The following is a 57,671-nucleotide window of genomic DNA, read 5'->3' on the forward strand; positions in this document are numbered from 1 at the left end:
GGGAGAGCAGGCAAAGGCGCGATACGCATTCGCGGATTTGCGCGGTGTCCAGCTCAACCGCCAGGGGCAGCGCCTTGCGCTTCAGCTTCAGCCGCTGCCAGTAGCCATAGAGGACGCGCGCCTGCTGCGGCACCTTGTCGATGTCCAGGGGAGTGGAATGGCATCTCTCAGGTTCGGGCGCGGGCATGGGTTCGGGCGGCGGTGCGGCGGGAACCGTTGGCAAGGGTTTTGCGGCGAGAGGGGGCTTGGCGGCGGGAGGAGGGGCGGCGCCACCGCCGGCGATCAGCGCCGACAGGGCCGCCGAGGGGCCGGGCGAGCGCTCCGACCGGCCACCATGGGCGCGCAGCATGGGCAGCGGCGACCATGCCGCGCAGGTGTGATAAGCCTTGGTGACCTTTCGATAGTCCTGGCTGATCGCCGTGCGGCAATCACCCTCCACGCTGTAGCGGACGACGTGCACCAATGTGTTGTCGGGCGCCATGCCGCGTTCCCCCCCCCACGAGACGCAGGCGGCGCAGGCGCGGCTGTCTTTGGCGAAAGCGTAAACGGTCATAGGGGCGAAACGCTCCGGGAAAGGGACGAAAAAGGGCTGGCGCGACCGATTGATGACGCCGTTCGGGCGGTGGTTCAAGCGGCGTTTTATCGTTGGGCCGGATTGTTTCCATACCGAAAGCGCTTGATGGTTTGCATCAAGCGCTTTCGGTCCAAACCCGGCGGTATAGTACACGGTGCGAGAAGGATGTGGCTGGCCGTATCAGTGACCTCTTCCTTCCGGTCCGGCAAGTCCCTATAACGGATCCTCGCAATGATCGACATCCACCCGACTCTCCCCGCGCGCATCCGGCGGGAAGGGTTTTGTTGACTAAACGTCAAGAAGCGAGCCGCCATGCCCAAGCGCACAGATCTTACCTCCATCTGCATCATCGGCGCGGGGCCGATCGTCATCGGCCAGGCTTGCGAGTTCGATTATTCCGGTGTCCAGGCGTGCAAGGCGCTGAAGGAGGAGGGGTATCGGGTCATCCTGATCAACTCCAACCCCGCCACCATCATGACCGATCCGGGCTTGGCCGACCGCACCTATATCGAGCCGATCACCCCCGAATGCGTGGCCAAGGTCATCGAGCGGGAACGGCCCGACGCCCTGCTGCCGACCCTTGGCGGCCAGACCGGGCTCAACACCGCGATCAAGGTCGCCGAGATGGGGGTGCTGGAAAAATACAAGGTCGAGCTGCTGGCCGCCAACATCGAGGTGATCCGCAAGGCCGAAGGGCGGGAGGAATTCCGCGACGCCATGCGCAAAATCGGCCTCAAGGTGCCGGAATCGGCCATTGTCCACACCATCGACGAGGCCATGGAGGCGGGCGAGCGGATCGGCTTTCCGATCATCGTCCGGCCCAGTTTCACCCTCGGCGGCACCGGCGGCGGCGTGGCCTACAACCGGGCCGAGCTCAACAAGCTGGCCACCGCGGGCATCGATCTCTCCATGACCAACGAAGTCATGCTCGAGCGCTCCTTGCTCGGCTGGAAGGAGTTCGAGCTCGAGGTGATGCGCGACAAGAACGACAACGTGGTCATCATTTGCTCGATCGAGAACGTCGACGCCATGGGCGTGCACACCGGCGACTCCATCACCGTGGCCCCGGCCCAGACCTTGACCGACCGGGAATACCAGGAGATGCGCGACGCGGCTATTGCCATCATGCGGGAGATCGGGGTGGAAACCGGCGGCTCCAATGTCCAGTTTGCGGTCAATCCCGCCGACGGCGAGCTGATGGTGATCGAGATGAATCCCCGGGTGTCGCGTTCCTCGGCGCTGGCCTCCAAGGCCACGGGGTTCCCCATCGCCAAGATCGCCGCCAAGTTGGCGGTGGGCTATACCCTGGACGAGATCAAGAACGACATCACCCGCGAGACCTACGCCTCCTTCGAGCCCACCATCGATTACTGCGTGGTCAAGATTCCGCGCTGGACCTTCGAGAAATTTCCGGAGGCCGAGGACATCCTCACCACGGCGATGAAGTCGGTGGGAGAGACCATGGCCATCGGCCGGACCTTCAAGGAAGCCTTCCAGAAGGGGGTGCGTTCGCTCGAAATCGGGCGGATGGGCTTTGGTTTCGACGGCAAGGACGACATGTCCGCCATGCATCAGGACGATCTCGAACGGGGACTCAATCGGCCCAATTCCAAGCGGATCAGCTTTATCTTCGAGGCCCTGCACCGGGGGATGGCCATCGAGCGGATTTACGAGCTTAGCCAGATCGATCCCTGGTTTCTCTACAATTTCCAGCAATTGGTCGACAAGGGCGAGGAGATTCGCCGCCGGGGCTTTGTCGGCCTTGACCGGGACTATCTCTACGAGGTCAAACAATACGGCTTCTCCGATGTCCAACTGGCCAACCTGACCGGGACATCGGAGGACGACATCCGCAATCTGCGCCTCGAATCCGGCCTGGAACCGGTCTACAAGCTGGTGGACACCTGTGCCGCCGAGTTCGAATCCTACACGCCCTACTACTATTCCACCTACGAACAGGAGGACGAGTCCCGGCTGAGCGACCGCAAGAAGATCATGATCCTCGGCGGCGGCCCCAACCGGATCGGCCAGGGCATCGAATTCGACTACTGCTGCGTGCATGCCTCCTTTGCCCTGCGCGAGATCGGGATCGAGTCGATTATGGTCAACTCGAACCCCGAAACCGTTTCCACCGACTACGACACCTCGGACAAGCTCTACTTCGAGCCGCTGACCCGCGAGGACGTGCTCAACATCATCGAACGGGAAAAGCCGGACGGGGTCATTGTCCAGTTCGGCGGTCAGACCCCCTTGAACCTGGCGGTACCCCTGGCCAGGAAAGGCGTGCCGATCATCGGCACCCCGCCGGATGCCATCGACCGCGCCGAAGACCGCAAGCGCTTCCAGCAGTTTTTGCAGAAGCTGGGGCTTCGGCAGCCGGCCAACGGCACGGCCCACACCCTGGAAGAGGCACTGGCCGTGGCCGGACAGATCGGCTATCCGGTGGTGATGCGTCCCTCCTACGTGCTGGGCGGACGGGACATGCGCATCGTCTACAACGAGCAGGGCATCCGCAGCTTCATGGCCATCCCCGGCATGAGCGGCAGCGAGCATCCGGTGCTGCTCGATCAATTCCTCAAGGATGCGATTGAGGTCGATGTCGACGCGATTTGCGACGGCACCATGACGGTGATCGGCGGCATCATGGAGCATATCGAGGAGGCCGGCATCCATTCCGGCGATTCGGCCTGCGTTCTGCCGCCCCACACCCTGTCCGCTGCGATGATTGCCGAGATCACCGCCGCCACCAAGGCCATGGCCCGGGAATTGGGGGTGATCGGGCTGATGAATGTCCAGTTTGCGGTCCAGGGGCAGACCTTGTACGTGCTGGAAGTCAATCCCAGGGCCTCGCGTACCGTGCCGTTCGTGTCCAAGGCCTCGGGCGTGCCGCTGGCCAAGATCGCCACCAAGGTGATGCTGGGCATGAGCCTGGAGGAGATCGGCTTCACCGCCGAAAAAGTGCTGCATCACTGGGCGGTCAAGGAAGCGGTCTTTCCCTTTGACCGGTTCCAGAACGTCGATACCCTGCTGGGGCCGGAGATGAAATCCACCGGCGAGGTCATGGGCATCGACGACGACCTGGGGCTGGCGCTGGCCAAGTCGCAGATGGCGTCGAACTCCCAATTGCCGCAGCAAGGCACGGTGTTCGTCAGCGTCCGCCACGGCGATAAGGACGCGGTGGTGCCGGTGGCCAAAAAGCTCGAAGCATTGGGATATGCCATCCTGGCCACCCGGGGCACGGCCACCCGTCTGAAAGAGAGCGGCATCGCCTGTTCCGAGGTGAACAAAATCTCCCAGGGACGGCCTCATATCCTCGACAAGATCCAGAACGGCCAGGTGCAGTGGATTCTCAACACTTCGGCCGGAACGCGGACCACGGAGGATTCGTACATCATCCGAAGGGCGGCGCTCGACTACCACATTCCCTACACCACCACCATCACGGGCGGCTTGGCCATGACCATGGCCATGGAATCGATGCGGCACAAGGAAGTGGGGGTGAAGACCATCCAGGAATTCGCAAAGTTCATTGACTGAAAAAAGATTATTATTATAGAGTGAATTATAATTATTCGATGAACAACAAAGCGATAGGCCCCAAGGGCCCCTGGTTTTTCCTGTAGACAACCGAGTGGAGACGTTTTTTTGAATACCTTTTACAAGAACCTCAGCATGTGGCTGGTCATCGGCCTGACGATGATTCTGCTTTTCCAACTGTTCAACAAGCCGCAAACCCAGGGCAGCTCGATTACCTACAGCGAGTTCTGGTCCAGTGTCGAGAAGGGAGCTGTCAACAAGGTCAGTATCCAAGGCTCGGAAATCACCGGCATTGACAAGGATGGCCGTCCGTTCAAGACCATGGCTCCCGACGATACCGGCCTGATCCCCATGCTGCGCGAATCGGCGGTCGATATCCAGGTGAAGAAACCAGAAGAAACGCCGTTGTATTTGACTATTTTCATCTCCTGGTTCCCGATGCTGCTCCTGATCGGGGTATGGTTTTTCTTCATGCGCCAGATGCAGATGGGCGGCAAGGGCGGGGCCTTGTCCTTTGGCAAGACCAGGGCGAAATTGCAGGCCGAGGGGGAGGTGAAAATCACCTTCAAGGATGTGGCCGGCATCGACGAGGCCAAGGCAGAGTTGGAAGAAATCATCGATTTCCTCCGCGACCCGCAGAAATTCACCAAGCTGGGCGGTCGCATCCCCAAGGGCGTGCTTCTGGCCGGCTCGCCCGGAACCGGCAAGACGCTGCTGGCCCGAGCCATTGCCGGCGAGGCCGGAGTGCCGTTTTTCACTATTTCCGGCTCCGATTTCGTTGAAATGTTTGTCGGCGTGGGGGCCTCGCGGGTGCGCGATTTGTTCAGCCAGGGGAAGAAGAATGCGCCCTGCATCATCTTCATCGACGAGATTGACGCGGTCGGCCGGCACCGCGGCGCGGGCCTGGGCGGCGGTCACGACGAACGGGAGCAGACCCTCAACCAGTTGCTGGTGGAGATGGATGGTTTCGAGGGCAACGACGGGGTGATCATCATTGCCGCCACCAACCGGCCCGATGTCCTTGATCCGGCCCTGCTTCGGCCCGGCCGGTTCGACCGCCAGGTGGTGGTGCCGGTGCCGGATGTCAAGGGCCGGGAAATGATTCTCGACATCTACGGCAAGAAGACCAAGCTGGCCGCCGATGTCGACATGGCGGTAATTGCCCGCGGCACCCCCGGTTTTTCGGGGGCTGATCTGGAAAACCTGGTCAACGAGGCGGCCCTGATGGCGGCTCGGGAGAACAAGGACGAGGTTGATGCCGCCATGCTGGAGCGGGCCAAGGATAAGGTGATGATGGGGGCGGAACGCAAGTCCATGATCGTCAGCGCCAAGGAAAAGGAAATCACCGCCTACCACGAGGCCGGCCATGCCCTGGTGGCGCGGCTTTTGCCCGACACCGACCCGATTCACAAGGTGACGATCATTCCTCGCGGCCGGGCCCTCGGCCTGACCATGCAGCTGCCCATGGACGAGAAATACACCCATGCCCGCGGTTTTCTGCTCAACAGGATCGCCATCCTGTTTGGTGGCCGGGTGGCTGAAAAGCTGGTGTTCAACGAGATCACCACCGGTGCGGGCAACGACATCGAACGGGCCACCGAACTGGCGCGCAAGATGGTCTGTGAGTGGGGCATGAGCGAGGAACTCGGTCCGCTCACTTACGGCAAGAAGGAGGAACATATTTTCCTTGGCCGTGAAATTGCCCAGCAGCGCGGCGACTACAGCGAGCTCACCGCGCAGAAGATCGACGCGGCGGTCAAGCAGATCGTGGTCGAGGCCAACGACAAGGTGACCCGCCTGTTGCAGGAGAACATGGACATCCTGAAGGCTATTGCCGATGAGCTCCTGGAGCGGGAGACCATCATGCTGGAGGATATGGACCGGATTATTGCCGAACTTCGGGATAATAAGGCCGAAGGTCAGGCCGAGGAGCCAGCGGAGCCGGCCGAAGCCTGACGTAATAAAAGTACGATACTGCGTTTTCCCGGAGCGGGCGCGCCTTCGCAAGATGGTGGCGCCCGCCTTTTTATTTGTGGAGGTTGAATATGGCGCAACACGTCAAAATCATGGGCATCCTGAATGTCACCCCGGATTCTTTTTCCGACGGGGGGCAGTGGCTGGAAGAAGCCGCTCTCGAAGCCCGAATCGAACAATTGCTTGTCGAAGACGCCGACATCATCGATGTCGGTGGCGAATCCACCCGTCCATTTGCCGAGCAAGTAGATGCCGACGAGGAATTGGCCCGGGTGATCCCGGCCATACGGAAGATCCGGCGGCGCAGCGACATTGCCATTGCCGTCGACACCACCAAGGCCCGGGTCGCCCGGGAGGCCATCGCCGCCGGGGCCACCATGATCAACGACATCTCCGCCCTGCGCCACGATCCGCAAATGATCGAGGTGGCTCGCTCGTTCGACGGCCCGATCGTCATCATGCACATGCAGGGCACACCCGGCAGCATGCAGGTCGATCCGCGCTATGGGGATGTGGTCGGCGAAATCAACGCCTTTTTTGCCGAACGGATTGCGTGGCTGGAGCAGCATGGGGTCGCGCGTCCGCGCATCGTGGTCGATCCCGGCATCGGTTTTGGCAAGACACTGGCGCATAATCTTGCCATTCTCCGCAATGTCGCGGCGTTCAAATGCCACGGCTGCCCGGTGCTGATCGGCCATTCACGCAAGTCCTTTCTTGGCCAGTTGCTCGATGTGCCGCTTGCAGAGCGGGATTGGCCGACCGCGATGGTATCCGCCCTGTGCGCCGGACAGGGTGCGGACATCCTCCGGGTCCACGCGGTGTGGAATACCTCCCGGGCATTGCGATTGACGGCCGCCTTGACCACGTGAGGAGTCGTGGGCATCGCGGCGGACGATGATTTCGTTGAGCTGGCTCAGCACCGCTGTCCGACGATAGAGTCCCAGGGAATGAGGCAGGCAATGGCCGCGATTGATTCGGATGCGATGCTCCGGAAAAACGGACAGGGAATGGAAGGCAATTTTGGTCTGTATTTCTCACTACGCTTTCGCTGTTTGATATATAGCTGGTAATGCGTATTTATTGTAATACATTTTATGTATACAAATGGCATGCATATTGCTCAGGGTTCGATATGTGTTTTTATCAACATCATCAACGAACCAAGCAAAGGAGGAAGTATGAGAAAGGTATTGTCAGCAATTACCTGTGCGGCTGTAATCGGTTGGGCTGGAAGCGCAATGGCTCTCCCCGCAACCTGGCAAGACCAGATTGATTGGACCCCGGATATTTATTCGAAAGCCGGGGGACCAAACGATCCGTTCGATTTTTTCCTGGATATCGGTAACGATGGATTTGTCAGCATCTTCCAGGGGGGGGACGATTTTGTAGCCGGTTATACACTGACTATTGCCCTCAAAGACGATACTGATCGAATTTTCAAAAATGAAATAGCATGGATATGGCAACCAGCTGTCGATTTTACATCTTATAATTTTAAGATGGATTTCGAAGAAATAGGTGGAACGATCGGTGGCTTGATCGATATTAACCATGATGGCACCCTCAATGTGCGTATTGATGCTATAGTTGGCGACTTCTATATCGATTACGCGAAAATCGTTGCTTGTGGCGACGATGGCAGAGGCGCTAGCCCTGTTCCGGAGCCTGCCACTATGTTGCTTTTTGGCACCGGCCTCATGGGGTTGGCCGCTGCAGGGCGAAGACGCCAGCAGAGATAATCTATCTTTTTGATAAAACGAAAAAAAGCCTGTCCCTTTGGGGCAGGCTTTTTTTGTCGCCCCGCTTTGACAGGCAATGCGCCTGTCTCTCGAATCTTACAAGGTCGATTGGCGCAATGCGTTAAAATTCGGAAAACAGGAATAAATTCCGGAAAATTCCGGAATTTATTAATCATTAAAACTAACTATATGTGTAACGGGTTTTTTGAGTGCCGCCGTAGTGTCGGGTGCGGCTGGCAGAGCGCGCTCCCGGTTCGCATGGAACATTTCCCTGTCCCTTTCCGATCCCAAGCCGAGCATTTCCTCCCCCCTTTTTCTTGACATGTCTTTGGTGTTTTCTTTATGGTATCGCGTTTTGTCATCCGTCCAACCGCGGTCGAGGGTATTTGTTGACCGCACGACGCGGGCAACCGTTCTACGGGTTAGTTGGGAACGGCCTGCCGTGGCGTCGATAGCGTAAAATAGCGCTCGCTCTTTTGTCTTTTCCCTTTGTTCTTAATATCGATGAGGATGAAACCATGAAGCAATTCAAGATCAGAACCATCAATGCCATTGCCAAGGAAGGATTGGCCCTGTTCAACGACCGGTTTGCGGTCAGTTCCGAGGAGGAGAATCCCGAGGGCATTGTCGTCCGCAGTTCCAAGGTCGACCTCGGCCAGTACTCCTCGTTGCTGGCGGTGGCGCGCGCCGGGGCCGGAGTCAACAATATTCCGGTGGACGAGGCCACGGAAAAAGGCATTTGCGTGTTCAATACCCCCGGAGCCAATGCCAATGCGGTGGTGGAGCTGGTGTACACCTCGCTCGGCATCTGGCTGCGCAACGTCGAGAAGAGCATCGAGTTTTGCCAGGGACTGACCGGGATGACCGACGAGGAGATCAACCGCGAGGTGGAAGCCCGAAAAAAGAAGTTCAAGGGCGAGGAGATGGCCGGCAAGACCCTGGCGGTCATCGGGCTGGGCAAGATCGGCGTGGGCGTGGCCAATGCCGGCTTGCACCACGGCATGAAGGTGGTGGGATTCGATCCCTTTCCAGCCATGGATAACATCCACGACCTCGATCCCCAGGTCACCCTGACCCGATCCCGCAAGGAAGCCTTGGGCAACGCCGATTTCATTTCCATTCATATCCCGCTCAACAAAAACACCAGGGGGTATGTCACTCACAAGGATTTCCTCGAGTTCGTCAAGGACGGCTGCGTGCTGATCAACTATGCCCGCGGCCCGGTGGTGGACGAGGACGCCGTGCTGGCGGCCCTGGAAAGCGGCAAGCTTCGCGGTCACATTTCCGATTTTCCCTCGGTGAAATTCATGGGCCACGAGAAGATTCTGCTCACGCCCCATCTTGGCGCCTCCACCGCCGAGTCCGAGGAAAACTGCGCCACCATGGCGGTTCGTGAGCTCAAGCACTATCTCGAGTTCGGCAACATCGTCCACAGCGTCAACTTCCCCAACATTGAGACCATCCCCACCGTGGACGTCCATACCCGCCTGACGGTGATCAACCGCGACCAGCCCGGCATGATCGGCCTGATCAGCAATATTCTCGGTGCCGAACACATCAACATCATGAACTACACCAACAAAAGCAACGGCACCGTGGGCTACAACATCATCGATTGTGCGGGACCGGTTCCGGAAGAGGTGCAGAAGAAGATCGGTCAGCAGGAGGGCGTGTTGCGTGTCCGGGTGATTCCGTTGGAGATCCGCGGGCCGCAATGAAGCATTGGGTAAATACTATCCAGTCCGAGGGCAAATACGGTAAAAGACGTATAAAAAAATGGATCGCCTAATTCGTTGTTAAAACGATATGTTCTTGTGAAAGCCGAGCGTTGGCCGGCATGGGGTTAAAAATATTTAACTCTTTTCCTTGGAGATGCGGCTGGCGCTGGATTTGTTTGCTCGTCTAACTGCTTGGAATACCCTGATTGCTGCGATGTGAAGGTGCCTTGAATAAAGTGGCACGGGAAATGCTAGGTGTAGGGTACTTCTTCATCTCTTCTCTCCTTTTCCGGCTTGATTCCCAGTGGATCAAGCCGGTTTTTTTTGGACCATGCGATCGGCCGCTTCCTCTGTTTTTCTGACACGCCTTTCTTGCTATGAACCGGATCTGGTGGAGCCGGCGGTCGACGGGTTGCTGACGGCCTTGCTGTCGGACAGTCAGGCCTTGCGCACGGCCAAGGTGCTGCTCAAGCCCAATTTGATCACCGCCAGGAATGGGTTGCTGGCCTGCACCGACAGCCGGATCATCGTTGCGGTGGCGCGCTGGTTTTTGGCGCATGGAGCCCGGGTCGCGGTCGGCGATTCCCCATCCTTCGGTTCGGCGCAGGCGGTTCTTGCGGCCATTGGCGCCCTGCCGGCCCTGCAGCGGCTTGGGGTGCCGGTGCAGGAATTTCGCCACCGCAAGGAGATCGTCCTGGCAAGCGGCCAGAAGGCGGGCCTGGCCACCGCAGCTTTGGAATGCGATCTCCTGGTCAATCTGCCCAAGGTCAAGGCCCATTCCCAGATGCTGGTAACCTTGGCGGTGAAAAATTTGTTCGGTTGCCTGGCCGGGTTTCAAAAGCCCTGGTGGCACATGGCTCACGGCGGCAGCGGCGGCCGGTTTGCCGATTTGCTGATCGAGCTCTTGGCCGCGTTGCCGGCTGGTTGCACCGTGGTGGACGGGGTGACGGCCATGCACCGGACCGGGCCAATGCATGGTGCCCCACACGCCTTGGGCATTCTTGCTGGCGGGATCGATCCGGTGGCGGTCGACACGGCCCTGCTCGCCTTGCTTGGCATCGAGCCGCACCGCTGCCCCCTCTGGCATGCCGCCCGGCGGGCCGGCCTGCACGGAACCGCCATGGAGGAACTGGCGTTTCCCCTGATGCATCCGGCCGATCTGGCGGTCCGCGACTTTGCGGTCCCCGGAACATTGGGGCCGATCCGCTTCAATCTTTTTCGATTCATCAAGAATTCCATCAAACGAGTATTGCTGCGCGCCGACGAGACCCGGTGAGCCGCGGTCGACGCGTGCGATAAAAAAGGAGGTCCTATGATTGATTTGCATGGCAAGGTGGCCCTGGTCACCGGCGGTTCGAGGGGTATCGGCAAGGCGGTGGCGCAACGGCTGGCCGGGCAGGGGGCCGAGGTGATCATCACCTATGTCCGGCACCGGACCAATGCCGGCGAGGTGGTGGCCGCGATTGAGCAACAAGGGGGGAAATGCCGGGCGATGCGTGCCAATCTCGCCGACGAGGAGAGCCTGATGACCTTGTTCGATGAAGTGCGCGGCCACACCTCCCGGCTGGACATTGTGGTTTCCAATGCCGCGTCCGGGGTGCTGCAGCCCGTCACCGCCCTCAAAAGCCGGCATTGGGATTGGGCGGTCAATGTCAATGCCCGGGCCCTGCTGCTGATCGCCCAACAGGCGCTGCCCCTGATGGGGCCGGGCGGTCGGATTGTCGCCCTTTCGTCGATCGGGGCGGTTCGCGCCGTGCCCAATTACACGGTTGTGGGGGCTTCCAAGGGCGCGCTGGAATCGCTGGTCCGGCATCTGGCAGTGGAGTTGGGGGCACAGGGAATTACCGTCAACACGGTCAGCGCCGGGGTGGTGGAGACCGACGCCCTGACCAAGTTCCCCAATCGGGAGGAAATCGTGGCCGCGGCCACGGCCAGGACCCCGCTTGGGCGACTGACCAGGCCGGAGGATGTGGCCGATGTCGCCCTGTTTCTCTGTAGCGACCTGGCGGCGATGATCCATGGTCAGACCATCGTGGTCGACGGCGGCTATGCCATCTGTGGCTAGGCATTCCTGGTCAACGCCGACGGCGGAAATCCGAAGCAAGGCGGAACTCCCGGACAATTGCGGCGGATGGGAACGGGACGAGATAGCTGGCAAATCGTCTGGCTGTTTGCATTGAATTTTCCTTGTTTGTTGAGTATATAATTTGTTTTTCGTTGCCCTGCCGGACCGCCGCGTCAGCCGGACCGGGCCGGGCACTCTTCTTTTTTTCAACGTTTTCATTCCCAAGCGGGAGACACCTTCATGGCCCAGCATCTTTTTACTTCAGAATCGGTTTCCGAAGGGCATCCGGACAAGGTTGCCGACCAGATTTCCGACGCCATCCTCGACGCCATCCTTGCCAAGGACAAACACGCCCGGGTTGCCTGCGAGAGCCTGGTCACCACCGGCATGGCCCTGATCGCCGGCGAGATCACCACCACCGCCTGGGTCGACATGCCCCAGATCGTTCGCAACACCATCCGCGAAATCGGGTACAACTCCTCGGATATGGGGTTTGATTGGCAGTCGTGCGCGGTCCTGACCACCATCGACAAGCAATCGCCGGATATCGCCCAGGGCGTCGACGAAGGCAAGGGACTCGACCTCGATCAGGGGGCGGGCGACCAGGGCCTGATGTTCGGCTATGCCTGCGACGAAACCGAGGTGCTGATGCCCATGCCCATCACCTATGCCCACGCCCTGACCAAACGGCAGGCCGAGGTGCGCAAGAGCGGTGTCCTGCCCTGGCTGCGCCCGGATGCCAAGAGCCAGGTGACCATCCAATACGTGGACAATGTCCCCACCCGGATCGAGGCGGTGGTTCTTTCCACCCAGCACGGCCCGGACATCAGCTACAAAGATCTGCAGGAGGCGGTGATGGAAGAGATCATCAAGCCGGTGCTGCCGACCCGGATGATCGATGCCAACACCAAGTACTTCATCAATCCCACCGGCCGGTTCGTGATCGGCGGACCGGTGGGCGACTGTGGCGTTACCGGCCGCAAGATCATCGTCGATTCCTATGGCGGACGCGGCTCGCACGGCGGCGGCGCCTTTTCCGGCAAGGATCCTTCCAAGGTCGACCGGTCCTCCTCCTACATGGGCCGCTATGTCGCCAAGAACATCGTGGCCGCCGGGCTGGCCACCGAGGTCGAGGTGCAGGTGGCCTATGCCATCGGCATTTCCCGGCCGGTGTCGATCAACGTCAAGACCTTCGGCACCGGGAGAGTTCCGGAGGAGCGGCTGGTGGAACTGGTCGGCCAGATTTTCGACCTCCGGCCCAAGGCGATCATCCAGCAGTTGGATCTCCTCCGTCCGATCTACCACAAGACCGCGGCCTACGGCCATTTCGGGCGCGAATTGCCCGAATTCACCTGGGAGCGGACCGACAAGGCCGATGCCCTGCGCGCGGCCGCCGGACTGTGATTATTGCGTATTGCTTGAACCATCAATGCGCCCTCGCCTGGAGAGCGCATGGGAGACACCATGACAGATTATAAAGTAGCCGATATGGGACTGGCCGAGTGGGGCCGGAAAGAGATTGCCATTGCCGAGACCGAGATGCCCGGCCTGATGGCGCTGCGCGAGGAATTCGGCGCGAGCAGGCCCCTGGCGGGCGCCCGCATCGCCGGGTGCCTGCACATGACCATTCAGACGGCGGTGCTGATGGAAACCCTGGTCCAACTGGGGGCGGAATTGCGCTGGTCTTCGTGCAACATCTTCTCCACCCAGGACCATGCCGCCGCCGCCATGGCCGCGGCCGGCATCCCCACCTTCGCCTGGAAGGGCGAGACCGAGGAGGAATTCTGGTGGTGCATCGAACAGACCATCTTCGGGCCCGACAATTGGCGGCCCAACATGATCCTCGACGACGGCGGCGATCTGACCCAGGTCATGCATGAAAAATACCCGGAACTGATGGCCGAAATCCGGGGCATTTCCGAGGAGACCACCACCGGCGTGCACCGGCTTTACGAGATGACCAGGCAGGGGCGGCTGCTGGCGCCGGCGTTCAACGTCAACGATTCGGTCACCAAGTCCAAGTTCGACAACCTCTACGGCTGCCGCGAATCGCTGATCGACGGCATCAAGCGGGCCACCGACGTGATGATTGCCGGCAAGATCGCGGTGGTGGTCGGATATGGCGATGTCGGCAAGGGCTGCGCCCAGGCCCTGCGCGGCATGGGCGCCACCGTGCTGGTGACCGAGATCGATCCCATCTGCGCCCTGCAGGCCGCGATGGAGGGCTATCGGGTGGTGACCATGGACGAGGCCGCGGCCAAGGGCAACATCTTCGTCACCTGCACCGGCAACCTGCGGGTGATCACCCGGGCGCACATGGAGGCGATGCCGGATCAGGCCATTGTCTGCAATATCGGCCATTTCGACTCGGAGATCGATATTGCGGCCATTCGTCAGCTGCCTTGGGAGAATATCAAGCCCCAGGTCGACCACGTCATCTTTCCGGACGGCAAGCGGCTGATCGTCCTTGCCGAGGGCCGCTTGGTCAACCTGGGCTGCGCCACCGGCCATCCCAGCTTTGTCATGAGCAATTCCTTCACCAATCAGGTGCTGGCTCAGATCGAGCTGTGGAACAATTCGGCGGCCTATGTGCGCAAGGTCTATTTCCTGCCCAAGAAACTCGACGAGAAGGTGGCCCGGCTCCATCTCGCCAAGATCGGGGCGCAGTTGACCACCCTCACCGCCGAACAGGCGGCCTACATCGGGGTGGACGCCAACGGCCCGTTCAAGCCGGAGCACTACCGCTATTGATGCCGCAGGCGGCTCTTGTTGCGGTTCGGGCAGGGTGAGCATTCACCCTGCCTTTTTTTATGGAAAAGAAGGGTGAGAGCAAACCAATGGCCAACAACACGGGCAACATCACGGTGATCGGCGGCGGGCTGGCCGGCTGCGAGGCGGCCTGGCAGGCGGCGCAGCGGGGAGTGGGCGTGAGCCTGATGGAAATGAAGCCGCTCAAGTTCAGTCCGGCCCACGAGATGGCGCAGTTGGGCGAGTTGGTCTGCTCCAATTCGCTCCGATCCAATGCGGTCGATTCCGCCGCCGGGCTGCTGAAGGAGGAAATGCGGCTGCTGGATTCGCTGGTGATGCGAGCGGCCGATCAGACCGCGGTGCCAGCCGGCAAGGCCCTGGCCGTTGATCGGCAACGATTCGCCACCCAGCTGACCGCCGCGATCGAATCCCATCCTCTGATCACGGTGAGCCGGCAGGAGGCCGTCCGTATTCCCGAGACCACGGACGGGCCGGTGATCCTGGCCGCGGGGCCGCTGCTCTCCGGTCCCCTGGCCGAGCATTTGCGGACCCTGACCGGGGATGCGCACCTGGCCTTTTACGACGCCATCGCGCCGATCGTCGACGCCGACAGCCTCGACCTGGAGGTGATCTACCGAAAATCCCGTTGGGACGAGGAAGGACAGGGCGACTATCTCAACTGCCCCATGGACCGGGAACAGTACGAACGGTTCGTGCGCCTGCTCGGCGCAGCCCAGACCGTGCCTTTGCACACCTTTGAGGATCCCAAGTATTTCGAGGGATGCCTGCCCATCGAGGTCATGTGCGCCCGGGGCCTGGAGACCCTTCGCTACGGGCCGATGAAGCCGGTGGGCCTGGCGCATCCGGTCACCGGCGAGCTGCCGTACGCCGTGGTCCAGCTGCGGATGGAAAATCGCGAGGGCACGGCCTACAACCTGGTGGGCTTCCAGACCAAGCTGACCTATCCCGAGCAGCAGCGCGTCTTCCGGACCATTCCCGGCCTGGAGCGGGCGGTGTTCCTCCGCCTGGGCTCCATCCACCGCAATACCTTTGTCTGCGCGCCGCGGGTTCTCGACGCCAGCCTGCAGCTGCAGCGATGCCCGGGCCTGTTCGTCGCGGGCCAGCTGTCCGGGGTCGAGGGCTACATCGAATCGGCGGCCATGGGGCTGCTGGCCGGCATCAATGCCGCCCGCATGGCCTTAGGCCAAGAGGTGGCGATCCCGCCTGGCGACACGGCCCATGGCACCCTGATTTGCCATCTCACTGCCTCTGATCCCACCCACTTCCAACCATCCAATGTCAATTTCGGCTTGTTTCCGCCGCTTGCCGGCCGAAAAATCCCCAGAAAAATGCGCGGACAGGTCCGGGCCGAGCAGGCCCTGCAGCAGATCCGGCAGTGGCGCCGGCTGTTTTCGGAAGATCCGAAAAAGGACTAGTCTTCTTCTTTGAATCCCCAGTAGGGATAGTCGAGCTGGTAGGAGGCGACCCGCCCCGGACTCTGCTCGCGGCTGGCCACCAGCCAGAGTTCGTTGCGGCGATGCTCCGGCGAGGTGTCGGCAAACGGATCCCATTGGGTCAGAAAGACCATGGCGTTGTCGGCGGAATAGCCGATATCGCCCGATCCCTTGAACGAGCCGAGGTGGGGCTGGCGGTCGAATTGGCCATCCGGGCTTCGTTCGAGTTCGGAGATCACGAGAAAGGCGGCTCCCAGCTCATCGCGGATTGCCTCCAACTGGCGCAGCCAGCCGTCGATGCCGCTACGCTGCTGGCTGATATCCTTGAAAGGGAGCTTGTGCAGGCTGTCGATGATCACGATCGTGTAGTCGCTGTTGGTCTCGTGGCGGAGGAAATCGATGTGGCGCCGCATGGTTTCGGGCGAAAGTCGTCGATCGTTGACGACCCGCAGCCAGTTGAGCATGGCGCGTAGCGCGTGCTCGGCCTGGACCAGCCGCTTGTGTTCATCGGCGGCGAGGACGCCCGATTTGATCCGGTCGATGGCAAGGCGGCTGATCCGGCTGAGGATGCGAAGGTAGATTTTCTGGCGGCCGTTTTCAAAGTCGTAGTACAGCACCGGGATTTTCCGGAGAGCCATGTCCGAGGCGATCTGGATGAAAAAGGCCGATTTGCCCGCCTTGGGCGTGCCTCCCATGATATTGATGCCGTGGATGCCGGCCAGGGCCTGGTCCAGTTTGGAAAAACCGCTGGTCAGGTTGGCATAGGATTCGCCGGATTCCTGAAGCAGGCGCTCACGAAAACCCTGGAATTCTCCGGCCGGGGTGGCGAAAGGCGAAAAGGCGCGCGCCTGCTTGATCAGGGCGAAGACTTGCCGTTGAAATTGGGGGCCGCTGGCCACGGCCAATTGGTAGATGGAACTGTTGCGGGCAGCTTGCTCCGGCCAGCGGACGATCCGCACCTTGTATCCGGTCCGGGTGGCGAAATTTCTGGCCATGGCCTCGGATTCGGCGGTGTGGTCGACCCAGAGGAAAACGGTCCGGATCCAGTTCAACCGCTGGGGATCGAGGTGCTCGAGGTCCGCGGCCGTGGGAACGGCGATCCCCGGCAGCCCTAGTTGCTTCAGGGGCAGCAGGTTGTGCTCCCCCTCCACCAGGAAGAGGGCGCCGTTTTCGCAGTGCTCGATCTCCGGGACATTGAACAGGCGAAACGGTTCGGCGGCAAAGCGCTCGTCGCCGTGCCAGAAGAAATCCTCGGGCCGCTCCGGATGGACGCACCGGGCGGCATAGCAGTTGCCATTGGCTTGGAGGTAGGGATAAACCAGGTAGCGGCCGTTATAGCCGACTCGCAATTCGGCCAGGATCTCGGGCGTGATCGATGCCCGTTGAAAGAAATCGAGCGCGTCCCCGGTCAGTTTGTCGGCAAACCCGACCAGTTCCTGATTGAGATTCGCAGCCGGATAATCGGTCTCGCGGCCGAAATAGTCACGATCGGGGTCGAACCCCGGCACTTCCGCCAGAGCGATGGCACCGGTCCTGGCGAAATGTAAGGGAAATCCGCCGGGCACGCAGTGGCTGAGGCAGCGGAAGTAGCCGTGGAAAAAGCTGTCCGGGTTGAGGTGGACGGTCACAATGCCGGCCGGCTGCTTGCCCTGCTGACTGCAGAAGGGGCAGGGGGCCTGGAGGGTCCCGTTGCGCTGCTGCGCCTGCGGGAGGTGGCGGCGGTAAAATTCGGATACGGGATCGGTCATGGCGTTGTCGGCGGCGGGCTGGCCCCAGCAAGCGGGTCAGCCCAGGATGGATTGCAATTTCTGCCGGTCCAGGGGATGATCGAACTTGAAATGGACGGAGAAATCGTTTTCGAGGACCTGGAACGGCTGGATGCCGATAATGATGCCCTTGAAGGTCAGGGTCTGCTGTTTGCCGCCGACGGGTAGGACGATCTGCATCCGCCTGCCCAGCAGCAGCCGGGCGTTTTCCTGGCGGGAAATCCTCACCAGAAAGGCCAGGCCGCCATACGAGATGTCGGCGGTTTCCGCGCGGAATCCATGCCCGATGGGAGTGTCGCGGTTGCTGACCGGCTGGACCTGGATCTTGCGCGCCAGGGTGAAGCGCTCGTCCTGGCGTCGCTCCAATCCTTTCTTCTCAAGCATGCTGCCGATGGTGTTGCAGGCGAGATAATAGGCATGCAATTTGGCCCGCAATCCGGGAAAGTGTTCTTTCCAGGCATCGAGCGTCGATTGCTTGAGGACATGCAGGCGAGTGGGGGTGAGCGAGGTGAGGGTGACGGTCCAGAAAGAGGGGGCAAAGAAATTCTCGCCGGCAATCTGGCCGCGGTTCAAGGTGGTGATGAACAGTTCGCGGGGACCGGTCTGGTGGGAAACCTTGAGGCTGCCCTGAGTGATGAAGAAAAGCGCGTCGTTTTTGTCCCCCTGATTGACCACGGTCTCTTCCGGCCTGAAGCTGAGTTCGCTCAATTCGTGATAAATGGTTTGGAATTCCTGGGAAGTAAGCCGATCGGTCAGGTCGGACCAGATTTCAAGATCCTCCTCCTTGATTGCACCCATCTTTTCCTCTTCGATAATTTCGCCTGAACGGATAATTTCGCCCAGGGCCAGATTGTCGATTTCGTAGATGCGTTCCCTGAGCCGCTCGGCGTTTTTAAAATCGCCGGCGCGGGCCGTGGCGACGATCAGATCGAAGAGCTGCTGTTTGGCCTGCTCCTTGTCGCCCTGGCTGGCCAGGAGAAAAATGGCCTCTTCCCTGGCCTGGGCGGGGATGGCGTCTTCCTCGGCCGCCGCCGGCCGGGCTGGTGCGGCCGCCGAATTGAAAACCTCGTTGTTTGTTTCGTCGCGTTTCCGGGTCGCGGAGCTTGTCCGGATCTGCTCCAGGGCCATGGCCGCCGCCTGTCGGACCTCGTCGGCGTAGCCGCCCATTCCGAGGACATTTTTGCTTTGGGCCACGCGGGTCAGGGCCGCCGTGGCCCGCCTGGAGCCGATCTGCCCCAGGGCCTTGCACAGAGCCCGCTGCAGGTCGTTTTTGTTTTTAACCGGGATGGGCCGGGCGCTGGTAAGAAGATCGGTCAGGAGACGGACAAAGCGCTCGTCATGGTTGGTGGCGATCTGGTTGACCACCTTGATTTTCAGGGAATCGTCGACCACGTGCAGGGCTTGAAGCAGGAAATCCTTGAAATCCTCTCCGCCGATCTTGCCGGCGGCGGCGATGACCTCCTGCTGGACCCGCAGGTCCGGATGGCCAATGTAGGGCGTGATCGTGGCAAAAACCTCGGGGGTGCCTATTTCGCCGAGCAGGCGGATGACATTGCGGACAACGTACCAGGGTTGATCCTTGCGCAGTTGCGCCTGAAGAATGGAGAGCGCCGGATTGCCGGTTTGCTTGATCAGGGCCAGGATTCGTTTGCGCTCAAACCGGCTTTCGTTAGAGATCAGTTGCTGCAGCTGGAATTTTGCCGCCTCGGTTCCCATGGCGACCAAGAGGTTGCCGGCCGCCTCCTGCTGGGATTCGGAGCGGAGGTACTGTTGCATCAGCTTTTCCAGCACCGTCCTCGAACAGAGGTGTTTCAAGGCGGCGAGGGCCTGGCTCCGGACCGGGTGGTCTTCCGTCTCGGCATGGATCTCCTGGCCGGTGAGCCGGTGCAGGATCTGGATGATTTCCCCTGCCTGGGCATAGTTCCCTTCGGCGAGGCGATGGCCGGCCAGGCCGCCGATGACGGCCATGCCCCGCTGCACGGTCTGCTCGCCGATGCCCTCCAGCCGCATGCCTTGCTGGAGGTCCGGCAACAGCCTTTCGATTCGCCCCCACTGGCCGGCGATGGCCAACCGTTCCCCGGTGGCGGCCAGGGTGTGGCAGGCGGCGGCCGATATGGCTGGCCGTTCGTGGTGCAAGGCCGCCACCAATTGGGCCAGGAGCGCGTCGGCGGCTTCCTCTCGGTTATCGGCCAACAGTTCGCAGATCTCGGCCGGCAGGGCCTGCTGCAGATCCACTTGTTCCAGCGCCGTGAAATTACCCTGCAGCAGGTCGTCGAACCGGTTCTTGAGGGAGGTTTGTTTTTGCTCCTCGCGCTGGAGCTTTTGCTGCTGGTACATCTCGACGATGACGCGCCTTTTTTCCCGGCGGACGGTTTCCTGCAACAGCTCGAACGATGTCTCGTTTGTCTCGTCGTCGGAATCGCACAACGCCTGGAAATGGCTGATCAGCCGTTCCAGCTTGTCCTCGGGGAGCTGTCGGATGACCTGGCGGTAGAGTTGCTCGCCAAAGAGGCTTTTATAGGTACGCACCAGGATCAGGCCGAGTTCCTGTTCGTCGAAGGACGAGAAATCCGCTGCCGCCCGGGCGGCGATCTGCTCCTGCGTTTCCCGGTCGAACAGGTCGTCGTAGGCTGCCAGGGTGCGTTCGAAGGAGGCGAGTTCGGCGGTGCTGCCGTTTTTCCCGGTGGCATCCACGGCATGCCCTGCCGCTGCCGCCAGCACCGAGGCCGACCATTCCGGCTGGCGTAGCCGCTTGAGCAGCTGTTCGGGCATTTCGTCCAAGATGTCCGGGCCGTGCAGCAGCCGCCGGGCATCAATGTTGCGGGCGATGGTCTGTTGGATTTCCGAGGTGTGCTCCTGCTCCAACCGGGCCAGCCGGTTCAGCGGATTGCCGTCGGTTGCGTCGCCCCGATCGGGGGCATTGTCTCCGGTGGCGGCGAGTTGGGCGACCAGGTTGACGATCAGGGTATCCATCTGCCGCGACGTCAACCGGTGCAGGGCTGAACGAAGCACCGAATCCGCATCCGGCGTCGGCGGCAGGGCTGCGATCAGTCGGGCGAGGAGGCCGGGATCAAGTTCGGACAGCGCCTGGGCGGATTGCTCTATTGCCGCAGCCTGCCGGTGGCGATCGGTTTCCCGGGTCAGCTCATGGAGAAATTCGACCACGTCTTTGGTGACTTCTTCCGGGTGCTGATAGGGCGTGCCGGCCGACGGCAATCGGCTGATCAATTCCTGCACCAATTCGCTCGAAACCCCGGAGATGGTCTTCCGGTTGGTTTTGCCGAGCACCAAATCGGCCAGTTCCTCGTCGCTGACCTCGAGTTCCGAATTGGATGCTTCTTCCTGGACAACCTGCTCGCCTTCGCGGATAGCGACGTATCGCTGAATATCGGCGGAAACAGTGGTGATTCCGGCCTTTTCCAGCAGGGCGGCGACCGGTTCCGCCAGGTCTTTGTCGCCGAGGAGCACGGAGACGGTCTGGATGAAGGCGGCGCACTGGGTGGCGGAAAAGAAGGGATGAAAGGTGAAGGAGTAGAGATTGAAGCGGTTGGACAAGGAGATCAGGCCTTGGACCTGGAGGCGTGCCTGGTCTTTCTCCGGCAGTTGTTCGCCGCAGACGAAAACCTTACCATCGGAAAAGGCGAGGGTCACCGAACCGTTGCCCGGGCTGATCGCCCGGAGCGCCTGAAAAGCACGCAGTACCAGGTCGTTGCATCGTTGGACCTGCGGGGTGGCGGCCGGGTATAATCGGACTGCCCGCAAGGCCGTGTACAGTTTAATCGGAAAATCGAGAAGAAGAGCGCTTTTCTCCGGGGTCGGCGGCTTGGGGGATGGGGTCATGGGCGCTCCGTTGCTACCGTGCGTCTGCTTCGCCGGCCGCCGCAAGGGCGGGGCAAGAAATCGGGCAGCCAGTCGAGGAAAACAGATGGTTAAAAGGGTGGCTAGGGCCGATGCTCATCATGGTGGAAACTCGTGAATCGTGCGAATGGCATGTCTTGCCGGGCAATTGAAAGGCGCTGTCCGGACAAACGCAGATTAAAAACGGTAGCACACTATTTTTACAGAAGTCAAGGATGGGCACCGGGCACGCCATGGGCGTGGCCATGTCCACCAATAAAAAGCACGAAAAGCGGGCAAAGGTGTCATCCTTCGGCCCGGAGAAGGGCTCGGTCGAGAAGCGCGCGGACAAGGGCGTGAACCGGCAAGCCCACCACGTTGCTGCACGAACCTGAGAGGGAATCCACCAGGAAGCCGCCGATTCCCTGGATGCCATAGGCGCCGGCCTTGTCCATGGGTTCGCCGGAAGCGACATAGGCTTGGAGAATCGGTTCGGCAAAGGTGCCGAAGGTGACCTCGGTGGTGACCGCGTCCACTTCGTCGATGTTTCTCGCCCTGGCCACGATGGCAAACCCCGTGATGACCTGGTGGGTGCGGCCCTGCAGCGTGGTCAGCATCGCCAGCGCCTCCTCCTGGCTTTGGGGTTTGCCGAAAATTCGGCCATCGAGGGCGACCACGGTGTCGGCGCCGAGGACGCAGGCGTCCGGGTTGGTCTCGGCGACGGCCCTGGCCTTGGTTGCCGCCATCCGGCGGGCAAAATTCCAAGGCGATTCGGCCGGATTGCAGGATTCGTCGATGGCGGCCGGCACAATGCTGAATTCCAGGCCCAGCCGGGTAAGAAAGTCGCGCCGCCGGGGCGAGGCAGAGGCGAGAATCAGGGGGCAACAGGTTGTGAACATGGGGCTAGCGGACAAAAAATTTGTGGGGAGTAATGGATTTTTTCGAGAAACAGGCCACAGGCCGGGGCGGTATGGCCGGCGGCGGTGCGATCTCTGGTCGCAAGGATGGCGGCTGCTTCTTCCGCCCGCCGCTTGCCTTGGCCGATTTCGATCAGCGTGCCCGACAGGATGCGGACCATCTGTCGAAGAAAGCCGTCACCGGTGAAGCGGATCGACCAATGGCCGGGCCGGGCTAGCACCGGCACGCAGCTGATCCGACTGAGACTGCGGACCGCCCCGCGCCCGCCCGTGGCCTCCTTGTCCCGGGAACCGGATCGTTCGAAACTGGAAAAATCGTGGGTGCCGACAAGAACGGCAAGCGCGGGCTCGAGTCGCTCCGGCACAAACGGACCGGGGCAATGCGCCTGGTAGAAGCGGCTGCCGGGCAGCTGCACCGGTCCGGTGAAAAAATCGTAACGGTAGGTCTTGCCGAGGGCGCTGAAGCGGCTGTGGAAGTTCGCAGGGGCCTCCTCGGCCCCGAGAATGCGGATATCCGCTGACAGCAGGGCGTTGAGTCCCTTGGAAAAAGCCGCCAACGGCATGGTGCCGGAAGTGTGGAAATGGGCCACCATGCCCAAGGCGTGGACCCCGGCGTCGGTGCGCCCGGCCCCATGCAAGGTGATCGGCTGCTGGCAGAGGGCCGCCAACCGGGTCTCCAGTTCCTGCTGGATGGTCGGCTCCCCCTGCCGCTGCCGCTGCCAGCCGTGGTAACCGCTGCCGTCGTAGGCGATCAGCAGCCGGATCGTGCGGGGCATCAGGGAAAGAAGGGGGCGCCCATCAATCCTGCGGTCTCGGAAAACCCGCTCATCAGGTTCATGTTCTGCACCGCCTGGCCGGAGGCGCCTTTGACGATGTTGTCGATGGCCGACATCACGATCAAACGGCCGGTACGCACATCTTTGCTCAGCGCAAGATCGCAGCAGTTGGAGCCGCGCACGTGCTGGGTGGCGGGCAGCGCCCCGACGGGCAGTACCCGCACGAAGGGTTCGTCGCGATAGGTTTGTTCGTACAGGGCGTGCAGGTCGGCTGTTGTGCCCGCCTCGGTCAGGGAAGCGTAGATTGTGCTCAGGATGCCCCTTGAGATGGGAAGCAGGTGAGGGGTGAAGGAAACGGTCACCGGTCGGCCGGCGGCAAGCGACAGCTCCTGCTCGATCTCGGGGATATGCCGGTGAGAGCCGCCCACTTTGTAGGGCCGGAAACCATCGGTCACCTCGCAAAACAGCGAACCCACGCTGGCGGCTCGGCCAGCCCCGGAGGTTCCGGACTTCGAATCGATGATCAGGGTGGCGGGATCGATCATTCCGGCACGAAGCAGCGGAGCCAGCGCAAGGATCACCGAGGTCGGATAGCAGCCCGGATTGGCGGTCAATCGGGCTGTCTTGACCTGGGCCCGATAGAGTTCGGGCAGACCGTAGACCGCATCACCGAGCAGGTGAGGGCAGCTGTGCTCCTGATACCAGGCCTCGTAGACCGAAGCGTCCCGAATGCGGAAATCGGCGCTCAAGTCGACCACTTTTTTCCCGGCATCCAGCAGTTTGGGAACGATATCCATGGCCGTTTTGTGCGGCACGGCCGTGAAAAAGAAATCGGCCCGGTCGGCAAGTTCCTCTGCCGACCGGTTTTCGCAGACGACGTCCACCCGCTTGCGCAGGTTGGGAAAAACCTCGGCCAGGGGCATGCCCGCGTACTGCCGCGAGGTGGCGACGGTAAGATGAACGTCCGGGTGGCCGGCCAGAATCCGGGCCAATTCAACTCCGGTATAACCGGAGGCTCCAACAATGCCGACTCGCATCATGATCGGGATTCCTCATTCCGGGGTAAAGGGGATAAAGGGCGAACCGTAAAAAAAAAGGGAATAACGAAGCCTCGTTATTCCCTGGAAATACTGTGGTGCAGGAAGAAAATCGTCGCGACAGCTCCGTAGATCGCGATTAACGCTTGGAGAACTGGAAGCGGGCACGGGCACCGCGCTGGCCGTATTTCTTCCGCTCCTTGGCGCGCTGGTCGCGGGTCAGCAGACCGGCTCGCTTCAGGGGCAACCGCATTTCCGGATTCAGTTCCTGCAGGGCCCGGGCGATGCCGTGTACCAGGGCGTCGACCTGAGCCGATTTGCCCCCGCCTTTGACCGTGGCCAGAATGTCGTACTGATCGACGGTTTCGGTCACTGCAAACGGCTTGGCTACTTTGGGCTCGAAATAGATGTTGCCGAAATATTCGCCCGCTTCCATCTTGTTGACCGCAACCTTGCCGTTGCCGGGAGTGATCCAGACTCTGGCGATTGCTGTTTTCCGACGACCGGTCGCATATGTCTGTTCAGAGGCCATGTTGATGCTCCGTTAATCAAATCTCAAGTAATTCAGGCTGTTGTGCCTGATGGGGATGATCCTTGCCGGCATATACCTTCAATTTCCGCAGTTGAGCGCGACCGAGCTTGTTTTTCGGTAGCATGCCCCGAACGGCCATCCGGATCAACTCTTCGGGCTTCTTGGTCAACACCTCGCGGGCTGTTTCGCTCTTGATGCCACCGGGATAACCGGAATGATGATGGTAGACCTTGTCATCCCATTTGTTGCCGGTGAGGTGCACCTTCTCCGCATTGACCACAATGACAAAGTCGCCGTTGTCCTGGAAATTACAGAATGTCGGTTTGTGCTTGCCGCGCAGGCGTCGGGCGATTTCGGAAGCTATGCGTCCGAGTACCTTGCCGTCGACATCGGCCACGTACCATTTGCGCTCAATTTCGTCCACCGGCGTGTAGTAGGTTTTCATGCTCTGCGCCTCAACACTTGAAAAAAAAAGGCTCGAACAGAGGTCCGAACCTGGGAGTCTCTTGTGGAGCGGGAAACGAGATTCGAACTCGCGACTTCAACCTTGGCAAGGTTGCACTCTACCACTGAGTTATTCCCGCTCGCAATTCTTCGTAACAGCCGCTGAACTTAACAAGTTTGCCGAAGCTGTGTCAATAAAAAATTGTGTCTTGAAACAAAAACTGGTGCGACCCCGGAGAAAAACAGCTTTCTAAGGGTGGAGAACTGTTGCCAATCCCGAAAAAGCGGAATACTATGCCGGTTTACTTGCTTATTATTCTGGATTTCTTCGCGGGCCGGGCAAGTGGCCCCGCCGGCGGACACGCGGAGCGGGAAAACGGTCCGGAGGCGATGAGGAACGAAACCATGACGGAAAACATCCGCAAGGCCAGCCTGCAGCGGACCACCAAAGAAACCGATATCCGGCTGACGCTGGCACTGGACGGCAGCGGCACCGCCTCCATCCGGACCGGGGTCGGTTTTTTGGACCACATGTTGACCCTGTTTGCGGTCCACGGTTTTTTCGATTTGGAGATCGCGGCGCAAGGCGATGTCGAGGTCGACGACCATCACACGGTCGAGGATGTGGGCATCTGTCTCGGACAGGCGTTTGCCAGGGCTTTGGGCGACAAGGCGGGTATCTGCCGGTACGGGCATGCCTATGTGCCGATGGACGAGGCCCTGGCCCGGGTTTGCGTCGATTGCTCCAACCGACCCTTTCTCCATTATCAGGCGGATCTCAAGGAGAACAAGGTCGGGCATTTCGACGTCTCCCTGGCCAAGGAATTTTTCCGCGCCCTGTCGTTGCATGCCGGCCTGACCCTGCATGTCGAGCTGCTCCATGGCGAAAACGGCCACCATATGCTCGAGGCGATGTTCAAGGCGCTGGGCCGGGCATTGGCCGCGGCAATCATGCCCGATTCGCGGGTCAGCGGCCAGCTTTCATCCAAGGGCATGCTGTAGCACTGATTGAAGAACAACGTGGCGAATTGTGCGGTCGTAGAGGCGGCAACCGGATTGGCCGATACCCTGGCCAGCTACTTTAAAGGAGGAACAGCGTGAAGGCATTGGCACAGTTGAAGATGGGAATGGCGATTTGTTGCTTGCTCGCCGCGGCGGGTTGCGCCCAGAAGAAAGATCTGGAGTCGGTCGAGAAGGTGCCGGATTTCGCGGTTTCCGGGATTGCCGTGCTGCCTGTCAGGCCGGTCGCCGACATGGATGAAAATTTGTCGCCCGCCGATGAAAAGATCCTTCAGGACGGCAGCGGGGTGATGACCGGCCTGTTGAAAGAGGTGCTCACCGGCAAGGCCGGCGTTCGCTTCGTCTCTCTCGGTCAGGCCAAAGTCATGGAAGGGACCGGCCATACTCTGGAAACGGCCCGCCGCATCGCCGCCCAGCAGAACAGCAATGCCGTGTTGGAAACCACCTTGAGCCGCTATGTCGAACGGGTGGGCAGCGAGTACGGCGTCAAGCAGCCGGCGGCGGTCACCTTTGCCTATAAACTGTACGAGGTGAAGGAGGGCCGGGTGCTGTGCCACGGCCGATTCGACGAGCAGCAGCAGTCGCTGATGGAAAATCTGTTGAATTTGCCCAAGACCCAAAGCCGGGGCTTGGTCTGGCTGACCGCCGAGGAATTGGCCCGCGACGGGCTGAAGGAAAAATTCGCGCAGTGCCCCTATCTTGAAGGAAAATAATCAGTTTCTCCGGCCGTAGCTTCGCGGTGCGGTTGCCAAGGGATGTGAACCGGCGGGTCGGCCGGGCCATGCATGACTACGCCATGCTGGCCGATGGCGACCGGGTGCTGGTGGCGGTTTCAGGGGGGATCGATTCGCTGGTGCTGGCCTGGCTGCTGGCCGACTGGCGAAAAAAGGCGCCCATAAGGTACGAACTGGCCGCCGTCCATGTCGACATGGAACCCGGCGAAGGCGAAGGCGGCCCGGGTGAGGCGGCTATCCAGGTCGGCGAAATCGTCGAACGGATCGGGCTGCCCCTGCACATTCTGCCCGCCCGGTGGCGGCCGGACCCGGAGACGACCGCCGGCCCCGGCGGCCACGACCTCTGCTTCCAGTGCGCCCGCAGCCGGCGCACTCAGCTTTTTTCCCATGCCCGTGACCACGGCTGCACCACCGTCGCCTTTGGCCATCACCGCGACGATATCATCGAAACCTTCCTGCTCAATCTGACCTGCGCCGGCAACATCAGCACCATGGTTCCCCGCCAGGCGCTGTTTGCCGGCCGCCTGGGCCTTATCCGGCCGCTTGCCTATCTGGACAAAAGCGAGATCGAAACCATCGGCCGCCAGCTGGGATTTTCGCCGGTCCGTTCCCGCTGCCCCCTGCGGGAGGCGACCAAGCGCCGGGATATCCATCTGTTGGCCGAACACATCTACCGACAGGTTCCTGGGGCCAAGGAGCACATCTTCGCCGCCCTGGGCAATGTCCGCAGCCCCTATCTGCTCCGGCAGACCGGCGGCAGGAGACCTTGATGCCCGCTGTCGACCGGTCCGACGAAAAGCCGATGCGGCTGGGAATTCTCGCCGATATTCACGGCAATTACCGGGCTCTGGCGGCGGTGTTGGCCGATATGGCCCAGGCCGAGGTGGAGCGAATCGTTTCCCTCGGTGACAACATCGGCTACGGACCGGAACCCGAGGAGGTGGTCCGAACCCTGGTCGAGCATCGGGTGGTGTCGGTGATGGGCAACCACGAACTGGGGCTGTTCAGCCGGAGCTATTGCAAGCGGCTGCACGCCGTGGCCCGCGATTCCCTCGCCCTGACCCGGGCTCTGCTCAGTCCCGAATCCCTGGCATGGCTGGAAGCGCTGCCGGCGGTGCTCCGCGACGGCGGCGTGCGATATGTGCACGGCTGTCCGCCGCGGTCGGCCACCATGTATCTCTACGAACCCACCGAAAACCGGCTGCAGCGGGTGTTTGCCTCCTATCCGGAACGGTTCTGTTTTGTCGGACATACCCACGATTTCGGCTGGTATCGGCAGGCCGGCGCCGAAGTGTCCAGCCGGGAGGTGGCGATAGGGCGGGCGCCGCTCGAGTCCGATGCGCGCTACCTGCTCATGCCCGGCAGTGTCGGCCAGCCGCGCGACCTGATCGACTGGCACGCCAAGTACATGATCTGGGACCAGGACGCGGCGACCATCGATATCCGCTCGGTCCCCTACGATGTGCAAACGACCATCCGCCTGCTCGGGGAGCGCGGATTCCCGGCGAGCAACGCCAAACGTCTTTATTGGTGAGGACATGCAGCAGATCGGCAGATATCAGGTAATCCGCCGCCTGGGCAAGGGCGGGATGGGAGCGGTGTACAAGGCGATCGTGCCGGTGATCGACAAGGTGGTGGCCATCAAGCTGCTCGATCCCAACGAACTGCTGGAGGATATCCTCGGCCTGGACCGCTTGCACGAGATTTTTACCTTCGAGGCCCGGACCATGGCCGCCTTCAACCAGCCCTTCCTGGTCACGGTCCACGACTTCGACCACGACCAGGAAGGCCGGCCCTTTTTCGTCATGGACTATATCTGCAACAACCTGGGCGAAATGATGGGCGAAACCTTCCGCATCGAGGAGGATTCACGCGTCATCCGGGCCGCCAAGGTGCTGCATTACGGCCGCCAGATCCTGGCGGCGCTGGATTTCCTGCACCACCACCGCATCGTCCATCGGGACATCAAGCCGCAAAATATTCTGGTCACCGACGAGGACACCGTCAAGATCTGCGATTTCGGCATGGCCCTGGTCGAGGGCGTGTCCTTTTCCGGGCCGGACAGCATGCAGATCGGCTCTCCCTGCTATACCCCACCGGAACAACGCAAGAACCCCGGAGCCGTCGATGGCCGCGCCGACCTCTATTCGGCCGGCGTGCTGCTCTATCGCATGCTCACCGGCACCTTGCCCGGCATGCAGAGCTTCTCCCTGTCTCTGGTCGATCCCCAGTACGATCGCTCCTGGGACGATTTTTTCGCCCAAGCCCTGCGCTGGCGGCCGGAGGAGCGGTTTCAATCCGCCGCCGAAATGCTGGACGCCTTCGAACGCCTCTCCCTGGGGCCGGCGGCGCCACCGGCCGAATGTCCGCTTCCGGCTCCCGGCGAGATCCCGGTTCGATTGCGGAGCGAACCGGTCAATGTCTGCCGCTCCCGCGCTCGGTCGCATTTCGCGGTCAATACGCTTTTTCGTCCCCTGGAGCCGGTCTGCAATCGGTTGGAGGAAGGCGGGGAGGCGATTGTCGACCGAACCACCGGCCTGATGTGGCAGCGCCAAAGCAGCGAATACCCCTTGAGCCTGGCCGGCGCGCTCAGGTATGTCGACCGGTTGAATGCCGAGGGCCATGGCGAGTGCCGGGACTGGCGCCTGCCCACGGTCAACGAACTGCTCAGCCTGCTGCCGGCGGCCGAACGACCGGAGTTGGCCGGCGGTTCGGCCGCCCGGCAAGGCCACTGGCTGTGGAGTTGCGACCGCCATGGACAGCATGAAAGCTGGTATGTTAATATGAGTATGGGATATGCCGGTGTTCAGGACAAGTACTGTCTGAATTATGTGCGGGCCGTTGCCGCCGCCTGACGGCATTCCAGCAGATTCTTTCTCTCGCTTCGCCAAAAGCCGACATTTGCGCATGGAATATCCTATCTCGCACTATTTTCTCGTCCGTTCCCAATCGGCGGCGCTTGCCGGCCGGCATGTCGAGCGTTATCTGGCCAACAATCAGTTGATCGACTATGCGGAGTTCTTCATTCGGGTCGAAGAGATCCTCAACGGACAGGATGCCCTGTTCCGGCAGACACTCGAATACGGCATGGCGGCCAACGACAAATTCGCCCGGCGCATGCTCGACCATCTCAAGGAAGAAGGCGTGCGCACCCTGGACCAGCTGCTCGAGGTGCAGCAGGGCTACGTGACCAAGGTGCTGCACACCCTGACCCATCTCCTCGACGGCTTCATCGGCATCGATTCGGTCTTCTACAATCTGGTCGAGGATTCCCACTGGCTGAGCGAGGCCTTGTCCGAAAACATCCGGACCCATCCCGCCCTCTTTTGGCTGGTCCCGGTCCGCACGGGCAAGCTCGAAGCCTCGGTTCTCCATCCGGTCGATTGATCCGGTCCCATCGGGCGCCTCTCCGCCGCCCTTCGTTTGCGGGAAGAAGAAGCGCTTAACTGTGTGGTTTGCGAAAAAACATGGTATAATAGAAAAATCCGCGCATAATTTTTGCGATTGTTGATTATTCGACGGGAAAACCGATGCCATCTTTTCTTTTTGGTTCCATCCGGAAAACGCTGATCGTTCTGGTGCTGTTGGCGGTACTGCCGGCCTTGGCCATCCTGCTCTATACCGGACGGGAGTTGCGCCGCCAGGTGGTCCAGGAAGAGGAGGGGTATGCCCTGCGCCAGGTGCAAGCCATGGCGGCCCACCACGAACGGGTGGTCGACAATGCCCGCTTGCTGCTGATGTCCCTGGCCAAGTCTTCTGAAATTCGCAACCTCGATATCGCCGCCTGCCGAACCCTGTTGCCCGAAATTCTCGCCAGCAATACCGCCTACGTCTCCTTTTCCCTGGCCAATGCCGACGGCCGGGTGCTGGTTGCCGCGCCGGAGGGCGCCGACACCAGCATCAGCGCCTCTCCCTTTTTCCGCGCCGCCATGGACAGCGGCTCCTTCATCGTGGGCAACTACACCTTCGTGCAAGCCAAGCGCCGGGTCGTGGTTCATTTCGTCCAACCCGTGGTCGGGCCGGACGACCGGATAGTCGGGGTATTGGTGGCCGATTTCGATCTGAGCTATTTCGGCCGCATTTTCTACGATACCCACCTGCCGGAAGGGTCGGTCTTCACCCTGACCGATGCCAAGGGCATGCGGCTGACCCGGTTTCCGGAAACCGAAAAATACACCTGGGTCCGCGACTTGCCGCAGATGGTGGCGCGCATGTCCGGCCACGAGGAAGAGGGTACCTTCCTCGAGACCGGGGTGGACGGGGTCAGGCGCCTCTACAGCTTCAAACGTCTGCACTTCCAGGGGGCGTCCTTTCCTTATCTGATGATTCGCCTGGGTATTCCGGTGGAATTGGCCCTGAGCGAGGCCCGCGCCGTGATCAACCGCAATGTCGGCCTGCTGGCACTGGCCACGGTTTTGGCCCTGGTGACCGCATGGTTTGTCGGCGAGGTGACCATGATGCGGCGGCTGAACCGCCTGATCGAAGCCACCGGCAAGGTCAAGGCGGGCGACCTGAGCAGCCGCATCGGCGACGAGGCCGGTTCCGGGGAACTGGGGCAGTTGGGTTCCGCCTTCGACAGCATGGCCGAGGAACTGGAACGCAAGGAGCGCGACCGTTCCCTGGCCGAAGAGCAATTGCGCAGCCTGAACGAGGAGTTGGAAGAGCGGGTGGCCAAGCGGACCGAGGAGTTGGCCGGCGCCAACCGGAATCTCCAGCAGACGCTCGATGACTTGCAGCGGATGCAGAAACAGCTGGTCTTGTCCGAAAAGCTGGCCGCCCTGGGCGAACTGGTGGCGGGTGTTGCCCATGAAATCAATACCCCGGTCGGGGTGGCCCTGTCGGCCGGATCGACCATGGCCGAGAAAAACCGGAACCTGGCCGGACTTTTTGCCCAGGGCGAGATGAAGCGCTCGGATTTGACGCAATTCCTCGAAGATTCCCGCGAGGGAACCGAGATGATTCTGATGAATCTGGATCGCGCTTCCAACCTGATCCGCAGCTTCAAGATGGTGGCTGCCGACCAGGTCTCGGAGCAGCGGCGGGTCTTCGGAGTGAAAAAATACATCGAAGAGCTGTTGCTCAGCCTGCGGCCGAAGCTGAAAAGTCTCAATCCCCGCGTCGATGTCGTCTGCGACGAGAATTTGATGGTTGAGAGCTATCCGGGTGCCTTTTCGCAAATTTTGACCAACCTGATCGTCAACACCCTGACCCACGGTTTCGATCCGGCGCAGGCGGGGACCATCCAGATCGAGGTGCGCCGCACCGACGGCAATCTGGAGTTGCGCTACGCCGACAATGGCAAGGGCATGCCCGCCGAGATCCGCGACCGCATCTTCGAACCCTTTTTTACCACTGCCCGCGGCCAGGGATCGACCGGCCTCGGGATGCATATTGTCTTCAACATCGTCACCCGGACCCTGGGCGGCACCATTACCTGCGAGAGTACGCCGGGGCAGGGAACCGTGTTCGTCATGACCATGCCGGTGTGATGCGAAAGAACCATGTCTGATTTCGATGAGATCCTGTTCAAGGACGAAGCCCCCGAACCGACCCGCAGTCCGGACCATCCGACGGCGATTCCCGACGATCCGTGGAAGATCCTGATCGTCGACGACGAGGCCGACGTGCACAGCGTCACCACCTACATGATCAAGGGAATCGATTTCCTGGGCCGCGGTTTCACCTTTTTCCACGCCTACAGTGGCCGGGAGGCGCAGGAGATCATGCGCGAGCACCAGGACATGGCGGTGATCCTGCTCGACGTGGTCATGGAAACCGAGGACAGCGGCCTGCGGCTGGTGCACTACATTCGGGAGGAATTGAACAACCACACGGTACGGATCGTGCTTCGCACCGGCCAGCCGGGCAAGGCGCCCGCGGCCAAGGTGATCGTGGAGTACGACATCAACGACTACAAGGAAAAAACCGAACTCACCTTGGACAAGATGCTGGTCACGGTGATTTCGGCCCTCCGCAGCTACCACTTCATCTCCACGCTCGAAAACAACCGCAAGGGCCTGAAGAAAATCATCAGCGCCTCCTCCGATATTTTCGAACGCCAATCCCTGCAGCAGCTCGGCAGCGGCGTGCTCCAGCAATTGACCTCGATCCTGCAGCTGCGCGACGACAACATCTGCCAGTTCACTTCGGGGCTGACCGTGTCGAAAATCGAGGGACAGCAATTGGTGTTGGCAGGCACCGGCGCCTTTGGTCAATATGTCGACCGGCCCTTTGCCGAGGTGGAGGCCAAGCTGATCCAAGCCGCCCTGGACCAGGCGCAATCCCGCCAGCACGGTTTTTTCTGCGAAGGGGGAAAATGCGCCTGGTACTTCAAGAGCCAGACCGGTTCGGAGAATTTTCTCTATTTCGAGATCGCCAAGGAACTGGACGAAAACGACCGGGATTTGCTGGAGCTGTTTTTCACCAATGTTTCCCTGGCCTACGACAACCTCTTTCTGCACCAGGGGATCGAGGACACCCAGAAGGAGATCATCTTCCACATCGCCGAAACCATGGAATGCCGGTCCGCCGAAACCGGCAGCCATGTCCGGCGGGTGGCCGAGTATGCCCGCCTGCTGGCGCTTAAGTACGGTTTGAGCGAGGAGGAGGCCGAGATGCTCAAGCTGGCCTCCACGCCGCACGACCTGGGCAAGATCGGCATTCCGGATTCCATTCTCAACAAACCCGGCCCCCTGACGCCGGAGGAATACCAGATCATCAAAACGCATGTCTACCGCGGCCACGACCTGCTGATCAATTCGCCCAGCCCGATCATCAAGGCCGCGGCCAACATCATTCTCCAGCATCATGAACGGTGGGACGGCCAAGGCTATCCCCAGGGACTGCAGGGAGAAAATATCCACATTTACGGCCGCATCATCGGCGTTGCCGATGTGTTCGACGCCCTGTCCAACCGGCGCGTCTACCACGAAGCCTGGACCTGGGACGAGGTGTTCGCCCATTTTCGGGAAGAACGGGGGCGTCACTTCGACCCTAAACTCGTGGATATCCTGCTGGAGAATCAAGAGGAATTCAAGGCCATCTGGTCGCGCTACAACGCCGTCGGCGTGCAGTTCAGCTGAAAGGCGGCCCGATGGGGAAACAGGGGGCGGTCGTTGCGATCGTTCGCTTTTTCTTGAATTTTTTCAGCCGCTCAGGGTAAGAGATGGGCGGTGAAGGCAACAGCGGTTCGCCACCGCATCAATCAATTGGAGAGGAACGGTAGGAATGGGAAAAATAGGGAGAAATCAACCCTGCCCCTGCGGCTCGGGCAGAAAATACAAGCATTGCTGTCTGCCTGCCCAGCGGACGGCGGCAAACGGCAAACCGACGGATCCGGTGGAGCAGATGAAGGTTTCGCTGATGGCGGCCATCGAGAAAATCCAGGCCAAGGCCAGCGAAAAAAAGGAGGTCTTCAACGAACTCGGAGTGTTCCTGTTCTACAGCGACCATGAAGGGGACGCCTGGCTGCTCGAGGCCACCGAATCCGACGCGGTCCAGCTTTCCCGGGGCGGCGAACGGCTGGAGGTGCCCATCGACGAGAATCCCGAGACGATCGAGATCAACTTCAGCCACACCTTTGCCATCCGCGACCGGCAGCTGTTCCTCACCTCCTATGCCGACAAGACCGAAACCCGGTTCGACCGGGCGCCTGTCCAGCAGATCCGGGCGGCCATCCGCCGTCTCTACAAGCGCTATCCGAAGGAGATGCTCGCCCAGATGCATGTGGAATCGGACGGCCCCGAGGCCGAGGCTGAATAACCCGATATGAAGCTGCTGGACAACGGCTATCGCCTGCTTCCCGTGTTCCTGGCCATGGGGGCGCTTTTCTATCAGTCGCACCAGCCGGGAGACAGCTTTACCCTCCCGGATATCGACTCCATCGACAAACTGCTTCACTGTCTGGTCTATGCGGTTTTGGGGACCACTTTTCTTTTTGCCCTGACGCCGCGGTGGAAGCGGCGGCGGCCGGTGCTGGCCGGGTGGGCGGCGGTGCTGTTCTGCCTGCTGTACGGGATTTTCGACGAGTTCCATCAAGCGTTGATCCCCGGCCGCTTTGCCGGCCTTGACGATGTGGCGGCCGATGTTGTCGGTGGCGTGCTGGCGGTTGCCGGCGACTGGATCTGGCGGCGATGGCGGATGATCGTGAAGCTCCGGGGAGGTCCCCACCATGAGCCGTCTCGTTCTGGGTGAGCGGCACCAACTGTATTACGAATTGCTGACCGGCGACGCTGGGCGTCCCTGGTTGGTGTTCCTGCACGAAGGCCTGGGCAGCGTGGCCCAATGGGGCGGCTTTCCCCAGGAATTGTGCCGCCGGACCCGTTGCCCGGGGCTGGTCTACGACCGGCTCGGCCACGGCCGGTCCTCCGCACTCGTTGCCCCCCGCACCGGCCGCTATCTCCACGAATATGCCCTGGATGAGTTGCCCCAGGTGCTTGCCGCCCTGCTTCCCGGCCAGCGCTTCGTGCTCGTCGGCCATTCCGACGGCGGCAGCATCAGTTTGATTTTCGGGGCGGAAAAGCCTACCGGTCTTTTGGGAATCGTCACGGCGGCGGCCCATGTCATGGTCGAGGAGGTGACGGTCGAAGGCGTGCGACACGCTTTGGAGGCCTGGGAGCAGGGCAAGCTCAGGAAAGGGCTCGCCCGCTACCACGGCGAAAAAAGTCAGGCCCTGTTTCATGCCTGGGCCGAAACCTGGACCAGCTCCGAATTCCGTTCCTGGTCCATCGAAGAACTATTGCCGTCCATCACGGCTCCGCTGCTGGTCCTCCAGGGCCGGGACGATCAATACGGCACCCCGGCCCAGGTGGAAGCCATCGTCACCCGGTCCGGCGGCTCAGCCACCCCGCTGCTCCTGGAGGAATGCGGCCATTCCCCCCATCTCGACTTTCCGGAATTGACCCTTGACCTGATGACCTGCTTCGTCAACCGGCTTGCCCGCTAACGCGGCCGGCCGGGCTGCATCGGCGACACAAGGCCGCCGCCATTCCCGCCTCGCTTTTCCGCTCTCTATTTCCGCTCCGCCAGCAGCCGGGCCATGTCCTTGGCAAAATAGGTGAGGATGAGGTCCGCGCCGGCGCGGCGGATGGCGAGCAGCGATTCGGCCATGACCCGTTCGCCGTCGATCCAGCCCTTTTCGGCTGCGGCCTTGATCATGGCATATTCGCCGCTGACCTGGTAGGCGGCGATTGGCAGGTCAAACTCGTCGTGCAGCCGGCCGATGATGTCGAGGTAGGCCAGGGCCGGCTTGACCATGAGGATGTCCGCCCCCTCTTCGACATCGAGCGTGGCCTCGCGCAGGGCCTCCCGGCTGTTGGCCGGATCCATCTGGTAGCCGCTGCGGTCGCCGAATTGGGGGGCGCACTCGGCGGCGTCGCGGAACGGCCCGTAAAAGGCCGAGGCGTACTTGACCGCATAGGACATGATCGGCACCATGTGGAACGATTCTTCGTCGAGCGTGGTGCGGATCTCGCTCACCCGTCCGTCCATCATGTCCGAGGGGGCCACCATGTCGGCCCCGGCCTGGGCGTGGGACAGGGCGGTTTTGGCCAGCAGTTCGAGGGTGGCGTCGTTGTCGACCTCGTTGCCGGCCAGACAGCCGCAGTGGCCGTGATCGGTGTATTCGCACAGGCAGACATCGGTCACCACGGTCAGCTCCGGCGTCTTGTTCTTCAGTTCGCGGATCGCCTGCTGGATAATGCCGTTCTTGGCATAGGCGCCGGAACCGAGCGCGTCCTTCTTCTCCGGCAGCCCGAACAGGATGACCGACCGGACCCCCAGGCTCAGGCATTCCTTGGCTTCCTTGGCCAATCGATCGATCGACAGCCGGAAAACGCCCGGCATGGAGGCAATCTCCTGGCGTTGGTCTTTGCCGGGCAGGACAAAGAGGGGATAGATCATCTGCTCCGGCGCCAGCCGGGTTTCGCGGATCATGGCACGGAGGGATTCGGTGCGGCGCATGCGGCGCGGCCGGTATTCGGGAAAAACCATGGGACACCTCGATCAAAAAAAGGGTTGTTGCGGTTAATGGCCTGTTGGAGCGTGGCAGGAGGGCTTGCGGGCGAGATTATTTGACCGCGATGCCCAAGGCCTTCACCTTCTTGTGCAGGTGGCTGCGCTCCATGCCGATCTGTTCGGCGGTTTTGGAAATGTTGCCGTCGTTTTCCTCCAGCTTGGCCAGCAGATACTCGGTCTCGAAGCGGCGCCGGGCCTCTTTGTAGTCGAACTGCCGGTAGGAGGCGGCGACAGGTGGGGAAGGGGGCTGCAGCAGGGGGGCGTTGCCGAGGAACAGGGTCACGTCCTCGGGCCCGATTTCGTCGGTCGGGGTCATGATCACCAGCCGTTCCACCAGGTTGCGCAGCTCGCGCACATTGCCCGGCCAGGCATGCCGCTGGAGCAACTGCAGGGCCGTGGCCGCAAACTGCTTGCCGCCGATGCCCTTGCGGCTGAACTGATCGACGAAATCGGCGATCAGCAGGGGAATGTCTTCGCGGCGGTCCACCAGGTCGGGCACCACGATGGGCACCACGTTGAGCCGGTAGAAAAGATCGGCCCGGAAGGTGCCCTTCTCGATTTCCTCTTCCAGATTCTTGTTGGTGGCCGCCAGCACCCGCACGTCGACCTCGATGGTCCGCGAGCCGCCGACGCGCTCGAATTTCTGCTCCTGGAGAATCCGCAGCACCTTGGCCTGACTTTTCAGGCTCATGTCGCCGATTTCGTCGAGGAACAGGGTTGAGCCGTCGGCCTGGTCGAATTTGCCCTTCTTGTTTTCCGAGGCCCCGGTAAAAGCCCCCTTGACGTGGCCGAACAGCTCGGATTCGATCAATTCCTCGGGGATGGCGGCGCAGTTGACCGCCACCATCGGCTGTCTCGCCCGGCGGGAAAGACGGTGGATGGTCTGGGCTACCAACTCCTTGCCCGTGCCATGGCCGCCGCGGATCAGCACCCAGGCGTCGGTGGGAGCCACCCGTTCGATCTGCTGCCGCAGCTGCATCACCAGCGGGCTGGCGCCGGTGATGTTGACCGGGGCTGGGCCGCTTTCCCGCAACAGCTGGTTTTCCCGTTCCAATTGCGCCAGTTGCAGCCCTTTCTTGATCGACAGGATGGTCTTGTCGTAGGAAAGCGGCTTTTCGATGAAGTCGAAGGCACCGTCGCGAGTGGCCTGCACCGCCGTCTCGATGGTGCCGTGGCCGGAGATCATGACCACCGGCAGGGAAGAAAAGCGCTGCTTGATCAGCTTCAGGGCCTCCAGGCCGTCCATGCCCGGCATCCAGATGTCGAGCAAAACCAGGCGCACATCCTTTTCTTCCAGCAATTGCAGACCCTCTTCGGCACTGGCCGCGGCCAGGGGCGCAAAGCCCTCGTCGGCCAGGATGCCGGCGAGGCTGTCGCGGATGGCCGCCTCGTCGTCGATGATCAAAATGGTGTCGGGCATGCGATCGGCGCCGGGAAAAAAAGGTGGAGAGGGGAGAACCGGGAGACGTGGCGGATTATACCCGGCCGGACAACGTCGACATCATATCAGGTATCCAGCGGCAGCTCAACCGCAAAGACCGAGCCGGCGGGGCTGTTGTCGCCGACCCGGATCGTGCCGCCGTGCTCGCTGACAATGGTGTGGGCAATGGCCAGGCCCAGGCCGGTGCCGGATTTGCGGGTGGAGAAATAGGGCTCGAAAATCCGCACCTTGACCTCGTCGGCAATGCCCGGGCCGTCGTCGGCCACCACCATCCGCACCTGGTCGGGCGCGCTGCCGAATTCGAGGGTGACGGTGATGGTGCCGCCGTCTCCCAGAACGGAAACCGCATTGTCGAGCAAATTGATCAGCACCCGCTTGATCTGCACGCCGTCGAAAAGAAATTCCGGCACCGCCGGATCGATCCGACAGGCGATGGTCAGATGCCTGTGGGCCTCCTGATAGAGGATGGCCATCTCCTGGATGAGTTGCCCCAGGTTTTTCCGCTCCTTATGCAGTTTCGGCATGCGGGCGAAGTCGGAAAACTCACTCACCAGCTTCTTGATTTCGTCGACCTGGTTGACGATGGTGGCGGTGCACTGGTCGAAGATGTCCCGGTTGTCGCCAATGCTGTCCAGGTAGCGCTTGCGCAGCCGTTGGGCCGAAAGCTGGATGGGGGTCAGGGGATTCTTGATCTCGTGGGCGATCCGGCGGGCTACTTCCTGCCAGGCGGCGAGCCGTTGCGCCTTTTCCAGGTTGGTCAGGTTGTCGAAGACAATGACAATGCCGATGGGCTGCTGGCGGTCGTCCACCATCCGGGTCACATTGACCTGGAGCGACAGGGTCTCGCCCCGGCGGATGGTCACCCGCAGGTGGCGCTCGATGGTCGATTTGCCGCTGGCCAGCAACTCCCTGATGAAACTCTCGACGATCACCGCATGCTGCTTGGGCAGGGCGGCATGGAAATCGCGGCCCAGAAAGGCGGCAGGTTCGATGGCCAGTAGCTCCTCGGCAAAGCGGTTGATCGTGGTGATCCGGTTGTTTTCGTCCAGGGCGATGACCCCGGCGGCCACGTTCTCGAGGATGGTTTCCAGGTAGCGGCGGCGCTGCTCCGACACCTCGTTGCTGTCCCGAAGCGCCTCGTGGGTTCGTGCCAGCTGCCGGTTCGAGGCCAGGATTTCCGCGGTCATGGAGTTGAAGGAATCGACCAGCATGCCCATCTCGTCGTCGGCCTCCTTTTCGACGATGAAGTCCATGTCGCCGTCGGCGACCCGCCGGGTGGCTTCGGCCAGTTTCTTGATGGGGCCGGTGAGGCCGCGGGCGATGTAAAAGCCGAACCAGATTGCCCCGAAGAGCACCAGCAGGGTGATGATCAGCAGCATGATGATCAAACTGAATTTGATCGGTGCCTTGAGCATGACCAATTGCTGGTAGCCGGTGATGCCCTCGGAAATGGACTGCATGGACTCGAGCCGGGCCGCGGGGATCAGGACGGAGGTGACCAAAAACCAGGTCTGCGGCGTCTCCAGCCTGACCGCCACCGGCACGATCGCCTCGATCAACTCGCCCAGGGCGGTTTTCTGGGTGACCACTTCCGTGCGGTCGAAGGTGGCGGTCAGGCGCAGGGCTTCCGAGGGCGGAGCGGGAGGGACAATGGCCTGGAGGCGCGGACCGGACACCGAGACGAGCGGGTTCCGTCCGCTGTCGAGCAGAAGGATGGAGTCCGGGGCTCCCGGCAGTTCGATCGCAAGCGTCTTGGAGAAAAACCGCTCCAGGGCCTTGGTGTCGGACAGATCGAGCGTGCCGCTTTCCAGGATCGAGGCGAGTTGCCGGCCGGTGTACTCGGCCTGTTCGCTGCTGTCGTGGAGGGTCGCCTGCGCCAGTTTGAGCGAGGATTGCAGCGAATCTTCCACCTGGGCGTTGAACCAGTAGTCCATGGAGGTGGAGACGAAACGCAGGGCCACCAAAAAGAGGATGGCGGTGGGAATCAACGACAGTGAAACGAAGCAGATCACCAGCCGGCTACGCAGCCGGGAGCCGAGGATCTTCTGGTTGCGCTCGAAGATCAGCTCCACCAGGTTGCGCAGGACCAGATAAAGCATCAGCAGCAACAGCAGGCCGTTGACGTTGATCAGGGCAAAGATCAGGATGGTGCTGGAAAGGGGCAGGTTGAAATCGCCGCTGAGCAGGCCGCGCTGGACATAGCCCAGAACCGGGATCAGCAGGAGGCAGAAGGCGATGACCAGCCGTACCAGCCGCTGCTTCTTTTTTTTCTGTTCCGCGGTGAGCATCGGCGTCGGAGCGGAAGATCAGTATCGGAATTCGATGGTCCGCCAATCGGTTTCGAAATCCCAAAGAGCGGCAATGGGAAGCAGCCGCTGCATGCCGAACGGCAGCGAGCCTTTTTTCAAGGTCACCTTGAAATGGATGGCATAGGGCGCATCGGGGACCAACTGAGTGAGCGCGATCACCTTGACGCCGTTGAGTTCGGCCATGAGCTGCTTGGCCTGGTCCAGGTCGGCGGTGGCCACGGTTTTGTCGCCCTGGTCGGAAAGAACGACCTTATAGGTACTGCTGGCCGTATCGTAGGAAAGGGTATGGGTGACCGCCGATTCGACCAGGGTGGTGTTGAACCATTTGCCATCGGTCCTGATCAATTCCATGTGGAAGGTGAATACAACCGGGATGCCGCTACGGGCATCGTTGAGCATTGCCTGGGTGAAACCGTTTTTCACCGTGGCAAAAAGCAGAAGGTCGGAGTCGGAGGTCGTGATGATGATATCTTTTATTTCAGGTGTTTCTTCCGCGATGGCCAGCGGCAGTCCGGGATGGAACGCCAGCAGGAAGCCGCAGAGGAAGAGCAGCCGGATATCGAAAAATTTCATTCTCGGGGACAAATGTCTCGGTGCCTGTGCTCGGGGGGAAATCAACTGAAAATATACCCAGAGCATATACCTGATCGGCAGGTATTTGTCCACGACAAGCGCCGTTTGGGCCGGTGGGAAGTGGTGGCGGCGCCCCTTGTCGGCCGGCCGGACCGCCGCCATCGGCCACGCTGCCGTCGGCGGATTGGCCGAAAAAGCGGGCGCAGGGAACATGGCTACCATTCGATCCGCAGGACATTGTCCAAGGGGCGCACCCGAGCGAGCTTGATGCGGACGATATCGCCGGGATCGACCGGAAAAGCCGGATTGGGCGGCAGGTCGACATCGAACAGGCAGTCGCAGAGTAGCAGGTTGACCCGCTTTGGGCCGGCACCGACCACCAGGCCGTTGACCCGCTGCCCCTCTTTGGGCGCGAGGTAGCGCAGAATCCAGTAGCGATGCCGCTGCTGGCGGATGGCATTGGCCCGGGCGAGCTTCTGCTGGATGATGCCGGTGAAGGCCTTGCATTCCTCGCTGGAAAAAAGGATGCCGCGGCCGTGGAGCATGTGGCTGAGCTGGTGCTGCATGGCCAGGTCGAGGAAACGGCGGATCGGCGAGGTGATGGTGGTGTAGCTGTTCAGGCCGAGGCCGCTGTGCGGCTTGGGATGCGCGGTCAGTTCGCCCCGGGCCAGATAGCGCCGCTGGTGGGCGATGTCGGCAAGGCTGTTCTGGACGCCGGCGATGATGCGCTTGCGCGGCGGCGGCTGGGAACGGAACAGGCCGGGCGCCTCGCGCGCCGCCAGGTAGGAGGCGGCAAGGCCGTTGGCCAGGATCATGAATTCGGAGATCAGGTTGCGGGCCGGCGTGTCCACCGGCGAGAGATAGACATGGATGTGGTCGCGGTCGCGGATGTCGATGTTGACGTCCGGCAGGGAAAGCAGCAGGGCGCCGCGATCGACCCGCTGCTGCCGCAGCTGCTGGCGGATGACGTTGAGGGCCGCCAGTTCGGGATCCCGGTCCATCAGGGTGTCCGCCTCGCGGTAGCTCAACTGGCGCTTGACCTCGATCACCGCCGGCACGATGGTGGAATGGACAAGGCTGCCGTCTGGATTCAGGGTGACGAGAAAGCTGAGGGTCGGGCGGACCCTGCCCAGGATCAGGCTGCACAAATCGAGCGACAGCTGCTTGGGCAGCATGGGCACGTGTCCCTCGGGAAAATAGATCGAGGTCGATCGCTCCTTGGCCTCGGCAAAGAGCGGGCTCTTGACCGGCACGTAGTGGCTGACGTCGGTAATGTGGATGCCGATTTCCACCTGGCCGTTTTCCTGGCGGGCGATGTGGATGGCATCGTCGAAATCGCGGGTGGCGGTGCCGTCGATGGTCAGGACGGGCAGGGCGCGCAGGTCCTTGCGCTTGGGATCGGCGAGCAGCTCCTCGGCCGTGGCCTCCCGCAAGGTTTCGGTGATCTGGAGGCAGGGCTCGGGGAACTCGACCGGCTGGTCGGAACGGAGCAGGGCCAGGTTTTCGTCCTGGTCCCAGATTTTCGCCTTGACCAGCAGCTCGTGGCCGGCCTGGGGCGCGGTCAGGCCGGCCTTTTTCAGGACCTGGCGAATGAATTCATCCTCGGGGGCCTCGCTGCCGAACAGGACCGATTGCACAAGCCATTGCAGGCACCGCGTTCGGTCCGGCCAGTCGGATTCGTCGCTTGCGCTGCCGCGCATGATTGCCAGGAAGCCCCGGGCGGCCTGGTCCAGGAGCAGCGCCTTTTCTTGTTCCCGTTGCCGCTGCAGCCGCAGGTGGGCGACCTGTTCCGGGCTGTGGGCGACGATCTTGCCGTTTTTGTATTTGAAAAACAGCGGATCGGAAAAAACGGCCCGCAAAAAGGCGGCCCGATGGTCGTCGTCCACTACGCTGCCGAAATGCAACTCGGCAAGGAACTCGGCGGCAAATTCGTTGTCGGCATTGTCGCAGACGATTTCCCACAGCGGTTCCAGGTCGATGCCTCCGGCCAGGGCGAGACGGCCTTCGCTGCGTTTTCGCAGCAGGGCGGCGGTCGCCTCCCGGCTGGTCTCGCTGGGATAGAGTTGGTGCGACACGCTGAGGACCCTGGCCTCCGGCAGATTGATTTCGCGGCCGTTCTGGCTGATCAGATGAATTTTCTTCTCGGCCACGCCGGAAACCAGGCCGCAGAAAAACCTGCCGCCGTCGATGAATTCTATGAGGCTGCCGGGAACGATCATTGGAACACGTTGCGAAGTTGGGAGGTCATGGTAAGCTTACAGTGGATAGCAGGATTCCCTCTCTTTGTCATGCTTTTCTTTACCGATGCGGCCCCGGCCGTCTCAAGGAGCGCCATTGAACAGTGCACCGCACCGCTCGGGAGTGGTGGCCATCATCGGCCCCCCCAATGCCGGCAAGTCGACCTTGCTCAATCAACTGCTGCGGCAGAAGATCGCCATTGTCACGCCGAAACCGCAAACTACCCGCAACCGCATCATGGGGATCGTCACCGGCAGCGGCTATCAGATCATCCTTCTGGACACGCCCGGCCTGCACGCGGCCCGGGAGGAAATGAACCGGCAGATGGTCCGGGTGGCCCTGGAAAGTTTGGCCGAGGCGGACGCGGTCTTGTTCCTGGCCGACGGCACCGAAGCCCTCACCCCCAAAAAGGAGCAGCGGGCCGATGAGTTCCGGGGCTATTTGGAACGGATCGCCTGTCCGGCGGTGCTGGCACTGAACAAAACGGACCTGCTGCCCCCGGAGCGGCTGCTGCCGGTGATCGATTGGTACCGCGGGCTGCACGACTTTGCCGCCATCGTTCCCATCTCGGCACTCCACGGCACGCAGGTCAACGCCCTGCTGGCGGAATTGGTGGCCCTCCTGCCCGAAGGGCCGCAATATTACCCGGACGATATCCCCACCGATGCCAGCGAGCGGTTCATCGCGGCCGAGATCATCAGGGAGAAGATCTTTTTGCGGACCCGCGACGAGATTCCCTATTCGACCGCCGTGGTCATCGATACCTTCGAGGAAGGCGATCCGGTGGTCATCCGGGCCACGATTCTGGTGGAGCGGGATTCTCAGAAGGGGATTCTGGTAGGGCAGAAGGGGGCAATGCTGGCGACGATCCGCAAAAGCGCCACCGTCGATATCGAACGCCTGCTCGACTGCAGGGTGCGGCTGCACCTGTGGATCAAGGTGAGCAAAAACTGGACGGGCAACGTCAACATGCTCCGCGATCTGGGGCTGGCCTGAACCAAGCCCGCCGCCCCGGCGCGTCGGGGCGGGCTATTTTTGCCGCTGTCCCGGAGAATGGGCCAGCCCTTTCAGGGTGTTGAAGGCGGCCTGCAACTGGTTGTCCTGCTCCATTCTCTTGGCAATCTGGTGGATGTCTTCCATCTGCTGGAATTCCTCCTCGTCGTTGCCGTCGGCCGCCTCGGCCGCGCTTTCGGATTGCTTCTTGCCGCCCTTGTCGTTTTCCAGGTGACGGGGCAGGTCCTTTTCCCTGATGGTCTTGGCGGGAGAGGATGGGGCGGCGGCCGAATCGCCCTGGGTGGTCAGGGGCACCACGATGTCGGGCTTGATGCCGGTGGCCTGGATCGACTCGCCGCTGGGCGTGTAGTACTTGGCGGTGGTCAGCCGGAGCCCGGCGCCGTCGGGCAGGGGCAGGATGGTCTGGACCGAACCCTTGCCAAAGGTGGTGGTGCCCATGATGACCGCCCGCTTGTGGTCCCGGAGCGCGCCGGCCACGATCTCCGAGCCGCTGGCCGAGCCGCCGTTGACCAGCGTGACCATGGGGAAATCGCCGTAGCCGTCGCCCGGATGCGCCTCGAACTGCATCTGCTCTTCTTTGTTGCGCCCCTTGGTGGAGACGATGATGCCCTTGTCGAGAAAAAGGTCGGCCACCTTGACCGCCTGGTCGAGCAGGCCGCCGGGGTTGTTGCGCAGATCGAGGATCACTCCGAGGATACGGTGCTTTTTCTTGATACTTTTCAGGGTGTTACGCAGATCCTTGGTGGTGGTGGCCTGGAAGTTGGAGACCCGGATATAGGAAAAACCGGGTTCCAGTTCGGTGTATTTGACCGAGACCAGGGGAATCGCCTCGCGGATCAGGGTGAACTCGCGGGGTTCCTTCCACTCCTGGCGGTGAACGGTGATGGTGATCGGGGTGCCCTTGGCGCCACGTAACTTTTTCACGGCCTCCATCAGGGTCATGTTCTTGGTGAGTTCGTTGTTGATGCGGACGATCTGGTCGCCGGATTTGATGCCCTGGCGGTCGGCCGGGGTGCCCTCGATGGGGGCCACGGCGGTGAGCACGCCGTCGCGGATGGAGATTTCGATGCCGATGCCGGTGAAACTGCCGGAGGTTTCCTCTTCCAGATCCTTGAAATCGTCGGGCGTCATGTAGGCCGAATGCGGATCGAGCGAGCCGAGCATGCCGTTGATCGCGCCGGCGATCACCTTGTTGGAGTCGATCTCGTCCACATAGTACTGCTGGATGAGGGTCAGGACGTTGGCAAAGGTCTCCAGGTCGCGGTAGATGTCGCGTTCCTGCTTGCTCTCGTCGGCGAGGGCGGGAGTCGAGATGCAGCAGAAACCGACGAGGAGAAGGGAAAGAAGGCGTTTCATGGGAGCAGGAACGAAACCGGGTGGCAGAGATGAAGTCAAAGATGGGAAAGCGGGACGCCCATGGCGTCTGCAAATCCATTGGGGGCGGAAATTTGCCGGGAAATCCTATAATTTTTCAACTTAACGGGAAACACCGGGGGTGGCAACGGTTATTGTGCCCCTGTTGGAAAAACGATGGCCGAGGCCGTTTGCTCAACGGGTGGGCAGGGCGCCGGGCCGGATCCAGTCGAGGGGGTTCTCCGGTTGGGTGCCGTGGCGGATCTCGAAGTAGGCGCCCTGGCCGAAAGGCGTGATCGTCTCGCCGGTGGTGCCGACGATCTGCCCCTGCCTGACCTCGTCGTCTTCCTGGACCAGGATGTCGTCGAGCCGGGCGGTGATGGTGTAGTAATCCTGGTCGTGCTCGATGATGACGACCTTGCCGTAGCCGCTCATGTACCCGGCGTAGATGACCAGGCCGCCATAGACGGCGAACACCTCCGCCGGGGTCGACGGCAGGATGGTGATGCCCTGGGAGAAGGTCGTGTCCTCGTCCTCCTGCGGCAGCTCGCGGAAACGGCGGACCACCTTGCCCCAGAGCGGCGGCGGCAGCTTGCCCCGTTGCGCCCCAAAGCCGAAGGCACCGAATTCGGGGCTCTGGCTCTGCTTGCTCAAGGTGGCAACGAGGGAATTTTCCGCCTTTTTCAACTCGCGCAACGCCTGTTCGTACAATCCCTTCTCGGTTTGGATACGCTTGAGGATGGCGTTCTTTTCGGCGGCGGTCTGCTGCAGCGCTTCCTTTTCGGCGGCGGCTTCGGCCAGAAAATGCTCCTGGATCGACTGCTCCAGCTCCTGGGCCCGCTTGGCCCGGCTCAACTCGGCGATGCGGGAGCGGTATTCGGCAAACAGGGCCTGGTCGTAGGTGGCCAGCGAGTGGTAGGCGTCGTTGGCCACCATGACTTCCGGAAGGGTGGCGTTGGTGAAGACGACGTTGAGAAAGCCGGGGGTGCCGTTGAGATAGAACGACCGCAGCCGTTTGATCAGGTGCTCGCGCAGCGCGTCGGTTTTTTGGGTCACCGCCGCCAGTTCCTGCTCCTTGGCGGCAATGACCTGCTCCTGCTCCCGCACCCGGTCCTGCAGGGCGGCCACCTGCGTCTTGCGCTGGCTGATCTTGTTGTCCAGGGTTGCCAGTTCCTCAAGCAGGGAATGCTCCTCGCTGCCGGCCTGCTCGATCTTGCCCTGGTGCCTGGAAATTTCCTCCCGCAGTTTGCCGATGGAGATGATGTTGGTTTGCGCCGAGGCCTCCTGCTGGGCCGCAGGCTCCTGGGCCAGGGCGGCGGGAGCCTTGCCCGCCGGCGGATTCTTTTTCGCCTCGGCGGCCTGCAGGCCGGGGACGGCCAGGCAGGCGGCCAGGAGGAGTGCAAGGACGATGCGGGGCGGCATGGCGGGCGGCATCAGAGATGGAGAAACCGCCTGATCGCCGAGAAACTGCCGACGACGCAGAGCAGAGTGGACAGGCCGATGATGGCGACCACCGCCGGCCATTTGAAAAAGGCGAAGGCCGGCAGGGAAATGGCGTTCGGGCCCGCGAACTGGAGGGCGATCCAGTTGTAAAGCACCAGCAGGGCGCCCAGGCCGCAGCACGCCCCGATCCCTCCCTGGAGCGCCCCTTCCAGCAGGAAAGGAGTGCGGATGTAATTGTTGGTGGCGCCGACCAGGCGGAGCAGTTCCAGCTCCTGCTGCCGAGCGAACAGGGTGAGGCGGATGGTGTGGGCGACCATGAAGGTGGTGGTCATGATCAGCAGCGACCCGGAAAGCAGGGTGATGACCCGCATCAACTGGATAAAGGCGTAGAAGCGCTCGATCCACTCCTTGCCGTACTGGACCTTGAGCACGCCGGGCAGGGTCTGCAGGTAATCGGAAAACCGTTTGATCCGCGAGAGGCTGTCCAGGGTCCGGACCGGGTAGACCTCGATCGAGGCCGGCAGGAAATCGGTGGGCACGCCGGTCAGCACGTCGTTGTTCGGGCCCAGGATGTGCTCGAAGCGCTTGAAGGCCTGTTCCCGACTGATGAACTCGATCCGCTCGACCTGATCGAATTTGAGAATCCGGTGCCGGTATTCCTCCTGCAACGGCAGCGAGGGGTCCTCGTCCAGATAGACCACCAGCCGCAGGTCGTCGCCCAGTTTTTCGCCGATATGCAGCGCGTTGACGTAGACGAGGTAGAAAAAGGAAAAAATGAGCACCGACAGGGAAACCGTGAACAGGGTCATGCCCTGCGATTTCCAGGTGAGCAGCATGTTGCGGCAGGCGTGGCGGACGACGACGGCCCAAAATCTCATGGTTCGATCTCCTCAAGCAGCGACGGCGCGAGTTCGAACAGATCGTCGTCGCTTCCTTCAGCCCGGCTTTGGGACAAAATGCGCCCGAAACGAAGTTCGATGACCCGGTGCGAGGTGTTTTGGAACAGCGCCCGATCGTGGGTGGCAATGAGCAGGGTCGAGCCCTTGCGGTGGAGATGCTCGAACAGGGCCATGACCCTTGCGGTGGTTTCCGCATCAAGATTGCCGGTCGGCTCGTCGGCCAGCACGATCTCGGGATTGTTGGCCACGGCGCGGGCAATGGACACCCTCTGTTGCTCGCCCCGCGAAAGCTCGCCGGCGCGGGTGTTGTATTTCCTCATCAGATCGAGCTGTTCGAGGAGCTCCCGGATTCTTTTCTCGATGAGGGAGCGGGGGCAGTACACCACCTCCAGGGCAATGGCGATGTTTGCGGCCACGGTTCGCTCGGGCAGCAGCCTGAAATCCTGATAGGCCATGCCGACCTTGCGGCGCAGCAGGTGGATGTCGCGCTCCGACAGTTTGCTCACATCCATGCCCGCGACGTCGACCATGCCCTTGGTCGGTTTTTCCATCCGGCTGATCAGGCGGAGCAGGGTGGTCTTGCCGGCACCGCTCATGCCGGTGAGAAAGACGACTTCCCCCTTGGTGATGGTCAGTGACACATCGGAAACAGCTTGAATATTGGGGGGATAGACCTTGCTCACCTTGATCAGGTCAATCACGGTGGGGGGCGGGGAGCTTTCCGGGTTCATTGATGGGCGCCACTGAAAAAGGATAAGAAAGGGCAGGGCAAGCCGTGGGCAGACACCGGGACATCCGGTCCCGCACCCCGCCTGTCCACTGTATATCGTAAAATATTCATCTTTTCAAGTCCCTAGCGTGTAAGTGCCGGAGACAGCGGCAAAGGGTGCAGACAGCCTTCCTCGACAGGGGATGGGAAAAAACATTTACGCCCGGAGAAAAGCCCGGTTATAGTGGCACCACTGTCGACGCCCGCGGAGCCTGGCGTGGATCGCGGTTGCGGCGGCGCAAGGGAAGAACGCGCTTCAAGGAGAATGTCTGCCATGCGGTATCATGCTGTCCTGTTCGATCTGGATGGAACCCTGCTCGATACCTTGGACGATCTGGCGTCCGCGGCCAACCAGGTGCTGGCCGACCGAGGATGGCCATCACACCCGGTCGATGCCTATCGGCATTTTGTCGGCGACGGCCTGCGGAGCTTGGTGGAACGCATGCTCCCGGCCGACCGGCGCGACGCCGAAACGGTTTCGGCCGCGGTGGCGGCGTTCCAGGAAACCTATGCCCGGACCTGGGATCGCCGGTCCGCTCCCTATCCCGGCATCGCCGATCTCCTCGACCGCCTGAGCGCCGGCGGCGTGCGGATGAGCGTCCTCTCCAACAAGCCCGACGCCTTCACCCGCCTTTGCGTCGAGCGGCTGTTGCCCCGCTGGCATTTCGAGCCCCTGCTCGGGCAGCGGCAAGGCGTGCCGAAAAAGCCCGATCCGGCCGCGGCCCTGGAAATCGCCCGGCTGCTTCAACTCGATCCCTCGCGGATTCTCTATGTCGGCGACAGCGGTGTCGACATGCGCACCGCCCATGCCGCCGGCATGGATGCGGCCGGCGTGCTTTGGGGATTCCGCGACCGGGCCGAACTGGTCCGGACCGGAGCCAAGCACCTCGCCGCCCGGCCCGAGGACCTGTTGCCGCTCGTCTTTTCGTCGTAACCGCTTCTTCGGGGAAAGACCACCGTGTTCACTTTCGATCCCGTCCTGCTCAGTTCCCTGGCTCCCCCCTGCATCGGGGCCTTTATCGGCTACCTCACCAACAAGGTCGCCATCCGCATGCTGTTCCGGCCGTTGCGGCCCTGGCATGTTTTCGGCATCCGCGTGCCGATGACCCCCGGGGTCATTCCTTCCCGGCGGCGCGAGCTGGCGGTCAACATCGGCGAAATGGTGGGCCGCCATCTCCTGACCAGCAAGGACATCGGCGCCGCCATTTCCGAGGAGCCCTTTCAGGAGCATCTCGCCCTGCTGGCCGAGCGCAAGATCCGCGAACTCTTTGCCCGGGATTTCGGACCGTTGCCAGAACTCGTCCCCCATCGTTTTCGTTCCTATTTCCAGGTGGGGGTCAAGACCCTGAAATACCGGGTGGGTGAGGGGGTCAACAACTACCTGGCCGGCCAGGCGTTCGAGGAAAAATTCACCGTCGCCGTGGCCGACCGACTGGACGAGCTCGGGCAACAGGAAATCGAGAAGCTGCTGAGCGCCGAAGCCAGGCGGGAAATCTATTTGCGCATCGACGAACTCATCCGCTCCGTCCTGTTCAGCGAACGGGCCGAAGCTTGGCTGGGCGGGCATCTGGCCGAAAGCCTGCGCCAGGCCGCCGCCCGCGGAGCGACCGCCGGCGATCTGGTTCCGTCCCAATTGGTCGATGTGATCCGCTCCCTGCTGCGGCAGCATGCCGGCCCCCTGTTGCAGCGCATGGGGGCCCAACTGGCCGATCCGGTGCTGCGAGCCCAGGTGGTCAAGGGCATCCTGGACGGGATCGATCACTTTCTCGACGGCCTCGGTCCGATGGGGGCCATGGCCAAGGGGTTTCTGGAGGCCGATACCTTTGAGCAGAAAATCGGCGCTTATCTGGAGGAAAAGGAAGCGGGGCTGACGGCCTGGCTCGGCAATCCCGAGGTCGGGGAGCGGATGGTGGCGGTGTTGGAGGAATCCATCGACGCCCTGTTGGGCAAGCGGCTCGATGCGCTGCTGGCGGATGTGGATGGGCAGCGGCTGGATAGTTTGTGTCGGGAATGCGCCAGCCAGATCATGGCCGCGTGCCGGAGCGAGGGCGCTCTGACCGGCCTGCGGGCCGTGCTCCATCTCGGGTTGGAGCATCTGCTCGACGGAGGCCGGCGGACCCTGGCCGATTGCGCCGCTCAATTCTCCCCGGACCGGGAAGGACGTCAGCTGCGGGAGACGATTGTGCGGGAAGGTCTGGCCCTGTTGCGCTCGAGCGCCAGCGAGCGGATGATCAACACGGCGGTGCACGCCATGATCGACGCCCTGCTTGCCCGGCCGATCGGCCGGCTCTACGATATCGTGCCCCACGGCGTTCGCCAGGGGCTGATCGAGTACATCGTGCTTACCACCAATCGGATGCTGCTTCAGGAAGTGCCGGGGGTGGTCGAGTCTTTGAACCTTAAACGGATCGTGACCGACAAGGTCGATTCGCTCGACCTGCTTCAGCTCGAACGGCTGCTGCTCTCGATCATGGAGGAGCAGTTCAAGTACATCAACCTGTTCGGGGCCTTGCTCGGTTTTCTCATCGGGTTGATCAATTTGGCGCTGGTCAAATTGGTGTGAATCCCGCCGGCCGGACCGGGAAGACACGCATAAAAAAAGCCCTGCCGTCTGGCAGGGCTTTTTTTATGTCATGGATGCACGGTGACGATCACGGCGCCAGCACGTGCAGCTCGATCCGCCGGTTTTGCTGTCTTCCCTCTGCGGTGGCGTTGTCGCCGACCGGGTTCTCGGCGCCGTAGCCTTTGGCTTGCAGGCGGCTGGCGGCAATGCCTTTGCCGCTCAGATAGGCGCTCACTGTCTGGGCTCTCTGGGTGCTCAACCGTTGGTTACGCTTGGCGTCGCCGACGTTGTCGGTGTAGCCGGCGACCTCGAGTTTGGTTTGGGGCGACTGCGTCAGCGCGGCCGCAATCCGGTCGAGTTTCTTCAGGGAATCCGGGGTCAGACTGGCGGTACCCGACGAGAAGACAATGCCTTCAAGGACGATGGCCGTCTTATCCTGCGGGCAACCCAGGGCGTTGACCGGCACCCCGGCAGGGGATCCGGGACAGAGGTCGGCGCTGTCGGCCACGCCATCCCGGTCGCTGTCGGCCTCGGCTGCCGGCTTGTCGGCAGGCTGAGCCTGGGTCTGGGTGGCAGCCGCCGGTCGCGGCTGGCCCTTGGCGGCCTCCAGCTGCTTCTGCAGCTCGCTGATCGCCGTTTGATTGGCGGTAAGCTCCTGCTGCAAGCCGTCTCGCTCCGTTTGCAGGATCTGCGCCTTCTTATTGGCCGCTTTCGTTTCCTCGTTTCTGGCCTCGGCCGCCGTGGTCGCCTCGTCCAGCTGGCTGCGCAGGGTGGCGATCTGCTGGTTGAGGGTGGGCACGAGATCCTGCTGTGCCTGCAGCTGATTTTTGTCGGTCAACTCCTTGACCCGGTTTTGCGCCTCGGCCAGCCCGGTTTCCAATTGCTTGACCTTGTCGCCAGCGGCAGTCAGCGATTCGTTGCAGCGTTTGGCAGCGGCTTCGCTTTCGGCCACCTTCTTTTCCGCGGCCACCTGGGCGGTCTGGGCCGCGGTCGCCTTGGCCTCGATCTCGGCAATCTGTTGCTTGATGCCGTCCAGTTCCTTGGTCTTGGTTTCGGCAAGCGCCAAGGCATTGCTTTTTTCGTCGAGGGTCTTTTTCAGTCCGTCGATATTCTGGGCCAGTGCCTGGGCCGCGGCCAGCTGGCCGGCCATATCCGTTTTCTCCTGCTCCAGCTGCTTGATGGTGGCATCGCTGGTCTCGGTCTGCTTGGCCGTCTCGCCCAATCGCGCCTGCAGGGCGGTCAGGGTTTCGGTCTGCTTGGCGGCCTGCTCCAGGGCAGCGTCCTTCTCCGCCATGGCCTTGCCCATCTCATCGTTCTTCGCCTGCAGGGCGGCCATTTCCTTCAGTTTGCCCTCGGCCTGGGCCAGGGCGGCAGCCTGGCCCTCGAATGCATTTTTCATGCCCAGCAGGTTGGTGTTATCGGCCTGCAAGGCCTCCAATTGACTGGTAAGTCCAAGTTTTTCATTGCGCAGCGAGGTGACCGTGGCGGTCAGTTCGTCGATCTTGGCCTGGACCCCGCCCAGTGCCGCCACCTTTTCCTTGAGCTGGCTCTGCAGGGCTTCCTTGCCTTCCATGGCAGCCGCCAGATTGTGCTCGGCTTCCGTCTGCATGGTCTGCATCTTGGTCCGGAGCGCTTCGAGTTCGCCGGCTCCCTTGCGGCTGTTTTCAATCTCGGCGGCGCACCGCTCCAACTCCTTGGCGGCCTGGGCCTTGTCCTTGCCCAAGGCGGCGATCTGCTGGTCGAGCTGCTCGATCTTGCCGGCGGCTTCCTGATGCACCCGGTCGAATTCCCGATTGCGCTCATCGAGCAGGCGTTGCACCGTGGCCACGGCCTGGGGTTGACCGGCAATCTCCTGCTTGAGCGATTGGATGGTCAGGATCGCATTGTCCAAGGCCTCCTTTTTTTCGGCCAGCGCCTGTTCCGCCGCCTTCTTCTGCTCGGCCAGCGCATTGGCCTGCTGTTCCTTTTCCGCACCCGACCGGAGCAAGGCCTCGGCCCTGCTTTCAGCCTGTTCCAAATCTCTTTTGGTGGCGGTCAGTCGGTCCACGGTTTCGGCAAGCTGTGCCTTGAACTGATCGGCGGCGCCGGCCTGGTTCTGGAGTTGCTGCCGGGCCTCGGCCAGCGCGGCCTCCTTTTCCTTGGCCGCTTGTTCGTTCTGCGCGCCAGCGGTCTGCATCGTGGCGATCTTCTGCTGCAACTGCTCCAATTCTGCCTTGGCGCGCTTCAACTCAGCCGCGCTTTTTTCCTGGACAGCGGCCATGGCTGCCAGCCGGTCTTCCCGGTCCTTGAGGATTTTGCCGGTGGCCGCTGCGGCCTGCATCTGCTGTTGGTTCAACTCCTGGCGGAGCTGTTCGATCTGGGCCTTGAGCTGGTTGGCGGCGCCGATCTGGTTCTGGAGTTGCTGCTGGGCCTCGGCCAGCGCCGCTTCCTTTTCCTTGGCCGCTTGGTCGATTTGGCTGCCGGCGGTCTGGATGGCGACGACCTTCTGTTGCAATTGCTCCAATTCGGCCTTGGCGCGCTTCAACTCAGCCGTGCTTTTCTCCTGGTCGGCGGTCATGGCTGCCAGCCGGTCGTCCCGGTCCTTGAGCATTTTGCCGGAGGCCTCGGCGGCCCGCTCCTGCTGCTGCTTCAACTCCTGGCGGAGTTGCTCGAGCTGGGTCTTGAGCCGGTTCAGTTCGGCGGTGGCCTGTCCTTTTTCTGCGGTCAACTCCTCGATTTGCTTGGCCTTCTCTTCCAGTTGCCGGTCCGGGGATTCGACCGTGCCGGTCGCTTCGGTTTGCAGGGCATGCTCCCTGGCGGCAATGGCCTCCTGGGCCTCGAGCAGTTGCTTGATCTGCCGATCTTTCCGCGCCAATTCTTCTTGTAGTTGCTGGAGCTTGCCATCGGCCGGCGTCTGGGCTTGGGGCTGGTCCACCGGTTGCTGTACCGTCAATTGGCTCGGCGCGGGCACCGAAGCCTTGTGCTGCTCGGCAAGAGGGGGGGTGGCACGCTGCTTGCCGGCTTGAACCTGGGGTGCCGCCACCTGGCCGTGGTCTTTGGGGGTTTCGGTTTCCCGGATGATCTTGCTGTTGAAATTGGCAAGCGCAACGTAGGCGACGAGGCCGGCGATGGAAAGAAGGATAAGTCGGATTTTCATGGCGAATGTGGTCGTAGGGTTGAGGTCACGAAAAAAAGAATTCAGGTGTCGTCATGCATGGGTTTGAGCCACAAAGTGGTCAACGGCGGCAAGGTCAGCGACAGGCACTGGCCGAAGGTGTGGCAGGCTTCGGGCAGGGTGGTGCATACCGGCCCGTTGTCGACTCCGCTGCCGCCATAGATGGCAAGGTCTGAGTTGATCAGCTCCCGGTATGCTCCGGCCCTGGGGACGCCGATGCGATACTGCCGGCGCACCACCGGGGTGAAATTGCAGACCACGACGATGAAGTCTTCGGAATCCTTGGCAAAGCGGAGAAAGGAAAGAACGGAATTGTCGGAATCGTTGGCGTCGATCCAGCGGAAGCCGTTCCAGTCGAAATCGATCTGGTGCAGGGCCGCCTCGGAACGGTAGACCAGGTTGAGATCGCGCATCAGGCGCTGGACGCCACGGTGGTTCGGTGCCTCCAGGGCCATCCATTCCAGGCCGGTGTCGTGGTTCCATTCCTGCCACTGGCCGAATTCGCCGCCCATGAACAGCAGCTTTTTACCGGAATAGCCCCACATGAAACCGTAATAGGCACGAAGATTGGCGAACTTCTGCCATTCGTCGCCGCTCATCTTGTTGAGGAGCGAACCTTTGCCGTGCACGGCTTCGTCGTGGCTGAGCGGCAGGACGAAATTTTCGTGGAAGGCGTACAGCATGCCGAAGGTCATCTGGTTGTGGTGGAAGCGGCGGAACAGGGCGTCCTTGCCCATGTAGCTCAGGGTGTCGTGCATCCAGCCCATGTTCCATTTGAGGGTGAAGCCGAGGCCGCCGATGTAGGTGGGCCGGCTGACCATGGGCCAGGAGGTCGATTCCTCGGCAATGGTCAGCACCCCCGGGAAGACGCCGTGCAGGGCTTCGTTGACCTTGCGCAGAAAGCCGATGGCGGCCAGGTTTTCCCTGCCGCCGTGCTCGTTGGCAATCCACTGCCCTTCCTGCCGTGAATAGTCGAGGTAGAGCATCGAGGCCACCGCGTCGACCCGGAGGCCGTCGATGTGATATTTATCGATCCAGAACAGGGCGTTGGAAATGAGGAAGGAGCGGACTTCGTTCCGGCTGTAGTTGAAAATCATGGTGCCCCAGTCCTGGTGCTCGCCCTGCATGGGGTTGGCGTGGGCATACAACTGGGTGCCGTCGAAGTTGTTCAAGCCGGCGCCATCCTTGGGAAAATGGGCCGGAACCCAGTCCAGCAGCACGCCGATGCCGGCCGCGTGGCACTCGTCGACAAAGAACATGAAGTCCTGGGGACTGCCGAAGCGGGAGGTCGGGGCGTAGAAACCGAGCACCTGGTAGCCCCAGGAACCGTCGAAGGGATGCTCGGCGATGGGCAGCAGTTCAATGTGGGTGTAGCCCAGCTCCTTGACGTAGGGGATCAGTTCGGCGGCCAGCTCGCGATAGGTGAGGTAGCGTTGGCCCCAGCGGGCATCCGGCATCCGGCGCCAGGAGCCGAGATGGACTTCGTAGATCGAAATCGGGCCGTCCAGGGCCTGGCGCTGCGGGCGGCCGGCAACCCATTCCTGGTCCCGCCACACGTAGCGGTCGAGGTTGGCAACCACCGAGCCGGTGCGCGGCCGTTCCTCCATGGCGAAGCCGAGGGGATCGGCCTTGTCGAGCTGCTCGCCCGTCTGGGCGGTGATCCGGTATTTGTAGACGGTGTGCTCGCCCAGGCCGGGGACGAAAAGCGTCCAGATGCCGGCATCGGACGAATGCATGGGATGGAGGCCGGAGTGCCAGCCGTTGAAGTCGCCGATCACTTCGACCTGGCGGGCGTTGGGAGCCCACACCGCGAAAACGACGCCTTCGTCCTCTCCATGGCGGACAAGATGCGCGCCCAGTTTCTGGTAGGCGCGCTCGTGTGTTCCTTCGCTGATCAGGTAGCGGTCGAAATGGCTGAGCCATTCCGCCGGTACAGCCCTTCCGGCCGGGATGTCGTGCTCCATGGTCATTCGCGCGCCTCTCTCGGTTTGCAAGATTGCAAAAACGTGTCCAACTTACCGCATTGACCGATGAATGTCATGGATAATGTCGCCATTCTCCCGGCAAATTGCCGTTGTCGGCATCCGGTCGGGCCAGACAATGGCGGAGAATGGCCGCGACCCGTTCCGGAGTGGAATCGGCCAGTCTCCAGACCCGGGCCAGGCCACGGGTATTGTCGGCGATGCGGGGAATGTCCGCCGCCGGAATGCCGAGATCGCCCAAGGTCAGCGGCGCGTTGACGCTTGCCAGCCATTGAGCGAACCGGGCAATGGTCCGGGCGGCCACCAGCTGCGGATCGGGTTCGTCCAGGCCAAACAGCCGTCGGCCGAGGCCGGCGATCCTTTGCGCCAGGACCGTTTGCTGGGCGCGGAGCCAGCCGAGCACAACCACCGCCATGCCGGCGCCGTGGGGGACGTCGTACAGGGCGCTTAGGGAATGTTCGATGAGATGCATGGGAAAGCCGACCCGGCCGAGGCCGGCAGCGGTCAGGCCGTTGAGGGCCAGGCAGGTGGTCCACATCAGGTTGGCGCGGCCGTGATAATCCAGGGGATCGCGCAGGCAGCGGTCGCAGGCGACCATGCTGTTTTCGATCAAGCCTTCCATCAGCCGGTCCTGGACCGGGGTGTCGGGATCGGCGGCGGTCAGATAAAATTCCAGCAGATGGCTGATGGCGTCGATCGCGCCGAAGGCGGTCTGGTCGGGTGGCACGGTGCAGGTGGCCTGGGGATCGAGGATCGAGGTCTTGGGGTGGAGCAGGCGATGGCCGAAGCCGAATTTTTCGCCGGTGCCCTCGTTGGTGAGCACCATGCCCGAGTTCATCTCCGAGCCGGAGCCGGCCAGGGTGAGCACCGTGGTCACCGGCAGGGCGGCTTTGAGGCTTTTTTTGCCGGTGAAGAATTTCCACACGTCGTGCTCGACCGAAACCCCGGCGGCAATGGCCTTGGCCGTATCGATCACCGAGCCGCCGCCCGCGGCCACGATCACCTCCGCTTGCCAGGCCCTGGCTTTGTCGATGCCTTGGCGGGCAT

At 61.7% G+C, this 57,671-nt stretch carries 43 protein-coding genes, 1 tRNA gene and 1 pseudogene (1 of these 45 running past the window's edge); 24 read left to right on the forward strand and 21 right to left on the reverse strand.

Annotated elements, in window-relative coordinates:
• Nucleotides 1-481: pseudogene (locus RMR13_RS14115) on the reverse strand (hypothetical protein); the annotation flags it as partial.
• Nucleotides 482-886: 405 nt separating this feature from the next.
• Between RMR13_RS14115 and carB the strand changes: the two are divergent.
• From carB to trmFO, 10 genes are all read left to right on the forward strand, one after another.
• Nucleotides 887-4,111 carry a carbamoyl-phosphate synthase large subunit gene (gene carB, locus RMR13_RS14120; RefSeq protein ID WP_310601269.1) on the forward strand — a complete coding sequence of 1,075 codons (3,225 nt, stop codon included), beginning with the start codon at nt 887-889 and terminating at the stop codon, nt 4,109-4,111.
• Between the two features lie 108 nt (nt 4,112-4,219).
• Nucleotides 4,220-6,067, forward strand: a complete 1,848-nt coding sequence (gene ftsH, locus RMR13_RS14125; RefSeq protein ID WP_310601270.1) for an ATP-dependent zinc metalloprotease FtsH — start codon at nt 4,220-4,222, stop codon at nt 6,065-6,067.
• Between the two features lie 89 nt (nt 6,068-6,156).
• Nucleotides 6,157-6,954 (forward strand): dihydropteroate synthase, encoded by a 798-nt coding sequence (folP, locus tag RMR13_RS14130; protein ID WP_310601271.1) that lies wholly within the window; start codon nt 6,157-6,159, stop codon nt 6,952-6,954.
• Between the two features lie 309 nt (nt 6,955-7,263).
• Nucleotides 7,264-7,824 (forward strand): PEP-CTERM sorting domain-containing protein, encoded by a 561-nt coding sequence (locus tag RMR13_RS14135; protein WP_310601272.1) that lies wholly within the window; start codon nt 7,264-7,266, stop codon nt 7,822-7,824.
• Between the two features lie 518 nt (nt 7,825-8,342).
• Complete coding sequence (locus RMR13_RS14140) at nt 8,343-9,542, forward strand: 3-phosphoglycerate dehydrogenase family protein (RefSeq protein ID WP_310601273.1); 1,200 nt, start codon at nt 8,343-8,345, stop codon at nt 9,540-9,542.
• 391 nt (nt 9,543-9,933) lie between these two features.
• A complete protein-coding gene (locus tag RMR13_RS14145; protein WP_310601274.1) occupies nt 9,934-10,818 on the forward strand; it encodes a DUF362 domain-containing protein in 885 nt (294 codons plus the stop codon).
• 36 nt (nt 10,819-10,854) lie between these two features.
• A complete protein-coding gene (gene fabL, locus RMR13_RS14150; RefSeq protein ID WP_310601275.1) occupies nt 10,855-11,607 on the forward strand; it encodes an enoyl-[acyl-carrier-protein] reductase FabL in 753 nt (250 codons plus the stop codon).
• A 240-nt stretch (nt 11,608-11,847) separates the two neighbouring features.
• The gene (metK, locus tag RMR13_RS14155) at nt 11,848-13,011 is read left to right on the forward strand and encodes a methionine adenosyltransferase (RefSeq protein WP_310601276.1); all 1,164 of its coding nucleotides are present in this window, start codon (nt 11,848-11,850) and stop codon (nt 13,009-13,011) included.
• A gap of 60 nt (nt 13,012-13,071) precedes the next feature.
• The gene (gene ahcY, locus RMR13_RS14160; protein WP_310601277.1) at nt 13,072-14,358 is read left to right on the forward strand and encodes an adenosylhomocysteinase; all 1,287 of its coding nucleotides are present in this window, start codon (nt 13,072-13,074) and stop codon (nt 14,356-14,358) included.
• 86 nt (nt 14,359-14,444) lie between these two features.
• Entirely contained in the window at nt 14,445-15,791 is a 1,347-nt protein-coding gene (gene trmFO, locus RMR13_RS14165; RefSeq protein WP_310601278.1) for a methylenetetrahydrofolate--tRNA-(uracil(54)-C(5))-methyltransferase (FADH(2)-oxidizing) TrmFO, read from the forward strand.
• Here trmFO and RMR13_RS14170 read toward each other — a convergent pair.
• From RMR13_RS14170 to RMR13_RS14205, 8 genes are all read right to left on the reverse strand, one after another.
• Nucleotides 15,788-17,557: a DnaB-like helicase C-terminal domain-containing protein gene (locus RMR13_RS14170; protein WP_310601279.1), complete on the reverse strand. Its 1,770-nt coding sequence runs from the start codon at nt 17,555-17,557 to the stop codon at nt 15,788-15,790. The genes trmFO and RMR13_RS14170 overlap by 4 nt on opposite strands.
• Nucleotides 17,558-17,593: 36 nt before the next feature.
• A complete protein-coding gene (locus tag RMR13_RS14175) occupies nt 17,594-21,415 on the reverse strand; it encodes a HEAT repeat domain-containing protein (protein ID WP_310601280.1) in 3,822 nt (1,273 codons plus the stop codon).
• Between the two features lie 302 nt (nt 21,416-21,717).
• Complete coding sequence (locus RMR13_RS14180) at nt 21,718-22,311, reverse strand: nucleoside triphosphate pyrophosphatase (protein WP_310601281.1); 594 nt, start codon at nt 22,309-22,311, stop codon at nt 21,718-21,720.
• On the reverse strand, nt 22,287-23,105 hold the full coding sequence (truA, locus tag RMR13_RS14185) for a tRNA pseudouridine(38-40) synthase TruA (protein ID WP_310601282.1): 819 nt from the start codon (nt 23,103-23,105) through the stop codon (nt 22,287-22,289). Before truA ends, RMR13_RS14180 begins: the two co-directional genes overlap by 25 nt.
• On the reverse strand, nt 23,105-24,145 hold the full coding sequence (gene argC, locus RMR13_RS14190; protein ID WP_310601283.1) for an N-acetyl-gamma-glutamyl-phosphate reductase: 1,041 nt from the start codon (nt 24,143-24,145) through the stop codon (nt 23,105-23,107). Before argC ends, truA begins: the two co-directional genes overlap by 1 nt.
• A 136-nt stretch (nt 24,146-24,281) precedes the next feature.
• Nucleotides 24,282-24,674, reverse strand: a complete 393-nt coding sequence (gene rpsI, locus RMR13_RS14195; RefSeq protein WP_310601284.1) for a 30S ribosomal protein S9 — start codon at nt 24,672-24,674, stop codon at nt 24,282-24,284.
• Between the two features lie 16 nt (nt 24,675-24,690).
• Nucleotides 24,691-25,119 carry a 50S ribosomal protein L13 gene (rplM, locus tag RMR13_RS14200; protein ID WP_309412274.1) on the reverse strand — a complete coding sequence of 143 codons (429 nt, stop codon included), beginning with the start codon at nt 25,117-25,119 and terminating at the stop codon, nt 24,691-24,693.
• Nucleotides 25,120-25,183: 64 nt separating this feature from the next.
• Nucleotides 25,184-25,258: transfer RNA gene (locus RMR13_RS14205), tRNA-Gly, on the reverse strand.
• A gap of 265 nt (nt 25,259-25,523) precedes the next feature.
• Here RMR13_RS14205 and hisB point away from each other — a divergent pair.
• The 11 genes from hisB (at nt 25,524) to RMR13_RS14260 (ending at nt 35,816) form a co-directional block, all read left to right on the forward strand.
• The gene (gene hisB / locus RMR13_RS14210) at nt 25,524-26,120 is read left to right on the forward strand and encodes an imidazoleglycerol-phosphate dehydratase HisB (RefSeq protein WP_310601285.1); all 597 of its coding nucleotides are present in this window, start codon (nt 25,524-25,526) and stop codon (nt 26,118-26,120) included.
• Nucleotides 26,121-26,215: 95 nt separating this feature from the next.
• Nucleotides 26,216-26,851: a hypothetical protein gene (locus RMR13_RS14215; protein WP_310601286.1), complete on the forward strand. Its 636-nt coding sequence runs from the start codon at nt 26,216-26,218 to the stop codon at nt 26,849-26,851.
• A 68-nt stretch (nt 26,852-26,919) separates the two neighbouring features.
• On the forward strand, nt 26,920-27,642 hold the full coding sequence (locus tag RMR13_RS14220) for an ATP-binding protein (RefSeq protein WP_310601287.1): 723 nt from the start codon (nt 26,920-26,922) through the stop codon (nt 27,640-27,642).
• Nucleotides 27,642-28,406, forward strand: a complete 765-nt coding sequence (locus RMR13_RS14225) for a metallophosphoesterase family protein (protein WP_310601288.1) — start codon at nt 27,642-27,644, stop codon at nt 28,404-28,406. Before RMR13_RS14220 ends, RMR13_RS14225 begins: the two co-directional genes overlap by 1 nt.
• A 4-nt stretch (nt 28,407-28,410) precedes the next feature.
• The gene (locus RMR13_RS14230) at nt 28,411-29,727 is read left to right on the forward strand and encodes a protein kinase domain-containing protein (RefSeq protein ID WP_310601289.1); all 1,317 of its coding nucleotides are present in this window, start codon (nt 28,411-28,413) and stop codon (nt 29,725-29,727) included.
• Nucleotides 29,728-29,779: 52 nt separating this feature from the next.
• A complete protein-coding gene (locus tag RMR13_RS14235; protein WP_310601290.1) occupies nt 29,780-30,259 on the forward strand; it encodes a hypothetical protein in 480 nt (159 codons plus the stop codon).
• A 143-nt stretch (nt 30,260-30,402) separates the two neighbouring features.
• A complete protein-coding gene (locus RMR13_RS14240; RefSeq protein WP_310601291.1) occupies nt 30,403-32,361 on the forward strand; it encodes an ATP-binding protein in 1,959 nt (652 codons plus the stop codon).
• Between the two features lie 12 nt (nt 32,362-32,373).
• Entirely contained in the window at nt 32,374-33,954 is a 1,581-nt protein-coding gene (locus RMR13_RS14245; RefSeq protein ID WP_310601292.1) for a DUF3369 domain-containing protein, read from the forward strand.
• A gap of 145 nt (nt 33,955-34,099) precedes the next feature.
• On the forward strand, nt 34,100-34,633 hold the full coding sequence (locus tag RMR13_RS14250) for an SEC-C metal-binding domain-containing protein (RefSeq protein ID WP_310601293.1): 534 nt from the start codon (nt 34,100-34,102) through the stop codon (nt 34,631-34,633).
• Between the two features lie 6 nt (nt 34,634-34,639).
• On the forward strand, nt 34,640-35,065 hold the full coding sequence (locus RMR13_RS14255) for a VanZ family protein (RefSeq protein ID WP_310601294.1): 426 nt from the start codon (nt 34,640-34,642) through the stop codon (nt 35,063-35,065).
• Nucleotides 35,043-35,816: an alpha/beta hydrolase gene (locus tag RMR13_RS14260; RefSeq protein ID WP_310601295.1), complete on the forward strand. Its 774-nt coding sequence runs from the start codon at nt 35,043-35,045 to the stop codon at nt 35,814-35,816. Before RMR13_RS14255 ends, RMR13_RS14260 begins: the two co-directional genes overlap by 23 nt.
• Before the next feature lie 65 nt (nt 35,817-35,881).
• Here the strand turns inward: RMR13_RS14260 and hemB are convergent, their stop codons facing one another.
• From hemB to RMR13_RS14285, 5 genes are all read right to left on the reverse strand, one after another.
• A complete protein-coding gene (gene hemB / locus RMR13_RS14265; RefSeq protein ID WP_310601296.1) occupies nt 35,882-36,862 on the reverse strand; it encodes a porphobilinogen synthase in 981 nt (326 codons plus the stop codon).
• Between the two features lie 76 nt (nt 36,863-36,938).
• Nucleotides 36,939-38,306, reverse strand: a complete 1,368-nt coding sequence (locus RMR13_RS14270; protein ID WP_310601297.1) for a sigma-54 dependent transcriptional regulator — start codon at nt 38,304-38,306, stop codon at nt 36,939-36,941.
• A gap of 86 nt (nt 38,307-38,392) precedes the next feature.
• Entirely contained in the window at nt 38,393-40,615 is a 2,223-nt protein-coding gene (locus tag RMR13_RS14275) for an ATP-binding protein (protein ID WP_310601298.1), read from the reverse strand.
• Nucleotides 40,616-40,633: 18 nt separating this feature from the next.
• The gene (locus tag RMR13_RS14280; RefSeq protein ID WP_310601299.1) at nt 40,634-41,209 is read right to left on the reverse strand and encodes a DUF4390 domain-containing protein; all 576 of its coding nucleotides are present in this window, start codon (nt 41,207-41,209) and stop codon (nt 40,634-40,636) included.
• Nucleotides 41,210-41,424: 215 nt separating this feature from the next.
• Nucleotides 41,425-43,428, reverse strand: a complete 2,004-nt coding sequence (locus RMR13_RS14285; RefSeq protein ID WP_310601300.1) for an RNB domain-containing ribonuclease — start codon at nt 43,426-43,428, stop codon at nt 41,425-41,427.
• 115 nt (nt 43,429-43,543) lie between these two features.
• On the opposite strand from RMR13_RS14285, the gene era reads away from it, so the two are divergent.
• Nucleotides 43,544-44,443 carry a GTPase Era gene (era, locus tag RMR13_RS14290; RefSeq protein ID WP_310601301.1) on the forward strand — a complete coding sequence of 300 codons (900 nt, stop codon included), beginning with the start codon at nt 43,544-43,546 and terminating at the stop codon, nt 44,441-44,443.
• Between the two features lie 33 nt (nt 44,444-44,476).
• Here era and RMR13_RS14295 read toward each other — a convergent pair whose 3' ends face one another.
• From RMR13_RS14295 to ftsE, 4 genes are all read right to left on the reverse strand, one after another.
• On the reverse strand, nt 44,477-45,817 hold the full coding sequence (locus tag RMR13_RS14295) for a S41 family peptidase (RefSeq protein WP_310601302.1): 1,341 nt from the start codon (nt 45,815-45,817) through the stop codon (nt 44,477-44,479).
• A 192-nt stretch (nt 45,818-46,009) separates the two neighbouring features.
• Entirely contained in the window at nt 46,010-47,236 is a 1,227-nt protein-coding gene (locus RMR13_RS14300; protein WP_310601303.1) for a peptidoglycan DD-metalloendopeptidase family protein, read from the reverse strand.
• Between the two features lie 11 nt (nt 47,237-47,247).
• Nucleotides 47,248-48,135, reverse strand: a complete 888-nt coding sequence (locus RMR13_RS14305) for a permease-like cell division protein FtsX (RefSeq protein WP_310601304.1) — start codon at nt 48,133-48,135, stop codon at nt 47,248-47,250.
• Nucleotides 48,132-48,887, reverse strand: coding sequence for a cell division ATP-binding protein FtsE (gene ftsE / locus RMR13_RS14310; RefSeq protein ID WP_310601305.1), 756 nt, complete (start codon nt 48,885-48,887; stop codon nt 48,132-48,134). Before ftsE ends, RMR13_RS14305 begins: the two co-directional genes overlap by 4 nt.
• Before the next feature lie 312 nt (nt 48,888-49,199).
• On the opposite strand from ftsE, the gene RMR13_RS14315 reads away from it, so the two are divergent.
• Nucleotides 49,200-49,859, forward strand: a complete 660-nt coding sequence (locus RMR13_RS14315) for an HAD-IA family hydrolase (protein ID WP_310601306.1) — start codon at nt 49,200-49,202, stop codon at nt 49,857-49,859.
• A 24-nt stretch (nt 49,860-49,883) separates the two neighbouring features.
• Entirely contained in the window at nt 49,884-51,488 is a 1,605-nt protein-coding gene (locus RMR13_RS14320) for a DUF445 family protein (RefSeq protein WP_310601307.1), read from the forward strand.
• A gap of 88 nt (nt 51,489-51,576) precedes the next feature.
• On the opposite strand, the gene RMR13_RS14325 is transcribed toward RMR13_RS14320, so the two are convergent.
• The 3 genes from RMR13_RS14325 to RMR13_RS14335 all read right to left on the reverse strand — a co-directional run.
• Nucleotides 51,577-54,624, reverse strand: a complete 3,048-nt coding sequence (locus tag RMR13_RS14325) for an OmpA family protein (protein WP_310601308.1) — start codon at nt 54,622-54,624, stop codon at nt 51,577-51,579.
• Nucleotides 54,625-54,665: 41 nt separating this feature from the next.
• Complete coding sequence (gene glgB, locus RMR13_RS14330; RefSeq protein WP_409070301.1) at nt 54,666-56,606, reverse strand: 1,4-alpha-glucan branching protein GlgB; 1,941 nt, start codon at nt 56,604-56,606, stop codon at nt 54,666-54,668.
• A 73-nt stretch (nt 56,607-56,679) separates the two neighbouring features.
• Nucleotides 56,680-57,671: the 3' portion of an iron-containing alcohol dehydrogenase gene (locus tag RMR13_RS14335; protein ID WP_310601310.1), read on the reverse strand. Its footprint extends 226 nt past the window's final position; 992 of the gene's 1,218 nt are visible here — the last part of the coding sequence; its start codon lies off the right edge, out of view; it ends in the stop codon at nt 56,680-56,682.

Origin of the sequence: Desulfobulbus sp. (assembly GCF_031547805.1) — a bacterium.
In the GTDB taxonomy this organism is placed as follows: Bacteria; Desulfobacterota; Desulfobulbia; order Desulfobulbales; family Desulfobulbaceae; genus Desulfobulbus.

What these genes read in the sequence shown, in the direction of transcription:
- carB (WP_310601269.1), top strand. Translation starts at nt 887, where the DNA reads ATGCCCAAGCGCACAGATCTTACCTCCATCTGCATCATCGGCGCGGGG.
- folP (WP_310601271.1), top strand. Translation starts at nt 6,157, where the DNA reads ATGGCGCAACACGTCAAAATCATGGGCATCCTGAATGTCACCCCGGAT.
- RMR13_RS14135 (WP_310601272.1), top strand. Translation starts at nt 7,264, where the DNA reads ATGAGAAAGGTATTGTCAGCAATTACCTGTGCGGCTGTAATCGGTTGG.
- RMR13_RS14140 (WP_310601273.1), top strand. Translation starts at nt 8,343, where the DNA reads ATGAAGCAATTCAAGATCAGAACCATCAATGCCATTGCCAAGGAAGGA.
- fabL (WP_310601275.1), top strand. Translation starts at nt 10,855, where the DNA reads ATGATTGATTTGCATGGCAAGGTGGCCCTGGTCACCGGCGGTTCGAGG.
- metK (WP_310601276.1), top strand. Translation starts at nt 11,848, where the DNA reads ATGGCCCAGCATCTTTTTACTTCAGAATCGGTTTCCGAAGGGCATCCG.
- ahcY (WP_310601277.1), top strand. Translation starts at nt 13,072, where the DNA reads ATGACAGATTATAAAGTAGCCGATATGGGACTGGCCGAGTGGGGCCGG.
- trmFO (WP_310601278.1), top strand. Translation starts at nt 14,445, where the DNA reads ATGGCCAACAACACGGGCAACATCACGGTGATCGGCGGCGGGCTGGCC.
- RMR13_RS14170 (WP_310601279.1), bottom strand. Translation starts at nt 17,557, where the DNA reads ATGACCGATCCCGTATCCGAATTTTACCGCCGCCACCTCCCGCAGGCG.
- RMR13_RS14175 (WP_310601280.1), bottom strand. Translation starts at nt 21,415, where the DNA reads ATGACCCCATCCCCCAAGCCGCCGACCCCGGAGAAAAGCGCTCTTCTT.
- RMR13_RS14180 (WP_310601281.1), bottom strand. Translation starts at nt 22,311, where the DNA reads ATGTTCACAACCTGTTGCCCCCTGATTCTCGCCTCTGCCTCGCCCCGG.
- truA (WP_310601282.1), bottom strand. Translation starts at nt 23,105, where the DNA reads ATGCCCCGCACGATCCGGCTGCTGATCGCCTACGACGGCAGCGGTTAC.
- argC (WP_310601283.1), bottom strand. Translation starts at nt 24,145, where the DNA reads ATGATGCGAGTCGGCATTGTTGGAGCCTCCGGTTATACCGGAGTTGAA.
- rpsI (WP_310601284.1), bottom strand. Translation starts at nt 24,674, where the DNA reads ATGGCCTCTGAACAGACATATGCGACCGGTCGTCGGAAAACAGCAATC.
- rplM (WP_309412274.1), bottom strand. Translation starts at nt 25,119, where the DNA reads ATGAAAACCTACTACACGCCGGTGGACGAAATTGAGCGCAAATGGTAC.
- hisB (WP_310601285.1), top strand. Translation starts at nt 25,524, where the DNA reads ATGACGGAAAACATCCGCAAGGCCAGCCTGCAGCGGACCACCAAAGAA.
- RMR13_RS14220 (WP_310601287.1), top strand. Translation starts at nt 26,920, where the DNA reads ATGCATGACTACGCCATGCTGGCCGATGGCGACCGGGTGCTGGTGGCG.
- RMR13_RS14225 (WP_310601288.1), top strand. Translation starts at nt 27,642, where the DNA reads ATGCCCGCTGTCGACCGGTCCGACGAAAAGCCGATGCGGCTGGGAATT.
- RMR13_RS14230 (WP_310601289.1), top strand. Translation starts at nt 28,411, where the DNA reads ATGCAGCAGATCGGCAGATATCAGGTAATCCGCCGCCTGGGCAAGGGC.
- RMR13_RS14235 (WP_310601290.1), top strand. Translation starts at nt 29,780, where the DNA reads ATGGAATATCCTATCTCGCACTATTTTCTCGTCCGTTCCCAATCGGCG.
- RMR13_RS14240 (WP_310601291.1), top strand. Translation starts at nt 30,403, where the DNA reads ATGCCATCTTTTCTTTTTGGTTCCATCCGGAAAACGCTGATCGTTCTG.
- RMR13_RS14245 (WP_310601292.1), top strand. Translation starts at nt 32,374, where the DNA reads ATGTCTGATTTCGATGAGATCCTGTTCAAGGACGAAGCCCCCGAACCG.
- RMR13_RS14250 (WP_310601293.1), top strand. Translation starts at nt 34,100, where the DNA reads ATGGGAAAAATAGGGAGAAATCAACCCTGCCCCTGCGGCTCGGGCAGA.
- RMR13_RS14255 (WP_310601294.1), top strand. Translation starts at nt 34,640, where the DNA reads ATGAAGCTGCTGGACAACGGCTATCGCCTGCTTCCCGTGTTCCTGGCC.
- RMR13_RS14260 (WP_310601295.1), top strand. Translation starts at nt 35,043, where the DNA reads ATGAGCCGTCTCGTTCTGGGTGAGCGGCACCAACTGTATTACGAATTG.
- hemB (WP_310601296.1), bottom strand. Translation starts at nt 36,862, where the DNA reads ATGGTTTTTCCCGAATACCGGCCGCGCCGCATGCGCCGCACCGAATCC.
- RMR13_RS14270 (WP_310601297.1), bottom strand. Translation starts at nt 38,306, where the DNA reads ATGCCCGACACCATTTTGATCATCGACGACGAGGCGGCCATCCGCGAC.
- RMR13_RS14275 (WP_310601298.1), bottom strand. Translation starts at nt 40,615, where the DNA reads ATGCTCACCGCGGAACAGAAAAAAAAGAAGCAGCGGCTGGTACGGCTG.
- RMR13_RS14280 (WP_310601299.1), bottom strand. Translation starts at nt 41,209, where the DNA reads ATGAAATTTTTCGATATCCGGCTGCTCTTCCTCTGCGGCTTCCTGCTG.
- RMR13_RS14285 (WP_310601300.1), bottom strand. Translation starts at nt 43,428, where the DNA reads ATGATCGTTCCCGGCAGCCTCATAGAATTCATCGACGGCGGCAGGTTT.
- RMR13_RS14295 (WP_310601302.1), bottom strand. Translation starts at nt 45,817, where the DNA reads ATGAAACGCCTTCTTTCCCTTCTCCTCGTCGGTTTCTGCTGCATCTCG.
- RMR13_RS14300 (WP_310601303.1), bottom strand. Translation starts at nt 47,236, where the DNA reads ATGCCGCCCCGCATCGTCCTTGCACTCCTCCTGGCCGCCTGCCTGGCC.
- RMR13_RS14305 (WP_310601304.1), bottom strand. Translation starts at nt 48,135, where the DNA reads ATGAGATTTTGGGCCGTCGTCGTCCGCCACGCCTGCCGCAACATGCTG.
- ftsE (WP_310601305.1), bottom strand. Translation starts at nt 48,887, where the DNA reads ATGAACCCGGAAAGCTCCCCGCCCCCCACCGTGATTGACCTGATCAAG.
- RMR13_RS14315 (WP_310601306.1), top strand. Translation starts at nt 49,200, where the DNA reads ATGCGGTATCATGCTGTCCTGTTCGATCTGGATGGAACCCTGCTCGAT.
- RMR13_RS14325 (WP_310601308.1), bottom strand. Translation starts at nt 54,624, where the DNA reads ATGAAAATCCGACTTATCCTTCTTTCCATCGCCGGCCTCGTCGCCTAC.
- glgB (WP_409070301.1), bottom strand. Translation starts at nt 56,606, where the DNA reads ATGGAGCACGACATCCCGGCCGGAAGGGCTGTACCGGCGGAATGGCTC.